A 57671-nucleotide genomic window follows, 5' to 3' on the forward strand; every position below is an offset into this window, starting at 1 on the left:
ATCTACAGAATTTTTTTCTATAAACTTTTTAGTCACCACATTAGAATTGAAGATCTTTACTCTATCAATTTTTTTTCCAATTTTATTTTTATTATCATCTATAAATCCAATAACATCATAATTATTTTTTTTATCTCTATTTAAGGCATTTAAAGCAATAATACCAGAGTCTCCTGCTCCATAAATTAAAACATTATGAATGGTTTCTATCTCCGTAGACAAAACTTCATAAAAAGCTTTAAAGATAAACCTACTTAAAATAAGTACTAAAGTAGTTACTAAATAGTGGATAACTATTATAGATTTAGGAATGTAAAAAGAATCGATTGCTTTAAAAAAGACATTAAAAGTAATGGCTAAAAGCAGTAATAGACAAACTAAAGAACTGGCTATAAAAACATTAAAAGCATCTCTAACACCTGTATGTCTAATAATACCTTTGTAAGAACCTACTGTTAAAAAACTTATCAGCGCAAAACCTAAAACATAAGGTATTTGATTTAATAAATTAGAAACATTAAAATTAAAACTTACATTAAAACGTATAAAATAAGCGATAAAAAAAGAGATAAAAACTAAGGATAAGTCTACGAATAAAACGAGCCACTTAGATGCATATTTATTTAAGGTTCTTAGAAAAAAGGTTCTTATCATTTTTTAGTTTTCTAGTTGATTTTTTTTACAAATCTACAAAAATTTCTTAATGCATTCTGAGATTCTTATTAAATCATTTTTATTAAGGGTAGATCCAGATGGAAGGCAGAGTCCGTGTAGAAATAAATTTTCAGCTACCTCAGCACCATAAAATGGAAAATCTTTAAAAACAGGTTGCAAATGCATCGGTTTCCATAAAAAACGGGCTTCAATATGGTTGTTTTTAAGAAACGTTAGAAGTTTTAGCTTCTTAGTCTCAACATCTTTTACTTTTATAAGAATACAACTTAACCAATGGTTTGATACAAAATCTGATGAAGGCTCTTTTAAAAAATATATTTCTTTAAAATTAATAAAATACGCTTTGTAAAAATCATTAATCGTACGTCTCTTTCTTATATAATTTTTCAACTCTTTAAGTTGGGTTATTCCAATAAGTGCTCCTAAAGAATTCATCCTATAATTATACCCTATTTTTGTATGCTCGTAATGACTTTCTTTCTCCTTGGCCTGGGTAGCATAAAAAAAGGCTTTTTCTTTTTCTTTTGCTGTATTGCATATTAAAGCACCACCACCTAAAGTAGATACAATCTTATTATTATTAAAAGAAAGTATTGCAAAATCTCCAAAAGAGCCACATTTTCTACCTTTGTAGGTTGCTCCCAATGCTTCTGCAGCATCTTCAATTAATGGAATATTGTATTTACGAGAAATACGAACTATTTCTTCAATTTTTGCTGGCATGCCATACAAATGCACAAAAATAATTGCTTTTGGTTTTTTACCTTTTAAGATTCTATCTTTTATAGCACGTTCTAATTGAATAGGACACATATTCCAAGTATCGTTCTCACTATCAATAAAAACAGGAGTTGCATTTTGGTAGATAATTGGGTTTATAGTGGCAACATAGGTTAACGACTGACATAAAACCTCATCTCCTTCTGCTACACCACTTAAAATCAGTGCCAAATGAATAGCCGAAGTTCCAGAATTTAAGGCCAAAACACTTTTCTTCCCCTCATAATACGCTTCTAAAGATTTTTCAAATTCTGCTACAACACCAATATCTATTGATGAAAAAGTAGTTTTTAAATCAATAGATATAATAGACTCCGATAAAGGAATTTTATTATGCATTACTCATTTTTGCTTTTTTAGCTAACACTCTAAAAAGATAAACATAAAGTATGATAAAAAGAACAATCATACCAAAAAACACTATTAATTGGATTGACATCTCTAATTTATAGGATTTAAGAATGATAAAATTAACTACTAATTGAAGTACACCATATCCTAAAGAAACTTTTAAATGAGATATTTTAGACACATCCACTAATTTTTGATACACGTGATGCCTATGAGGATCTAAAACACTTTCCTTGGTATATATAAGCCTATAAAGCATTGTAAGTGCTGTATCTGCTCCATATACTAGAATTAACAATAAAAATATTATTGAATTTAATTTTATAACAAATAAAAATCCGATAAAAAAAAGCAACATTCCTATGGCAATGCTACCAATATCTCCTGCAAAAAAAAGTGCTTTTTTTCTAAAATTATAAAAACCAAAGACCATTAAAGACAAGCCCGAATACACAATTAAATCTGTATCAACAATCGCTTCATTTAAATTGATAAAATACATACCAGACAATACCACCAAACTATACATACCTGTAATGCCATTAATCCCGTCCATAAAATTGAACATATTAATTACTGCAACTCCAAATAATAAACAAAATATTGAATAATACAATGGAAAAACAGGAAACGCTGCTTGATATAAAATTAAGAATATAGCAATGATTTGAAAAGGAAACCGAACCTTTGAACTTAACGTATAGATGTCATCTAAAAAACTAACAAAAGAAATTAAAAATAGCCCTAAAACAAAAAAGGGATATTGAAAATCATTCATAAAAAAGAATAATAGAATTGCAATCGGAAAAATAATTCCTCCTCCTCGTATTGTTACTTTCGTATGCGAACTTCTTTCATTAGGCTTGTCTACAATATTAAATTTACTAGCCAACTTTAAATACACAAAAGAGGCGACTATTAATATACATAAAACGATTAAATTCTTCTCCATAAACTTAAAATGAGGCTATTGTTTTTTTGATACCTTCTTCTACTGATAAAGGTAATTCTTTTTGAAGTGCCTTTTTGATCTTTACATTAGATACTTCGTAATTTTCTGTCAATTTTTGTAACCTTTCAGAATTAACAGGCAATGGTAATACATCACCTACTTTTGCTAAAAGTTCCACAAAAAACTTTGGAATATTTAAAACCTTAGCTGGTTTATCTATTACGTCTCCAATTATTTTAACCAATGCTGTTGTAGATAAAGAGGCATCATCTGCCACATTATATATACCAGAAGGTACACTTGTATTCTCTATCAGTTCATTAATTACAAAACATAAATTTTCTACAGAAACAAAAGATCTTGCGTTTTCATATTTACCAAAAGGATACGGAATTCCTTTAGACACAAAACTGAATAATAAATTTAAGTTCCCTTTATTATTGGGACCATGAATCATGCAAGGTCTTAAAATATAAACTCTTTTGTTGTCAGGTATTTCTTGTGATAAAATATACGTTTCAGCAGCTAATTTAGATTTGCCGTAAACAGTAACAGGATTAGGCGTTACTTCTTCGGTTAAAACACCTTCTACATCGTCTGCAGCAGCTTTTACAGAACTCATGTAAATAAATACTTCACAGTCACTTTCTAAAAACTGATTGAAAAGTGTTTTAGTCAATTCTGTATTTACTTCAAAATACGCTGCGTCTTCAGATGTTTTTTTTAAATCGTGTGCTTTCCCTGCTAAATGAATGAAGCTCTTAGCTTGATTTAGTTTTTCTAAACTTAACGTTTCATAACTAAGTTCCTCTTTCTTTGGAGTTCTAGAAACACCAACAGTTTCTTTATTTTGTCTCTTAAAATAGTCTATCAAATTTAGACCAACAAAACCTTTATTTCCTGTAATGATATGCAAATTACTGTTCATCAATTACTTTTTATTTAAAAACCCAATTATTTTCCAAAAGCCTCTTAACTGCACTTTTAAATAACTAAATTTTATATTATTTCTGGTCAAAGCTTTTTTTATTTCTTTTGAAATTAATTGATAACTACTAAAACCAGAACTACTTACACCACCTATTAACATAGACGTAGTGGTAATATCAGAAAATTTCCAAGAAATTTTATGTTGTAAGAAAAATCGAGTAATTAACTCATAATCTGCACCAATCGTAAAATCTAAATGATAAAGTCCATATTTTTTAAACAAATCTCTTTTAAAAAATATCGCTGGATGTGCAGGCATAAAACCTATCTTCAACTTTTCTGGATTCCAATTTTTAGCAGAATATTTTCTTACCGTTTTTCCTTCTTCATTAAATTGTAAAATATTACCTACAGAAGCATCAATATTTTTATTTTTTAAATGAAAATTAGCTACATTTTCTAGCACTTTTTCATCTGTAAAAATATCATCAGAATTTAAAATCCCTACAATATCTCCTGTAGCCATTTCAATCCCTTTGTTCATGGCATCATACAAACCTTTATCTGGCTCAGACACCCATTGAGATACAATGTTTTTATATTTCTTAATAAGATCTAAAGTAGTGTCTTTAGACCCCCCATCTACCACAATGTATTCTACGTTTTTATACGTTTGATTTTGTACCGATTTAAAGGTTTTTTCAATCGTTTTTTCACTATTGTAACAGACTGTTATAACGGAGATTTTCATATTTATTTAAAAATTGAGATAAAGTTATATCCTAGATCAACAACTCTTTTCTCATAACTCTCAAAAATAGTTTCTCCAAATTGGTTAGAGAAATTACTTAAAACACTTGCTAAATCTAACTCATCTGTAGCTTTAAAATAAACACCTCTATCTTCCATCTGTTCTTTATGAACATCTATATTTGATGCGATTACAGGAACTTGTAAAGATTTAGCATCTTCAATTACCGTACTCCAACCTTCAAATAGACTAGGTTGAATTATAGCTTTAGCTCCTTTCATTATAGAAAGTTGATCTTCTCTAGGTATTACACCCAACAAACTAACCATATTTGCAATATTATTAGTCTCAATCTCTTTTTTTAAACTTTCTATAAATGCAGGGTTTTTATAATGTTCCATTTTACCGGTTAAAACTACATGTATATTTTTGTTTTTCTTTTTTAAGATACTTAGCGCTTTTAAAACTGTAATGTGGTTTTTGTGTACATAAAATTGATTTGAAACCATAAAATATTCCTCAGGAAGTTTATATTTTGCTTTCAAATCGTTAATATTATCAAAATTCCAATTATCAATGATAGAGACAAAAGGCATTACATGTATTTTTAATTTTTCAGGAATTTTGTAAAACTTATTAAAATGACTGGCTACATCTTGGCTAGATAAAACTAAAACGTCAGCATTTTTTAATAATAGCTTCAATCTGTATTCTCTTAAAACTAAATTAAGTTTATTAAAATAGTTTGGGTAAAATTTATGTTGTAAGTCTGGAAACCAAGCTGCAATAGTGGTGTTTTTAAAATTTTTATTAGAAACAGGATGATCATAAACTGGATAAATACCATCTAAATTATGCTCATTTAACAAAGAATCTAAAAAAACATTTTTTCTTAACACCCAAGAAAGTAAGAACCCCTTGTATGGGTTTACAAATTGCCACTCTATTGTTTTTAAATATGGATATTCTATATTTTCTGTAAAATTAACCAGCTCCTTTTTATAAAAAATAATAATTTCTGGTTTATCCTCATCTTTTATATAGTTAAGTGCCTTTATAATGTTCTGCACATAATAAACGCCTCCAAGCCAACTACCACTAAAATTAAATACAATCCCTATTTTTTTTCTTCTGCTATTACCCATCTATAATAATTTAGTAAACCCTCTTTTAAACTATACTTTCTTTTGTACCCTATTTCTTTTAAGGTTGTAATATCTGCAATCCAATTATTAGGATCACCTGGTCTGTTTTTTCCTGAAAACTTATAAGCTATCTTTTTCTCGAAAAAATTATAAAACTCGCTAACACAATCTTCTATAAACACTTCTTCTCCGTTACCTATATTAATATTTTCTCCTTCAAAGCGGCTATTATTAGCTACTAATTCTATAGCATTTAATAAATCTAAAATATAAATAAAGTCTCGAGATTCTCTTCCGGTACCAAAAAGTACAATTTCTTCCTCTTTTTTAGTTTTCTTATATAAGTCCCAAAAAAGTTGTTTATTTAAACCTTCACCATACGCAGAAAATATTCTTAATGAACAAGTTGGTATATTAAAAAATTGATAAAACTCTTTACAGATTTGCTCACTTTGTAGTTTATGAGCTCCGTAAGGTGATAAAGGATTAACAATACTGTTTTCTGTTATAGGTAAAACCTTTGGATTACCATAAACAGCTGCACTTGATAAATTTATAAACTTACATGTATTTTGATGCTTCTTTATAGCATTTAAAATCTTGTATACATTTACTGTATTTAAATAATAATCTCTAAGAGGATTATTAATAGAATCGGGTACACTAGCTGCACCAGAACAATTAATACAAACATCAAATTGGTGTTTTTCAAATACTGTATTAAAATCTGAATTTGTACTGTCTATTAAAAAATAGGTTTCAGTATCAATATAATCTACAACTACATCTGCACCGTAAACAATATTATCTTTATTTTCTAATTGTTCTTTCAGTTTTTTTCCTATAAAACCTTTTGAACCTATAATTAAGTATTTCATCATTTTAATTTTTTAACTACTATTGCTGGGTTTCCTGCAACTAATGTAAAGGGAGCTACATTCTTAGTTACAACACTATTTGCTGCTATAATAGCTCCTTTGCCTATTGTTACGTTTTTTAAGATTGTTACACCAAAACTAATCCATACATCATCTTCAATGATAATAGGTCCTGTTACAATACTTGTTTTATCTTTAGGGTGCCCATTAATCAATAAACTTTTATACCTTTCACTTCTCTCAATATGATCTATTTCATGAGAATTTGTATCTATAATATTTACATTATGCGATATCAATACATTGTTACCTATTGTTACAGATTCTCCTGACCAAATATTAGAATTTAAACCTACATAAACATATTCTCCTAACTTAATTTCACCTCCATAGTTAAAAACCAACAATCTACCTTCAATTAAAGTTGCCTTGCCTAAAACTATCTTAGATTTGTCTTTTTGTGTATTCTCAACTTTAGCGGTACTTGTAAACTTTACTCCTTCAGAAAAAGTTATAAAATTTTTACAAGCTAATTCGTTTATCTTGTGCTCTATTTTTCTGATACCTCCTTTTAATAAATAAAAAAAATAATAAACTAATCTCATAACTCTTAAATATTAAATATGGATTTTATTTTAATAAAAATTTTAAAATAAATTGATGTTCTACTTTTCATATATTTAGTTATAATATTAACTTTTTCATCATCAAATTTAACTATATCCGGAAAATTTTTCACCTTAAAATCTTTGTCCCAATCTGGCATAGGAAAAATTTCATAACTATCATTATGCTTTCCTGTTCCATCCCAACCATTATTATACACTAAACTTTTATCAGGATATAATATTTTTCCATTTCTTTTAAAAGCATTCCAATAAAAACGAATTCCCCAAGAACTTATTTTATTCGACTCCATTTGTTGAAAAAACATTTTTGTATAATTATAACTACCATTAAAATTAAAATTATACCTCATTTCTTTATCTTGCTTGAGCTCTATGTAGTCTCTACAATTAAAATCTAAAGATTCCCATTCTCTACCCCATGTAGCCCAGCCCCAAGTACTTGTTATAGGTAGAAAAAAACTACCTTGATTATTTTGTAATTTTGGAGAAGGAAAACTAAAACCAGAAATTTGCACTACAGATTTATTCTTTTCATATTTATTCAAAGATGAATTCATATATTCTAGAAAATAACGAGATGTTATTAAATCATCTTCAAGTACGATTACTTTACCATATTTTTCTACGATACTTCCCACCCCTTCTATAACAGATTTAGCCAAGCCTTTGTTAAAGCTAGATTCTACTATTTCTACGGTACCACACCATTTTTTTTCTCTTAAAACGGCTTTCACTAAATTATTATTTTTAATATTTTCTTCTGATGTACCTTTAGGGGTACCATCACAAAAAATATATAATTTAGAATCTGGTGCAAGTGTATTTTCTGAAAGTGCTAATAAACTTTTTCTGGTATGATCTGGTCTATTATATGCAAAAAAAACGATGGGTGCTAAATCTGGCAACATTTTATTATTTTTAAATTTTAATGAATTATTATCTACTTACTAAAAAAACACTTTAAAAGAAGAGTTCTTTAATCTACAAATAAATTTTTAATTTTATTTATAACCAATTCATTATTATGAGTATGTATGTTTTGAACTTTAAGAGCTATAGTATTAAATTCTTTATCTATAACCGTTATTTCTTCAAAAGAATTTACTATTAAATTATCTATATTATTGTCTGATAAAATTCTATTTATTTTAGATGTTTTATGGTCATCATTTAAGATTAATACAGGAACCGCTTGATGCACCATACCCAATATCATAACATGTAAACGATTTGTTAACACATACTTTGCGCTGTTATAATACGGAATTTCGTTGTATTTTAAACAATCTTTTCTAAAGAAAACATTTTCTGATTTAAATTTTTCGTATAAAAACTTATTAAACTCATAATCAGACCCTACCTGAAAACTAAATTCTACAATTAATCCTTGCTCCTTATAATAAGGTATTGCTTTAGTTAATATATCTATAATTTTAAGTTGGTATTTCTCACTTTTTAAATCTCTAAAAGAAATACATACTTTTTCTTTTTTTACTTTTACATCTAATGAGTTGTCATATAAAAAAGCTACATCTGGTATAAAACTAGCGTTTTTATAGCCCAAAGCTAATAATTGATCTCTATTTTCTTTAGATCTTACCAAGTAATTTCTAAAACATTTATTGGTATTCTTTTGAAACCAACTGTCTAGTTTCGTAAGTAAAACGATATCATTACCAACTAAGTTTAATTTCATATTACCTTTAGATAAATAATTGAACTGATATGCCATTACTGCCGTTCTAATTAAGCTTTTATAGTCATACCCAAAACCACCTGAAGGTCCAGGGCTCTTAAAATAATAACCAAATTCTGCTTTTACTTTAGATAGTAACTTATAACCAGACATTCTTTTTAAAGACCCTCCGTATTCTTTTTCGAAGTCTTTAACACCTTTTTTAGATATAAGCGCTTCTTTAAAGTTAGCTGGTACACCTGCAGCATCTACATAAACAGTTCCGTATTTACTAACTTCGTCTATTAACATTTTGTTTATTAACAAATCGCCTAAGTTATCGTGTTGTGTTGCTACTAAAAAATAAATTTTCATATCTTATAAGTTAATTAATTCTTGTGTGAATTCTGTATAATTTATTTCAGCATTAGAAATTTCATTCCAAGCCTGTTTAATCTGTTTTCTATCAAAATCTTTTTTAACAACAATTTCAATAGCACTACAAACTTCTTGCTTGGTAGGTGAATCACTTAATAAAACACCTACATTGTTATTTACAATTTCTCCTGTACCACCAACATTTGTTGCTATAACAGGTATACCAAAAGATTGCGCTTCCATAATAGAAACGGGTACTCCTTCTGATTCTGATAGGTTTACAAAAGTATCTATAGCATTTGTTTTATAAAAAGTGTAAATTTCTGTGTTTAAAACATACCCTCTTAAATCTATTTTTAGATTTGCAATGTCTAATTCTTTTACTTGTGCTATTAAATGATCCATTTCTATACCTGTACCAAAGTGAACCCATTCTACAGTAATACCTGTGTTTTTAGAAGCATAGGCAATTAAAGATTCTAAAAGCAAAAAGATTCTTTTTCTATGTGTTACTTGTGAAACACTTATTACACTTAATTTATCTTTACTACTTTTTTTAGAAATTTCAAATTTATCATATACCCCTAACCTTGCTACTTTTATTTTATTTTTATTCCCATACCTATCTTCTAAATATGTTTTACCATCCGTAGAAATAGAATATAATACCTTTAACAAATCGATACTTTTTTGTCTATACGGAAACACCCCATGCTCTTCCTCATAAATATCCCATCTATGGGCTCTAGTAATAATATCGCAATTTATATTGAGTTTAGATTTTACTCTTTGTAAAGAATTTACAAAGTGACCAAACCAATAAGAATATACAATACCGTTTGAAAAATCTAAATTTGCTTTTTTATACGCTTTAACGTAATAAACTTCATAGGTAGCATAACGTACTATATTTTTTATATCTCTTATCGATTTAATTTTAGAAACATGATCCCAGATAGTTCTAAAAAAAACGCCGTTTATAAAAGCAATTAACATGCAAATTATTCTTTGTTTTTTATTGATAATAAAACTATTATCAACCGATACATTATCTGGAAATGTTCTTAAATATTCATTCTCAAAAGCAGGAAATACTACTATTTTTTTAAAAACCTTACTTAATTGAATAATCTCCGATTCTAAAAAAGCTTCTGCTTTTCCATAGGGATATAACTTGGTGAAAATAAAAAGGGATTTCATTATTGTTTTGTTTTTAAAGAACTTATATTATAAATTCTTATAAATTAAATTTAATTTTTCAACATTGTATAAAGCTTTATTAGAATCATTAACCAAATGAACTGGTTTCACTTTTTCATCTAACAACTCTTCTAAAGCCTTTTCTAACGCCCCTATTTCTGCTCTATTATACACCTTACCGTTATACTTATTAATAGGCTCAAATAAGCCTCCAACTTTAGAAGTAACCACTTGTTTTTCAAAAGCAAAAGAAGTCATAACTACACCACTCTGTGTAGCATCTTTGTAAGGACATACTACAAAACTACAGTTTTTAATTAACGAAGCCATCTCTTCGTTTTCTATAAACCTATTATAGATAACAATACCCTCTAAATTTAGATATTTTTCTGGTATCGAATAATTATAAACGTTACTACCTGCTATAACTAAACTTACTTTATACTTTTTTCTAATTTTTGTAAAAGCTAGTATTAAATCTTCAATCCCTTTATACTCAGAAACTCTACCAAAAAAAAGAATATACTTCTCTAAATCTGGTTTTTGTGTGGTGTAATTTTTGTAAAATTTATAAGGTGTTAAAGACAATATTTCACTATTTAAACCATAACTATTAAAAAAAGCTTTATTAGAATACTTAGAATAAGTAATAAACTTATTAACTATAGGATAATAAACTTTTCTTATAATATCTCTTCTTCTATTTACTTCTCCAGAATGTGCTATGGGATCATGGACATTAACTACCATTTTTTTATTTCTAATAAACCAAGACATCCATAATAAATCTATACTTAAATCATCGAAGTGTATAACATCAATCTTTAATTTATTAATATATTTATATATCTGATAATTATAAGAAATAGAATCTTTACTTAACCATTTTTCTGGTCCAAAAGAAAAACAAAAAGAAGCACAATCTTTAGTATACTCTTTGTAAACATCTATATTATTAAGATTACCTTGAAGATCTTCTAAATTATAGAATTTATTTTTTCTGTATGGTACTTTTTCTTCTAATTTAAAAATAGTTGATGAAGTTCTATTTTCTGGACAAAGTACTACAACATGTAATGCTGTCTTTTTACTTAATTCTTTTATATATTCTATAGAAAAATCTAAAAACCAAGGGTATGTAAAATAGAGAACTCTCATAAACTTATCGTTATTTAGAAAAATGCGGTAAAATTTCGTTCATCATAGCTAAATACTGTTTTAAATATTTATCGCTAAATTGTTTACATTTTTCTTTATCAAAACTTTCTATTTTATCTAAGACATGGTTAGGTGTTATAGATACTTCTTTACCTACAGATGATATTCTATAATCTGAAAAACCTGCTGTTTTAAGTATATGAGATATTTTACTAGATGAATCTGTTTTATCAATATCACTACTTAAACCATAATAATCAAAACTAAAAAAAGGATTTGCATTGTGTAAAGAAACTACAATAGGATGCATATTTTGACCAATATAACCTACACTATTTGCAATTAAAGTATACCACTCTATAGGGCTTATTGGTAAATCTATAGATTTTGTAACTCCATAAGAAATTAATTTTTCTGGTAATGGTAGTGCAAAAAGTTCATAACCTCTTGCTTTAGCTTCTTTTTCTAAATTAGCCATCCATTGTTCATCTATACCTTTAATTTTCTTTTTAAATGAAACTAATAAGTATTTTTCCGGTAAATTAAATCTTGCCAGAATTTTACTAGAATTCTTTAATACTTCTGGTACATTATGGTTAAAACCAAATACCGGATCTGGTGTTACTACAGGCTTTATTTTATTTTTTGTAATATGTGCAATCATATTACTCGTCCAACTATCTCTAACAGAAATGTATGAGTAATTTTTTAAATTTTCTGTCATTTTTGTCATAGTCTTCTGGTTAAAAATACTATAATTAGCATTCTGAGAAGAACCTGACATAATTACAATTGGTATTTCTTTTTTTAGTTTTTTATAAAAACTACCCCAAAAAGGGTTAGGAAACATACGGTCTCTTGTATATCTTTTATAAATAGCTGCAGGTTTAATAAGCCCTTTAAGTTTTGTCTTTAAAGGTATTTCAAAATGTTGTAAAACAGCATCACTACCTACAATAATACCCTCTATATTATTACTTTCTATTACATTAATTACATCATCATCTGTTCTACAAATATCACTTTCATTCATGTAATCTAACTTCATTACACGGTGTGCATTTTTTTGTTCTTCTGATACAGAATGTGCGTATAAATCATCTAATTCTGTTGGAGACCAATTGATAAAAATAGGATTAAAACCTTGTTTTTTTAAATGACTAGCTGTTGATATAGCTTGCAGATTAGCTCCAAAATTAAACACTCCGTTATAAGTTAATATTCCTATATTCATTTATTTTATTTTTAATGTCTTTTAAACTATATGTAATTTATAATATGGTGTATATATGTAATCTTTCTTTTCTCTTTTTCCAATTACTTTAGCAGGAATTCCTCCAACTATATCAAAATCAGCTACATCTTTAGTTACTACCGAACCTGATGCAACAACTGCATATTTTCCTATTTTAACTCCTGGTAAAATAATAGCTCTAGAACAAATCCAAGAATACTCTCCTATAACAACTTCATCTCCTATGGTTTTAAAATTTATATCATTATAATCATGGTGTAATGTCCAAATCATAACTTCTCTAGCTATTGTAACGTTTCTCTCTATCTTTAAACCTTTTCTTGCATCTAGAACTACTTTAGGTCCTATAGAACAACCGTCTTTAATAGATAAATCTTTTGGATTTCTAATTTCAAACCCTGAAAACATAGAGATTTTACCTATATCAGCACCCATTAATCTTAAAAAAATTAATCTTAATCTTCTAGAGAGAATTTTTGGTATAATTACTCCTACCCAAAACCATCTTAACGAAGATTTCCAAGTAATATAAGTTAAATGTAATTTCTTTTTCATAAATATTATTTTTTTAATAATTTACTTTTAAATACGTTTTCAATTTTATTTCTTTCATTTTTATTCAAGATTATGAAATAAAACAATACAAATAAAGAACTCGTTGAAATTAAACTTGTAGAAATTAACCTAAAAAAAGATTCTGATAATTTTAAACTTGGCAAATATGCTAATAATAATACCAAACTAAAAATTATAAGTTGTTTACAAATAATATTTAAAACATATACTTTTAAATTGAAATCTGAAATAAATTTACTAGCTATAATTGAACGAGCTAGTAAGGCTATAAACTCAATAACTATCATACTAATAATAACAAAATAAGGTTCAAATTTTAAACTTAATAATAATATAGCTATTGGAATATTAAGCATATAAATAACATTTATTGTAATTGTATAAATTTTTAATTTACCAATAGATTGCATACTTAACATTACCCCATTAGAAAGTTGCTTAATTAATGAAGCTACAAGCATTAATTGACAAAAAACAACTGCATTTTCAGGAACAACCTTTAGCCATAAGCCAAGAATAAAATCCATTTCTAAAAACAACGGAACTAATAGTAGTGAAAAAATAAAAAATGAAAATTTAGTAGAATAATCTGCCATTTGTAGCATTCGTATTCTATTACCTTCTCCTTCACTTTTTGTAATTTGTGGGTTTATAGCTTTAAGGAGTGTCATAGCAAAACTAGAAATTTGTGCATTTACTTGATTTGCGACTCCAAAAGCTGCATTTATTACTGTACCATAAAAAACATTTAATACAATAGCTATTAACTGATTTCTCCCTACAAAAACTAGCGCTCCAAAAGTATTCCAACCTGCAAAGCCCGCCATTTCTTTCATTACTATTTTATTACCACTTTTTAAACTATGTATAGCATGTTTGCATTCTTCATACTTTCTTTTACAATATACACTTTTAACAATACGAGAAAGTATTAATACCACTGTGGTTAATAAAGAATAAACTATTAATTTATCGAAACTCGTATTTAGTAAATAAAAGGCAATAAACAATTTTAGAGTAGTTTCTATAAAACCAATAATACTATCTACCCACATATCTTCATTTGCATTAATTGCAGCATCATAAGGCACCGCATTAATAGTGAAAAAAGTACTAAATATCATAAATTGGTAAATAATTTTAGCGGAATAAATTCTATCTTCAGCAATATTTAAGAGACCATCAAACAAGAAAAGTCCAAATATTTCTAAAGACACAACAACTATAACACCAATCCATAAATGCAGTGTAACACTTGTTTGAAAAACGTCTTTTAATTTATCTAGATTTTTTTGTCCCATAGCAATAGACATAAATCTTTGTGTAGCTATAGCCATAGAAACATTTAAAAAAGTTAACAAAGATATTACTCCAGCAACTAAAGTATAAATCCCATAATCATCTACTCCTAATGCAGAAAGTACAATTCTAGTGGTAAAAAGAGCAACTAAAATTGAATATACCATTTTAAGATACAGGGCAATTGTATTGGTTGCTATTCTTTTATTTCCGGTTAATTTCATTTTTGGAGGAATAATTAAAAATTTATTTTGTGAAGCTATTTAATCTTCTGTTTCTATTTTCATTAATTTGAACTCTATCTGTAGTGCCTATTACCATAGCCCAGAATATAACAAGAAAAATAAAATATTGATATATAATAACATGACTAATCATTGAAAAAATAAAAAATATAACAACTGAAACAGACATAGGTCCAGCAAACTTATTTTTACTTTTAAATAAAAATAAAGCTTTTTTTATAAGTAAATAATGAAGCATTAAATAAATAAAAAAGACCAATATTCCATAACAGTATAATACCTCTAAAAAATCGTTATGAGAAGAATACCCTTCTCTTGTTAGGTATGCTACTTGGTTATCCCCATGCCCTAATAAAAGCTCAACAAAATTAGAATCTACTATTCCGTTTAATACTTGCATGTATATATCAACTCTTCCCGAACCTCCATCTTCCTGAAGTTTTTCTAACCTGTATAAAAAAAAGTTATCACTAGAGCTCTCTATAAAATCATATATCTTCCATATACCAAATAATAGAATAAAAACTATTGCCATTTTTTTTATCATAGATACCCTTTTGGTAGAAATGGCACCGGTTATAATAAAATAAAGAATCATAGCTAAACTAAACCCCACAAAACCACCTCTTTTATTTGAAGAAAGAATTACTATGGCAACTAACACAATTGCTCCAGTTCTTAACCATTTTTTTTCTAAACATAAAATTATAGGAAGTACAAATAAAGGTACGTATGAAGAATTATAGGCTTTGTTTTCTATATCTAAAGAAGCTATAAGAACACTATATTGGGTATAATACACGTATACTAACGCTAAAAAAATTGGTATAAAAAGGCGTGGTAAAAGTTTATTAAAATTAGATTTTCTAAAAACACCATAAAAACCTAAAAAAGTTAAGGGAGGTAATAAAAGTGCCAAAGACTTAAAAATGTTTGTACCTATAGTTTGTTTAGGGTCTGCTAAAAATAAAAATACTATTAACAAAAAGAAAAACAATCCTTTAAAAACAGTTGCTATTGGAGAGTAAAGATTTATAACATATCTAAAATTAACAACTATAACAATTAAGTTAAGAACCCATAAAAAAACTAAAATTAGCCTAAAGATAGGTTGATTGTATTCATCAGATTCATTAATTGCAGATATTATTTGATGACCGTAAAACAATAGCAAGATTAAACTAATTATAATATAAACTAAATTTAAATTTTTATATTTTAACATAAGTTCATTTTAAAAGCTATTTTTTTCTGAAAATTGAGTTATTTTTTTCAAAACAATAAAAAAGATAATTACTTATTACTAAATATTTATCTTTTTTATTGTTTTTATCTTTTTGTTATAAAATACTACTCAGCTTGTTTCAAAATTTCATGACCAGCCTTCAATAAGACAACATCTTTTTTCATGATTGCAACATCACCTTGCATCATGTCTTTTACTAAAGAAGCTAAGTCATGTTCTGGCACCCAACCTAATTCATTCTTTGCCTTAGAAGGATCTCCAATTAACAAATCTACTTCTGTAGGACGGAAATAAGAAGGATCTACCGACAACACTTCTTTCCCTATTTCTATTTGAAAATCTTTATGGTTGCATGCTACAACATACGCTTTTTCTTCCACTCCTTCACCTTTAAACTCTACCTCGATACCAACTTCACTAAAAGCCAAACGAACAAAATCTCTAACTGTTGTAGTAACTCCTGTAGCAATTACCCAATCTTCTGGTGTATCCGCTTGTAAGATCATCCACATCATGCGAACATAATCTTTTGCATGTCCCCAATCACGTTTTGCTTCTAAATTACCTAGAAACACTTTTTCTTGTAAACCCAATGCTATTTTTGCTACCGCACGTGTAATTTTTCTAGTTACAAAAGTTTCCCCTCTTCTTGGAGACTCATGGTTAAATAAAATACCATTACACGCAAACATGTCATACGCTTCACGATAGTTTTTAGTAATCCAGAAACCATAAATTTTAGCAACTCCATAAGGAGAACGAGGGTAAAATGGAGAGTTTTCATCATAAAAACCTTTTTCGTTTTTATTCTCTGGCATCCCACCATATAATTCTGAAGTGGAAGCTTGATAAATTCTAGTTTTCTTTTCTAACCCTAAAATTCTTACTGCTTCTAAAATACGTAAAGTCCCTAATCCATCAACATTACCAACGTACTCTGGAGTATCAAAAGAAACGGCAACGTGAGACATTGCTCCTAAATTATAAATTTCATCTGGTTGACATTCTTGAATAATACGCGTTAAATTCATCGCATCTGTTAAATCTCCATAATGCAATTTTAATCTTTGATTTGGATCGTGTGGGTCTTGATATAAATGATCTATTCTGTTCGTATTAAACAAAGATGATCTTCTTTTAATACCATGTACTTCATATCCTTTTTCTAGCAATAATTCTGCTAAATATGAGCCATCTTGTCCTGTAATTCCTGTAATTAATGCTACTTTCATGTTCGTTTTTCGTTATTCGTGGTTCGTGTTTCGTTGTTCGTTGTTCGTGTTTCGTTGTTCGTGTTTCGTTGTTCGTTACTCGATGGACGATTTTCGTTGTTCGTGTTTCGTGTTTCGTTGTTCGTTACTCGATGGACGGTAAACGGTAAACGACAGACGATTTTCGTTACTCGTTGGACGATAAACGGCAAACGATTTTTAAAGCTTGACTTCTTTAAAATTTTCTATATTTTCTAAAAACCATTTATAGGTTTTTTCAATTCCTTGTTTTAAATCAATTTGATGTTTCCAACCTAAGTTGTGCATTTTAGAAATGTCCATTAGTTTTCTTGGCGTTCCATCTGGTTTATCTGCATCCCAAACTATAGTTCCCTCATGCCCAACAACTTGTTGAATTGTTTCTGCCAATTCTTTAATCGTTAAGTCTTCACCTGTCCCTATATTGTATAAGTATTCTGGCAATTCGTTTTCTAAAGCATACACTACCGCTTCTGCCATATCGTCTACGAATAAAAATTCTCGCATTGGTGTACCACTACCCCATAGCATAACATCTGAATTGTTATTGTTTTTAGCTTCATGAAACTTACGAATCATCGCTGGTAATACGTGTGATGATTTTAAATCAAAATTATCATGTGTACCATATAGGTTTGTTGGCATTAAACTTACATAGTCTTTTTGAAATTGTTTTCTTATTGCTTGACAAGCTTTTACACCTGTTATTTTTGCAATTGCATACCATTCATTTGTTGGCTCTAAAGAATCTGTTAACAAATATTCTTCCTTTAGAGGTTGTGGAGCTAACTTTGGATAAATACAAGAACTACCTAAAAAAATAAATTTCTCGATCCCTGCTTTTAATGCAGTATCAATTAAATTATTTTGAATCTGCATGTTTTCCATCAAAAATTGATAAGGAAAATCGTTATTTGCTAAAATACCACCAACTTTTGCAGCAGCATCGATAACTACTTCTGGTTTCTCCTTTTCATAAAAATTAAGAACTGCTTCTTGATTTTTTAAGTCTAACTCTTTACTGGTTTTCCCAATTAAGTTTGTATATCCTTTTTTCTCTAAAGTTCTCCATACTGCAGAACCAACCATACCTCTATGACCTGCAATATAAATTTTAGTATCTTTTTTCATCTTTTTTTTCTTATCTGATGTCTCGTTGTTCGTTGTTCGTTGTTCGTTTAAGCGGTAAACGAATATCGAACATCGGTAAACAAACATCGGTAATCGAACATCGGTATTTATTTCCCTATTTGAAAATACTCAAATCCTTTTTCTTCTAAATTGAAAGCATTGTATTGATTTCTACCATCAAAAATAATAGGATTCTTTAATTGTTGCTTAATTTCTACAAAATCTGGAGATCTAAATTCTTTCCATTCTGTTAACAAAATTAAGGCATCCGAACCTAATAAAACTTCGTATTTAGAAGTACAATACGTTATATTTTTAGCGTCTTTTAAATAAAACTCTTTTGACTCCTCAATTGCTTTTGGGTCATAAGCTTTTACTTTTGCGCCTCTTTTTTCTAATTCTTTTACAATATAAATTGCTGGAGCTTCTCTCATATCATCTGTACCTGGTTTAAAAGCTAAACCCCATAAACCGAAAGTCATTCCTGATAAATCTTCTCCAAAACGTTTTACAATCTTATTTGCAATGACTAATTTCTGAGCATCATTTACATTCTCTACAGACTCAATTAAATTTGCTTTATAGCCATTTTCTTCGGCTATTTTTTTTAAAGCTTTTACATCTTTAGGAAAACATGAACCTCCATAACCTGCACCAGGATAAATAAAACTATAGCCAATACGTTTGTCTGAACCAATACCGATACGTACCATATTTGCATCTGCGCCTACTCTTTCACAAATATTTGCAATCTCATTCATAAATGAAATTTTTGTGGCTAACATGGTATTTGCAGCGTATTTTGTCATTTCTGCAGAACGAATATCCATGGTTATAAAACGGTCATGCGTTCTAAAGAAAGGAGAGTACAATTGCTTCATTAAATCAAAAGCATACTCAGAATCTGCACCGATAACTACTCTATCAGGCTTCATAAAATCGTCTATAGCAGCTCCTTCTTTTAAAAACTCTGGATTAGAAACTACACTAAACTCAACATCTACTGCTCTTTTATCTAATTCGGCCTGAATAGTTGCTTTTACTTTGTCTGCTGTACCAATTGGCACAGTAGATTTGTCTACTACAATCAATCTTTTATTCATAGTTTCTCCAATAGACTTTGCAACGGCTAAAACATATTGCAAATCTGCAGAACCATCATCGCCCATTGGCGTACCAACAGCAATAAAAACAATTTCGGCATCACTAATAGCTTCTCCTAGATTCGTTGTAAAAAGTAAATTGTTATTTTTTACATTTTTTAAAACCATTTGTTCTAAACCAGGTTCAAAAATAGGAATAATACCTTCTTCTAACTTTTGAATTTTCTTTTGATCGATATCTACACAAGTTACTTTGTTACCCATTTCTGCGAAACAAGTACCAGAAACTAAGCCTACATAACCAGAACCTATAACAGCAATATTCATAATTCTTTTTATTTTTTAATATTCTATTTTATCTAAGAAATTGTCATAAAAAAACACTTAAAATAAGTGTTTTTTTTTCTAATTATTTTTCAACAACCAAGATGATGACTGTATTTTATCTCCTAGACCATCAATCAAATCAACATTTAATTCATTACAAACTGGTGCCTCTGGGATAGAATTATTATCTTGATCTCCTCCATTAGCAAAACCTATTTGATACTCTTTTCCATACTTTTCATGAATAGCACGTATAGAGGCACAAACAGTTCTGTCTTTATCTACCGAAATCATTGCTTTATCTACAGATTTAATGTTCTGCACAATAAACAAGCGTTCTTCTTCTTTTTGAAATTCTTTAGAACCTTTTAAACCTCGTTGTAAATCACTATTTACAATTACAATTAATTCATCTGCTAAAGCCTTTGCATTGTTAAAATACTCAAGGTGTCCTTTGTGAATTGGATTAAAATATCCTGATACTATAATAAGTTTTTTCATTTATTTTGCAAATATAAATTAAATTATCTATCAGAAAAATAGGTGTTTTCACTCAATTTTTGGTCAATTATTAAATCGCCATATAAATGACAACTTATCCCCAAAACCTGTAAAACATTTATTTCTCTTTCTTTTTTAAATTCTCTTTCTCCTGAACTTCTTTACGCAGCCCACTGCTAGAAAAACGGTGTTCTCTTTTATTAAAGTACAAGTCGATTCCTTTTTCTTCACAGTACTTTCTACCTGTAAATTGTTTACTAGCGTATTCGTCTCCTATAATTCTAACATCAATTTTAAAAGATCTTAAGATATCTTCTAAATCTTGTTCTGTTGCATAAGGTACAATCTCATCTACGTGCTTACATCCTTTTAGTTGTATGTATCTTTCTACGACCGACTGTACTGGCATATTCTTTTCCGGACGATCTAAAGTAGGATCTGTCTGTATCCCACAAATTAAATAATCACATTGTTCTTTTGCATCTTCTAACATTTTTACATGCCCTGCATGAAATAAATCAAAAGCACTAAAGGTTATCCCTACTTTCATAAGTTTCTTTTTTGGCAAATATATGTTAATTATTTAATAATTTATTATACAGTAGTTTTTTCTTTAATTTCTTTAGTTACTTAGAGACTAAAAAAAAACACAACCAACTAACTAACAATAACATAATAGTATTTTTATTAATACTAAAAAAGATTTTTCCTTCTTCTAAAACTTCAAATACTACTACTTAAAAACGATAAAAATCATGAATATTTCAAGACTTAAAAAACAATGAAATTTAAGAAAATTCTGTTAGAATAATTAGCATACTTTAATCAGCTTGCTATTTAATTATACCACAAAAATCTAGAACCACCTTATCAGACACAGTAGGTAAAGTTTTAAATTCTGAATGCGCCACAAGATAGGCTACAATATCTGCTTTTGTAAAAGCTTCTTTGTAATTTGTTATCTTGTAAACGTTATGTTCTGTAATATTTGGTTCTACAATAAAATACTCTTCGTTATTGGTGTTTTGTAAAACTTTTTGAGCAATATATTTTGCTGGCGACTCTCGCAAATCATCAATATTTGGTTTAAATGCTAACCCCATTAAAGCAATACTGGGTTTTCTACCGTGCTTTAATTCAAATTTTAATTTCTCATTCTGAATTTTCTCTGCACACCAAAAAGACTTGTAGTTATTTACTTCTCTTGCCGTACCAATAATCTTAGATTCCATTGGATAATCTGACACAATAAAATAAGGATCTACTGCAATACAATGTCCGCCAACTCCACAACCGGGTTGCAAAATATTAACTCTTGGGTGCTTATTTGCTAAATTAATTAACTCCCAAACATTTATATCTGCTTTATCACAAATTAACGAAAGTTCATTGGCAAATGCAATCTGTACATCTCTAGAAGAATTCTCTGTCAACTTACACATTTCCGCCGTTCTTGCATTGGTAGAATGCAAGGTTCCTTTTACAAATTGTTTGTAAAAATTAATTGCTTTTTGGGTAGATTTTTCATCAACCCCACCAATAACCCTATCATTATACACCAACTCATGCATTACATTCCCTGGCAATACTCTTTCTGGACAATAAGCAATATGTAATTTATCTTTTAATTCTGGTCTTACACTATATATAAGACTTCTCATTTTTTCTGTTGTGCCTATTGGCGAAGTAGATTCTATAATATATAAATCATCTTCTTTTAAAAATGGAATAATATTTTTAGTTGCTAATTCTACATAAGAAATATCTGGCTCATGGTTTCCTTTAAAAGGAGTAGGCACCACAATTAAATAAGTAGCTGCTTCAACTGGCTTTATGTCTGCTTTTAGAAAACCTTTTTTTACGGCTTCTTCTACAGCAACATCTAAACTTGGTTCTACAATGTGTATTTTTCCTTGGTTAATGGTATCTACAACATGTTGATTAACATCAACACCATGAACTTGAATTCCGTTTTGCGCAATTAATGCGGATGTTGGCAAACCAATATACCCTAAACCTATCGTTACAACTTCTACTTTTTTCATTACTCTAAATTTGAAATAAATTCAATGATTCTCATGCACGCTTTACCATCTCCATAAGGATTATGTAAAGAACTCATAGATTCATATTTTTGGATATCATCTAACAACCCTTGCGCTTCTTTTACAATTTTAGCTTTATCTGTACCAACTAAAATAACGGTTCCAGCCTCTACCGCTTCTGGTCTTTCTGTGGTATCTCGCATTACTAAAACAGGCTTCCCTAAACTTGGTGCTTCTTCTTGCACACCTCCACTATCTGTTATTATTAAGTACGATTGATTCATTAACCAAACAAATGATGGATAAGACAATGGTTTTACAAGGTGAATATTATCTACATCACCCAACAACTCATTTACCGGCTTTAAAACATTCGGATTTAAATGAACCGGATACACAATCTCTACATCAGGATTATTGACAGCAATTTCTTTAAGTGCTCCACAAATATTTATAAATCCCTCACCGTGGTTTTCTCTTCTATGTCCTGTTACTAATATAATTCTTTTATCAAAATTAACTTTACTTTTAATTTCTTTAACATCATCATTATCTAAATTATCTACCCTACTAGAACTTTCTAATAAAGCATCAATAACCGTATTACCAGTAATTAAAATATTTTCTTCGGATATATTTTCTTGTAAAAGATTTTCTTTAGATTTTATTGTAGGTGCAAAGTGATAGGTTGCAACTCTACCAGCAACCTGACGATTCATTTCTTCCGGAAAAGGAGACAACATATTATTGGTTCGCAAACCTGCTTCTACATGACATACTTTTGCTCCGGCATAAAAACCGGCAATACTTGCTGCCATAGTAGTAGTGGTATCTCCATGCACAAAAACATAGTCTGGTTTATACGATTCTAAAATAGGTTTTAATCCAGAAATTACTTCTCCTGTTAAGTTGTATAAATTTTGATTTGGTTTCATTAAACACAAATCGAAATCTGGAGTAATATCAAAAAAACTTAAAACCTGGTCTAACATTTCTCTGTGCTGACCCGTTACACAAACTTTAGTTTCAAACCTTTTGTCTGCTAAAAACTGATTTACTAAAGGTGCCATTTTAATAGCTTCTGGCCTTGTTCCGAAAATTAAAAGGTTCTTTTTTTTCATTATTTTTATTCAAAATAATTTGACATTATGATGTTTCTTTTCAGGAAAACCATCCTTATCATCAATAATAACAAATTATAGGTAAGTTAATTTTTATTTAGAAAAATTCCTTTTATTAAACAAACAGGTGTTTTTCACCTAATGTACTAATAGCAGCATTTCTAATATTATGAACTATTTTAATAGATTCTTCCGAGTCTTTTAAGCCAAACCCATTTCCTTTTAATATTTCTTGGTAACTTATAGTATGTAAATCTGTAAAACCCGCACTAAACTCTAATTCTTCATTATCAATAGTAATAGATCTAAAAGTTCTTTGTCCTTTTTCTTTTATTTCTTGAGGTAAATCTTCTTCATTAATGGATAAAAACCAACGTACTCTAGCGTTTTTAAATTCTAAATATCCGGCAGATTTATCTTTTTCTCTAAGATGTACAATATTTTCTTGTACTTCTCCAAAAATCCAAGTCAGCATGTCGTAAAAATGGACGCCAATGTTTGTCGCAATTCCTCCCGACTTACTCTCATCTCCTTTCCAAGAAATATCATACCATTTTCCCCTAGAGGTAATATATGTTAAATCTACATCGTACTTACCAGCTTTATTTTCTAAAGCTACTTTGTTTTTTAAAGCAATAATACTTGGGTGTAATCTTAATTGCAGAATTGTATGTATTTTCTGACCAGATTCTTTTTCTATATCTTTTAACGCATCAACATTCCAAGGGTTTAAAACTAAAGGTTTTTCACAAATAGCATCTGCACCTCTTCTTAAAGCCATTCTAATATGAGAATCATGCAAATAATTTGGTGTACAAATACTTACGTAATCTAAATGCGTACCTCCTCTTTTTAGTTTTTCTATATGACGATCAAATCGTTCAAATTCTACAAAAAAATCTGCTTTCGGAAAAAAACTATCCATTACACCAACGCTATCAAACTTATCTAAAGCTGCAATCAGCTGATTATCTGTTTCCTTAATAGCTCTTAAATGTCTTGGCGCAATATACCCTGCAGCTCCTATTAATGCAAAATTCTTCATTCTTTATAGTGATTTATCTACGAGTTTAGAATCTAAGAAATTCTTCACATCGTATACTATTGATTTTTCTTTTTTTATGTCAGCAAAATCTAAGCTAAGAAACTCTTTGTGTGCTACAACTAAAATAACAGCATCAAATTTCTTTTTAGGTAAAACAGTACTAGACTCTAACTGATACTCTCTTTGAACTTCCGCAGCATTTGCATGAGGATCAAAAATAGTTACATTAGCTCCGTATTCTTTTAATTCATAAATAAGATCTACTGCCTTTGTATTTCTAACATCCGGACAATTCTCTTTAAAAGTAATTCCTAAAACTAAAATTTCAGCTCCTTTTACTTCAACATCTCTCTGAATCATCAACTTAGCAACCTCAGAAGCAACATATCTCCCCATTCCATCATTTACACGTCTACCTGCCAAAATTATTTCTGGATGATACCCATATTCTTGTGCTTTTTGAGCTAAATAATAAGGATCTACACCAATACAGTGTCCACCAACTAAACCTGGTTTAAAAGGTAAAAAGTTCCATTTTGTTCCCGCAGCTTCTAAAACATCTTGTGTATTGATATCCATCAACCCAAAAATCTTAGCCAACTCATTTACAAATGCAATATTAATATCTCTCTGAGAATTCTCTATCACTTTTGCAGCTTCAGCAACTTTAATTGAAGGTGCTAAATGTGTACCTGCAGTAATTACAGAAGCATATAAATCATTCACTTTTTCGCCTACTTCTTTTGTAGAACCAGAGGTAACTTTTAATATTTTTTCTACGGTGTGCTTTTTATCTCCCGGGTTTATTCTTTCTGGAGAATACCCCACAAAAAAGTCTTTATTAAACACCAAACCAGAAACTCTTTCTAAAATAGGCACACAGTCTTCTTCTGTTGCACCAGGATATACCGTAGATTCATAAATGACGATATCTCCTTTTTTCATAACGCTTCCAACCGTTTCACTTGCTTTTATTAAAGGCGTTAAAACAGGTCTATTATTTTTATCTACTGGCGTAGGAACCGTAACAACATAATAATTACATTCTTTTAATTCTGCTAAACTAGAAGTTACAAACAACCCTAAATCATTGTTGTTTTCAGTAAGAATCACTTTATCTAAAAGATCTTTAGAAATCTCTCTAGTAACATCTTTACCTTGCTTCAATTCTTCTATCCTAGTTTGATTGATATCAAAACCAACAACAGAAAATTTTGTTGCAAAAAGCCTTGCTAATGGTAAGCCAACATAGCCCAAACCAATAATACCTATTTTAATTTTACTCATCCTTTAAGTTTTTCCAATACCAATCTATTGATTCTTTTAATCCTTCTTTTAAAGAAAATTTTGGGTTATAATTTAATAATTTCTTAGCTTTTGATATATCTGCATGAGAATGCGGAATGTCCCCAATTCTATTAGGACCAAAAACAACTTCTACATCCTTAATTTTAGAATTATACTTAGATAAGTATTCCTTTAAAGAATCACATAAATGTATTAAAGTATTTCTATCTCCAAATGCTACGTTGTATACTTCATTAGCAGCCTCTTTATCTGCAACTAAACTTAGTAAGTTTGCCTCAATAACGTTGTCTATGTACGTAAAATCTCTAGAAAAAGAACCATCTCCATTTACAACAGGAGATTCTAAATTCATAAACTGACTTACAAACTTAGGTATTACTGCTGCATACGCTCCATTAGCATCTTGCTTTCTACCAAAAACATTAAAATATCTTAAGCCAATTGTTTCTAAACCATACGTTTTACCAAAAACATCTGCATATAATTCATTTACATATTTGGTAACCGCATAAGGAGACAAAGGTTTCCCTATTACGTCTTCTACTTTTGGTAACGATTCAGAATCTCCATACGTAGACGAACTTGCTGCAAACACAAATCTTTTTACATCATTATCCCTTGCCGCAACTAACATATTTAAAAAACCAGTAACATTAACATCATTGGTAGTAATAGGATCTTTAATAGATCTTGGCACAGAACCCAGTGCTGCTTGGTGCAAAATATAATCTACTCCAGAAGCAGCCAACTTACAGTCTTCTAAACTTCTAATATCCCCATTAATTAACGTAAAATTCGGGTTTTCTTTTAAATGTTCAATATTCTCTCTTTTCCCTGTAGAGAAATTATCTAAACAGACTACTGTATTCTTTTTCTCAAGTAAAACCTCGCAAAGATTAGAACCGATAAAACCAGCCCCACCTGTAACAAGTATTTTTTTTCCTGATAATTTTATATCCATTAATATTTTTTTAGCTTTTTTTTATAAAGAAACAAATATAATAAAAGAATCATTGGCGACTTTACCAAAACCTATTAAAAACAAAAAATCCTTCACATAAATGTGAAGGATTTTACTTTGGTGGGCAATGAGGGATTCGAACCCCCGACCCTCTCGGTGTAAACGAGATGCTCTGAACCAACTGAGCTAATTGCCCTAAGCGGCTGCAAATATAACACATTATTTAGATCTACCAAATAAAACTAAAAATAATTTCATTTTTTTTTTAAAATTATCTAAAAACAAAAAATCCTTCACATAAATGTGAAGGATTTTGCTTTGGTGGGCAATGAGGGATTCGAACCCCCGACCCTCTCGGTGTAAACGAGATGCTCTGAACCAACTGAGCTAATTGCCCTAAGCGGTTGCAAATATAAAACTTATTTTAGTTCTACCAAGTAAAAAATGATATTTTATTTAAATAATTTCAGCTACCACAAAAGTACTTCCTCCTACATAAATGATATCTGCCTGATTTGCATTCAATAACGCGTCTTCAAACGCTTCTCTTACCGAAGGATATTTTTTTCCAATTAAATGAAATTCTTTTGCTTGTTCTTGCAAAACAGCCTCACACATACCTCTTGGAATATCTGGTTTACAATAATAATAATGTGCGTCTTTAGGAAAAAGTGGTAAAACCTCTTCTAATTTCTTATCCGAAACAACCCCTAAAACAAAATGTATCTTTTTAAATGATTCTTTTTCTAATTGTTTTAAAACAATACTTAAACCATCTTTATTATGCGCAGTATCGCAAATTACTTTTGGTTGCTCTTGTAAAATCTGCCACCTACCTTTTAAATTGGTATTCTCAACAACCTTCAACAATCCTTGTTCGATGTTTTCTGTAGATATCTTGAACCCTTTTAATTTTTGAATGGCTGCAACAGCTGTTTTTGTATTTTTCTTTTGATAATCGCCTAACAAATCTGTTATGTAACTTTTATCATCATCCGAAGCAAAACAAATAGGCGCTTTGCATTCTTCCGCTTTCCCGATAAAAACCTTTTTAACAGCTTGTTGCTCCTCTCCTATTACCACAGGAACATTCATTTTAATAATACCTGCTTTTTCAAAAGCGATTTCAGGCAAGGTCTCTCCCAAAAACTGCGTATGATCTAAACCAATATTGGTAATTACAGAAACCTCTGGAGTAATAATGTTCGTAGAATCTAATCTTCCTCCCAAACCGACTTCTATAATAGCAATGTCTACTTTTTCTTCTGCGAAATAATCAAAAGCCAAACCCACCGTCATTTCAAAAAAAGACAGTCTTTGTTTTTCTAAAAAACCTTTATGTTCTTTTATAAAAGATGAAACTTTTGTTTCAGGAATTTCAAAACCATTGATTCTAATTCTTTCTGTAAAATTCTTTAAGTGAGGCGAAGTATACAAACCCACCTTGTAACCTGCTTCTTGTAAAATAGAGGCCAACATGTGGCTTGTAGATCCTTTTCCGTTGGTACCACCAACATGAATTGATTTGAACTTTTTTTCTGGGAACTGCAATTCTTTAGAAAGCGCTAAAGTATTGGTTAAATCTTTTTTGAATGCTGTTTTACCTTCTCTTTGGTACATCGGTAATTGTGCAAACATCCAATCTAATGTTTGTTTATAAGTCATTAAATATTGATAAAAATAATGTTTATTCGAGCTAATTTTAACGCACTATCTAATAATTATAAAAACCTACTAAATAGAAAGACAGAAAACATAGGCGCTGATCTCTATGTGTCTATATGACAAAATAACTACTCATATCACGTTCTTGTTTCCGCTTATTCTTTTTCAAAATGAAGCACAACAAGTAACAAATGTAAGTAATTATTGAGACAAAGTAAACTTATAAATAATAGTCCCCACTTGATTTGCTGGTGCATTATCATCAGGATTCCACTTAGTACTTAAGGCCGCTTCTTTTGCTGCTTTAAGTAAACAAGGTGCAGTATTCGTACTTCCTTTATACCCTGGTTTTGTAAAAATTACTTTTCCGTTTTTGTCTACTTGAATTTGCACCACAACAGTACCTTCTTCCTGACAATCGGGTTGCACTTTTGGTTTAGATAGCGCTCTTCTGCCGGCTAAATTATAATCACCTCCATCACCACTTCCGGTATTTCCATAGTATTTAGAAGAAGCCGGATCACCAGTTTCTTTTCCTTTTACACCTGGCTTTGCATCATCTCCTTCTCCTTGTGGTTTTCCATCAGAAGAATTTCCGTTTAATAAATTATTCAACGCATCTTGAGTTGCTTTAGATGGTTTCGGCTTTTCTTTCGGAATTTCCTTAACAACCTCCTTCTCTACAGGTTTTACAACCTCTTTCACCTTTTCTACAACCTTTTTAACAGGTTCTTTCGCTACTTCTTTCACCTTTTCTACAACAGGAACCTCTTTTGAAGTCTCTTCCGTAATAATATCTTCTTTCACTACTTCTTGCGGAGTTTCTTTTACAACTTCTTCTACCACCTCTTTTTCTACAACTTCTTCCTCTACCACTTCTGGTGCAGAAATTTTCTTTGTATCTTCTACAGGTTCTCCACTCCCAACTTCTGAGGTTCCAAAATTAATAGCCAATCCGTATTCTTCCGGAGGATCTAAATAATGCATTCCGTAATTTAGAATTCCGAAAATAACAAGCACCAGAATAACCGCTGTAATTACAGCAGATTTACGTTTATGTGTTGTATTTAGTATTTGCATTTTACTTGCCTTTTACAGCTAAAATCATTTTTAACTTATTCTTATTTGCAATATCAATTACCTGCATTACATTTTTATAAGGTACATCTTTATCCCCTCTAATAATAATTGTCTTCTTTTTATCGGCTCCAACACTTTTTAGAATTTCACTTTCTAAACTTGCTGAACTCACTTTTGTTTTATCAATATAAAACAACGACTCATTAGTAATAGACACTGCAACAGATTTACTATTCTCTGTTTTCCCTCCTGCTTTTGGCAATAAAACATCAATAGCACTTACAGTAACCAATGTAGAGGTAAGCATAAAAAATATCAATAATAGAAAAACAATATCTGTCATTGATGACATATTGAATGTAGGATCTACTTTATTTCTTCCGCGTAAATTCATAAAATATTATTTTTCAACCTTTGAATCTAAAACTACTTATACTGGTTCGTTTAATAAATCTAAGAACTCAACAGATTTTGCTTCCATTTGATAAATTACTTTATCTGTTCTTACCACTAAATGATTATAGGTTATGTACGCTATAATACCCACAATTAACCCTCCAACTGTTGTTGTCATTGCTGTATACAAACCATCTGAAAGCAATTTAATATCAATTTGACCACCTGCATTTGCAATTTCATGAATGGCAACAATCATACCGATTACGGTTCCTAAAAAACCAATCATTGGTGCCGCTCCAGCAATTGTTGCTAAAACACTTACATTCTTTTCTAATTGATAAACTTCTAACTTCCCTGCTGTTTCAATTGCGGTATTAATATCATCTAAAGGTTTTCCTATTCTAGAAATTCCTTTTCCAATTAATCTTGCTGTTGGTGTGTTTTTACTTTTACAAAGCGCATCTGCAGATTCTAATTTTCCATTAGAAACAAAATCTTTAATTTGATTCATAAAATTCTCATCCATTTTTGACGCTGCTTTTATAGCAAAGAATCTTTCAAAATAAATATATATCGCTACAGCCAACAACACAAAAAGTAGTGCTAAAATTATTTGACCTCCTAAACCACCATCCATAATTAATTTATAGATAGAAAGTGTTTTTTCTTCCGAAACAACCTCTTCTAAAACCTCTTTATTCTCTTGAAAAAACAACAACATTTAATTCTATTTTTAAGTTCTATTTAAGTAACGACCTTTCTATTTTTAAATTGTTTCAACTTAAAATAATCGTCTTTATTTTACATCAAAAAAAATGCCATATTACAAAATGACATTTTTATATTTATTTTTTTCACCCCTTTGTACCTCCTAAAATTAATAGCGATACTATTCGTTACAATGCATTTTGATAGAAACATAGAATTAACAACGTCTTATTAAAACACACAACCCAATTTTAGAATACAAATTTAACTAATAACTTTAAATTAATTGCTTTAAAGCAATTTCAAATGCCGTTGAACAAATTTTTGTTTTTGACGCACTTCTTTTAAAAGTTCTTTGCAATGCTTTCTTTATAATATTTGAGGTATCATTAAAAATCGCTTTATCCTGCATAGGCAAAGCTACTTTTGATTCCATTAAATAGGCAAAAACTCTTGCAATACCACAGTTTGAAATAAAATCTGGTAATAAACTTAAATGTTCATCTGTATATTCCATAATTGGACCAAAGAAAATTTCCTTGTCTGCAAACGGAACATTCGCTCCCGGAGAAATCACCTCTAAACCAGTATCTATCATTCGTTGAACCTGATCTTGAGAAACCAATCTAGAAGCAGCAGCCGGCACAAATATTTCTGCAGGCAGACTCCATATTTTTTCATTAATTTCTTCAAAAGGAATCATATCATCAGACACTAATTGATTTCCATCTTTCGCCAAAAACAATGCGGTCATTTCTTGCATCGTAAACCCATCTTCATCTATAACTCCGCCATCTATATCTATAATCCCCACAACCTTAGCACCCAACTGGGTTAAATAATAAGCTGCCGCAGCCCCCACATTTCCAAACCCTTGAATAATTGCTCTTTTTCCTTTTATTTCTCCTCCGTAAATTGCATAATAATGCTTCACTGCTTCTGCCACTCCATAACCAGTTAACATATCTGCCACCGTATATTTTCTAGACAAATCTGGCGAAAAAGATTTATCTTCAATCACCTTAATTACGCCCATACGTAATTGACCAATTCTATTTATTTTATCTGCTTCTGTCGGTTTAAAATGTCCGTTAAAAATTCCTTCTTGCGGATGCCAAACACCACAACTTTCTGTGATAGGAATTACATCTTTATCTGCATCTACATTTAAATCTCCTCCTGTTCCGTAATAATGTTTTAACAACGGCGTAACAGCTTTATACCAACGCTCTAAAACACCTCTTTTTCTTGGGTCACTCGGATCAAAATTAATACCAGATTTTGCACCTCCAATTGCAGGACCAGAAACTGTAAATTTCACCTCCATTGTTTTTGCTAGAGACAAAACCTCATTCATATTCAACCCTTTTCTCATTCTTGTACCACCACCAGCGGCACCACCTCTTAAAGAGTTGATCACTACCCAACCTTCTGCTTCCGTTTCTGGATCTTTCCAATTAAAAACGATTTCTGGCTGCTTATTCTCGTATATTTTTAATAATTCTTTCATAATAAAATTTTAAATAAATTCACTTTTCTTTTTGTTTTTTAAAACAATTTTATTTTTGGCTAAAATCCCCTTCAGGGGAAAAGTTAAAGTTGATTCATTTTTAAAATTTTATATTTTTCTTATTAAGCTGATTCCTTACAAACTTACAGTAAAAAAACGATTGTTCAAATTTTTTATTTTAAAAGAATTTATTCGTAAAAAGCTATGAAACAAACTTTTTATAAACACCAATTCTTACAACTTTGGGTAAAAAACCTCTCCAGAAGAATGATTTTTACTTGCACCTGTTACAGAACTCAAACAATTTACCTTGCCCTGACTTTTTAACAAACCTAAAAAAGCAAAAATAAGTGCTTCTTTAAAATTTATTAATTGATGACCAGGAACAATAAGTTCTACTTCTTTTTCTGCTCTTACTTTATTTATTAAATACTCATTAAAAGCACCTCCACCCGTAACCAAAACTCTTGCATTTTTAGGCAAAACTGCCGCAATTGCCCAAGCAACATGATCTGTAAATGTTCTTAATAAATCTTCTGGTTTTCTTTTTATGGATTCTAATCTTGGAAAAATTTCTTTTTGCACCCACTCCAAACCTAAAGATTTTGGTGGTTTTTGCTGATAATAATCCAACAATCTTAAATCTGACTCTAACTGCATTAAATAAGTTCCGTTTGCTGCAATTTGTCCTTTATCATCATATTCAAAACCTAATTCTTGAGCGTATTTATTCAATACTATGTTTACCGGACAAATATCATACGCTATTCTTTTACCATTCTCGTGAAAGGAAATATTAGAAAAACCACCTAGATTTAAACAATAATCGTAATCAGAAAAAAGCAACTCATCTCCAATTGGCACCAAAGGCGCTCCTTGTCCTCCTAAATTAACGTCTTGTGTTCTAAAATCGCAAATAACTTTTTGATGAGTAACATCTGCAATTGTTTGCCCATCCCCCACCTGAAGTGTAACTCCATTTTCTGGCTGATGCAAAACTGTATGCCCATGAGACGCAATAAAATCGATTTTTTCAATCTGAAACTCATCAACAAAAACAGCAATCTCCTCACCTAAAAGTTTTCCATAATTTACATCCAGAATACTTAAATCATCCGAAGAAAAATGAATTGCATCCTGTAAAGTAGCTTTCCATTTCTCTGAATACGAAACCGTTTTTGAGTATAAAATACTAAAATCTTGATACTTATTTTTATCAAACTGAACATACACCAAATCGATACCATCTAGAGAAGTTCCAGACATTACCCCTATTATAAAAACCTCATTAATATTCATATCTGTAAAAATAACAAATCCTTATTGATAATATGTTACGAAATCGATATCTTTGGAATCAAATATTACGAATATAACAAATACACATACAGATGGATTTTAGTTTAACAGAAGAACACATCATGATTCGAGATGCCGCAAGAGACTTTGCGCAAACAGAATTATTACCAGGCGTAATAGAAAGAGACAACAAACAAGAATTTCCAAATGAACTAGTCAAAAAAATGGGAAATCTTGGTTTTCTTGGTATTATGGTAGATCCAAAATATGGAGGAAGCGGAATGGATGCTATTTCTTACGTATTAATTATGGAAGAACTTTCTAAAATCGATGCATCCGCTTCTGTTATCGTTTCCGTAAACAACTCTTTAGTTTGTTACGGACTAGAAGCATATGCCAATGAAGAACAAAAGCAAAAATATTTAACAAAATTAGCAACAGGAGAATTTGTTGGCGCATTCTGTTTAAGCGAACCAGAAGCAGGATCAGACGCAACCTCACAAGCAACAACTGCAATAGACAAAGGAGACCACTATATCATTAACGGAACCAAAAACTGGATTACAAGTGGCGGACGTGCAGATGTTTATTTAGTAATTGCACAAACAGACAGAGAAAAAGGGCACCGAGGCATCAATGCATTTATTGTAGAAAAAGGAACAGAAGGGTTTCACGTAGGTCCAAAAGAAGACAAATTAGGAATTCGTGGTTCAGACACACACACTTTACAATTTAACGATGTAAAAGTACCAAAAGAAAACAGAATTGGCGAAGACGGTTTTGGATTTAAGTTTGCCATGAAAACACTTTCTGGCGGAAGAATTGGTATTGCAGCTCAAGCTTTAGGTATTGCAGCTGGCGCATACGAATTAGCTTTAAAATACTCTAAACAACGTAAAGCCTTCGGTACAGAAATTTGCAATCACCAAGCAATTGCCTTTAAATTAGCAGACATGCACACAGAAATAGAAGCAGCAAGAATGCTGGTTATGAAAGCTGCCTGGGATAAAGACCAAGGTAATAATTACGACATGTCTAGCGCAATGGCAAAACTCTACGCAAGTAAAGTAGCTATGGAACACACCGTAGAAGCGGTTCAAATACACGGAGGAAACGGTTTTGTAAAAGACTACCACGTAGAACGCTTAATGCGAGATGCAAAAATTACACAAATCTATGAAGGCACTTCAGAGATTCAGAAAATCGTAATCTCTCGTGGAATTATCAAAGGTTAAATCAATCCCTATACATAAGGTACAAAAATCCATCTTTTTAAAAGGTGGATTTTTCTTTTACATCCAACCTTTCAAATCAAACTCGTTTATCTAAACTATTCTATATTAATTCCAGACCTCACAGGTTTTTAAAACCTGTGAGGTCTTTTTTTAGTTAACCAATTTTGTCATTCTAATTTCACCTTGAACACCTTACGCAAATTACAATACAAATTATCACCACTACACCTCCAACTCAATATCATACAATTGCAAACCAGAGGAGGGCGCATTATTTCTCATATACTTTTTATCATTATCTTCTTTCAAAGAAGCTTCAATAAACTGCAAATCCAAATTTCCTTTTCCAACTTCAAACAACGTCGCCATCATCAATCGAATCTGATAACGCAAAAATCCCTTTCCTCTTACCTTAAATATATAAGACTTCTCTGGAAAAAAATTAGCCGTTAAAACATCGTTCTCTATAATTTCACAAGAGTCAATTATTCTTTTAAATATCGTTTTTTCTGAAGGCCTTGTACAGTATTTATGAAAATAATGCTCACCAGCAAACAACTTCGCCGCTTCTTGCATCGTTTCTAAATCTAGATTTTCATCAACATTTACAATAAAAGGCGCAGAAAAAGGATGGTTTTTCTCACCAAAAGAGAAGTAATAATGATACTCTTTAATCTTCGGAGCGTTAATTACATTAAAACCTCTATCTACCTTTTGTATAGAAATCGCCTTAAAATCTGGTGAAAAATTAGCATTTAAAGATTCTATAAAAGTATCCTCCTCCACTATTTTATCTGTAAACATCTGAATATAGTATGTATTTGCAGAAACTTTAGCATCCGTCCGCCCCACTCCAATCGTCTTATAATGAATGTCTTCAAAAACAAAAGACAAGGTTTTATCTACCATATCGTGCAAAGTTTTAGCATTTGTTTGTTTTTGCCATCCAGAAAACCGGAAACCAAGAAATTGTAACCTAACTATATAAGAAAATGAATATTTCATAGGTGCGAATATACAATAATTGCATTTTTTTTTACAAAAGGCACATTTTTATGGATATCCTAAAATTATGATACACATTTTTACATACCCAATATTTCAAACCCCTCAAAAACCACAAAATGAAGTTATCTCAGTTTAACCCCTATTTTTTTGAGGGTACAACACCTAAAACACCCTATTTTGAAAAACCACCCCCTTGTCAGTTTAAATTTAATATTTACTTTTGACGCAGTTCAATTAATATAGAAATCATTTAACACTAAAAGAACAACATTATGAAAAAAGTAATTTTCACATTATTATTAGCAACTAGCCTAATAGCTACAGCTCAAGAAAACGAAGACAAAGGAACTTTTACATTAAGCGGTACAGTAGATGTATACGGCACAACTAATTTTACAAGAGACCCTGGAACTCCAGGAATATTAATTGCAGCTCCAGAAAATGCAAATGCATTTGGTTTAGGATTTGCAAACACCGTATTTGCTTACGAAAAAGGTAAAGCTGGTGTTGTTGCAGATATTGCTTTTGGACCAAGAGCAGATGATGCAAACATGGCAGGAGCAATTAATCAATTATACGCTTACTACAACGTATCTGATAAATTAACAATTACAGCAGGTCAATTCAATACTTTTTTAGGATATGAAGTTATCAATCCTTCAGCAAACTTCAACTACACAGTATCTTACTTATTTAACGCAGGTCCTTTTTCTCATACAGGAGTAAAAGCAGACTACGCAGTTTCTGAAGACTTATCTTTTATGTTAGCTGTAACAAACGCACATGGAATTTCTAGCGCAGACGGAAATCTTACTGATGACACTCAGTTAGGTGCTCAAGTAGGATATAAAGGTCAATATTTAAACTTTATTACAGGTGCTGTAAGTGCTGGCGGAGCAACAGACTGGATATTTTTAGACTACACAGGTGGTTTCGATTTAACAGACACTTTTTATGTAGGTATAAACGCTGCTTACGCAGACTCTAGTGACGCTAACGAAGGATACCAAGGTGTAGCACTATACTTACAAAATGCTTTTTCTGACAAATTCTCTTTAGGATTAAGACCAGAACTTTTTACAACTAGCGCAGGAAGCGTAGATAGCAATGTAACTGCTTTCACTTTAACCTCTAACATCAACTTAACAAGCAACTTAAAATTTATAACTGATTTAAGGTTTGATAATTCTGACGATTATATTATCGAAGCTTTTCCAACAAAGAAAAACACTTCTACCTTAACAATGGCAGCAGTTTATTCTTTCTAAGAAAAGACAAAGATCAATATAACAATTCATTCACTAAAACTTTAAACATATATGAGTTTATTTTTAACATTATTTCAAGACACTCCAGTAACAGAAGTTTCAAAAGCTGTTGAACAAATAAATGGAGATATGGGAATGCTTTGGATGCTTATTGCAGGTATCTTGGTTTTCTTAATGCAAGCAGGATTTACATTAGTAGAATCTGGTATGACAAGATCTAAGAATGCAGTTAACATTGCAATGAAAAACTTATTAGATATTTGCGTAGGCTCATTAACGTTTTGGTTAGTTGGATACTCTTTAATGTATGGTGACACCTCTAACGGATGGTTCTTCTGGAGCGGTTTATTTCAAGGTGAAGGAGCAGATTTGTTTTTCCAAACTATGTTTGCTGCAACAACTGCAACCATCGTTTCTGGTGCAATTGCAGGTAGAACAAAATACTCTACATATATTATTTTCTCTATTGTAATGACCGCTGTTATTTATCCAATCTCTGGAGGATGGCAATGGCAAGGTAGTGGATGGTTAACAGAAATGGGCTTCATCGACTTTGCAGGTTCTTCAATTGTACACTCTGTTGGTGGATGGGCTGCTTTAGTTGCCGCTTTTATGGTAGGTCCAAGAATTGGAAAATACGTAGACGGAAAAGTATTACCCATTCCTGGTCATAATCAAATACTAGCAACTTTAGGTGTATTTATCCTTTGGTTTGGATGGTTTGGTTTTAACGGTGGATCTCAACTAGCTTGGGGTGGCGCAGATTCTATAGCTGCATCAAACGTTGTATTAATCACAAACTTATCAGCTGCTGCTGGTGGATTAGGAGCATTAATTACTACTTGGATCTGGTACGGAAAACCTAATTTAGCACAAACTCTTAACGGCGTATTAGCTGGTTTGGTAAGTATTACTGCTGGTTGTGGAAACATGACTGCAGGAGGCGCTGTACTTGCCGGTTTAATTGGAGGTATCATTGTAGTTTTTGCAATTGAAATTATAGAAAAGAAATTAAAAATTGATGACGCTATTGGAGCTGCTTCTGTTCACGGTGTTGCCGGAGCATGGGGTACTTTAGTTATCGGTCTTTGGGGCATAGATGGAGACACAGCTATTGGATTATTCAATGGTGGTGGCGCTGCTCAATTAGGAGTTCAAGCAACTGGAGTATTAGCGTATGCTGCTTGGGCAATTGGCTTATCATTTATTGTTCTTGGAATCTTAAAAGCAACAATGGGATTACGTGTAAGTAAAGAAGTAGAAATCGAAGGATTAGATGTTCACGAACACGGATCTATCGCATACCCAGGAGTTAGACAAAGAGAGTTTGACGATAAATAAATCATCAAAAAAAAAGTTTAGTTATTATTATTTTTTAAAAATCACATAACTTACCAAAATAAGTTGTGTGATTTTCACACAAAAAAAACGATAAACTAAATAATAACAAATAACAATTAACTATATCATGAAAAAAATAGAAGCGATTATAAGAAAATCAAAATTCAGCGATGTAAAAGAAGCACTTCACGCAGTTGACGTAAATTTCTTCTCTTATTGGGACGTTACAGGTTTAGGCAACGAAAAAGAAGGACACGTATACAGAGGCATCAGCTACAGCACAAGCGATATACAACGTAGACATGTATCTATAGTAGTAAATGATGATTTTGAACAAATAACCATAGACGCATTACTTAAATCTGCTGCCACAGGAGATGTTGGTGATGGTAAAATTTTTGTATCAGACATCACAGAAGTATACAGAATAAGAACCGGAGAAAAAGGTGGTGAAACTTTAAAGAAAAAATCAAAATAAAAAAAACATGGAATTATTAACAATTAACAATGTATGGATGATGATCTGTACAGCACTAGTTTTCTTTATGCATTTAGGTTTTGCATTTTTAGAAATTGGTTTAACGAGACAGAAAAACACACTTAACATACTTTTTAAAAATATATTCATCATAACAACCGGACTTCTACTATACGCACTAGTAGGTTTTAATTTAATGTACCCTGGTTTCGCAGAAGGTTCTTCTGGAATTTTTGGTTTTGCAGGATTTGGATTATCATCTCCATTAACAGCTGAAGGCGCTTTAGACTTAGCTTACAATGAAGGCTACACCTACTGGACAGATTTCTTATTTCAAGGAATGTTTGCTGCTACTGCCGCTACCATAGTTTCTGGTGCAGTTGCAGAAAGAATGAAAATTCTTCCATTTATGATTTTCGCAGTAATCTATGTAGGAATCGTTTACCCAATTGCAGGTTCTTGGAAATGGGGTGGTGGATTTTTAGACCAACTGGCAACACCTTTTTACGATTTTGCAGGATCTACACTAGTACACTCCGTTGGAGGATGGGCGGCCGTTGTAGCTGTATGTTTACTAGGAGCTAGAATAGGAAAATTTAAAAAAGGAAAAATACAAGCAATCCCTGGTCACAACATACCATTAGCAACTGCTGGTGTTTTAATACTTTGGTTAGGATGGTTTGGTTTTAACGGTGGTTCTGTTTTATCTGCAGACCCAGGATTAACATCTTTAACACTTGTAACTACTTGTTTATCTGCAGCTGCAGGTGGAGTTGTTGCGGCTATCGTTTCTACTATAATGTATAAAAATTTAGATTTAACAATGTTCTTAAATGGTATTTTAGGAGGGTTAGTTGGTATTACTGCAGGAGCAGATCAAATGTCTCCTACAGACGCAATTTTAATCGGAGCTATTGCTGGTGTAATTATTGTTTTTGCAGTTAGCTTAATAGATAAATTAAAATTAGATGACCCTGTTGGAGCTATTGCAGTTCACTTAATCTGTGGTATTTGGGGAACTTTAGCTGTTGGTTTATTTGGTAACCTTGCAGGTGTAGATCAATTTATAAGTCAACTAATTGGTGTTGCATCTTATGCCGTATTTTGCTTATCAACTTCATTCATCATCATATACACCCTAAAGAAAACAATGGGTATAAGAGTTAGTGAAAAAGAGGAATTAGAAGGATTAGATGTTCATGAACATGGTATGGATGCATACCCTGATTTTCGCTTAAATGAGCACTAATCAAATCATTAAATGATTATAAAAGTCTGCAAACTTAAAAATTTGCAGACTTTTTTTCTTATTTTATGAATATGATAATAAAAATCCATTAGATTGTCATAAGTAATCTTTTTACACAGTTTTATTGTTTTCATCACAAAAATCACATTAAAACAGCGAGAATACTGAATCCTTTTCAATAAAATACATAGATTTGTATATATAATTGAACACAATATGGAGAAACAAGGATTATACTTACCAGAGTTTGAACACGAAAATTGCGGTGCTGGTTTTATCTGTAATTTGAATGGAGATAAAACAAATCAAATTATACACGATGCCCTAGAAATTCTAGTAAAACTAGAACACAGAGGAGGTGTTAGTGCAGATGGAAAAACAGGAGATGGAGCCGGAATATTAATAGACATACCTCACGATTATTTTAGAAGAGTTTGTAATTTCCCCTTACCCGAACAACGACAATATGCTGTTGGAATGGTATTTCTTCCTAAAGTTAGCAACCAATATAATTTTTGTAAAACCACATTTGAAGAAGAAATAAAACAACAAGGACTTGCCATTTTAGGATGGAGAGAAGTACCTGTAGATTCTTCTCAATTGGGAGAGATTGCTTTAGCTTCAGAACCAAATATTGAGCAATTATTTGTTGGAAAAACAGATGAAATTGACGAAGCTACTTTTAAAGCTAAGTTATATGCTGCTAGAAAAATAGCAGAACATACCATCAGAAAATCTAAAATTTCTGAAAGTAAATATTTCTATATTCCAAGTTTATCACTTACCACTATCATCTATAAAGGTATTATTATGCCAGAAGATATTGGACCTTATTATAAAGATTTACAAGAAATAGATTTAGTAACACGTTTGGCACTTGTACACCAACGTTTCTCTACCAATACAATGCCAACTTGGGAGCTTGCGCAACCATTTAGACACATGTGTCAGAATGGAGAAATTAACACTTTACGTGGTAATGTTAGTAGAATGAGAGTTCGAGAAGAAATCATGAAAAGTGATGTTTTTGGACCACAAATAGATAAATTATTCCCAATTATATTACCAGGAAAATCAGATTCTGCTTCTATGGATATGGTGGTTGAGTTATTAACTCACACCGGTCGTTCATTACCAGAAATTATGATGATGATGATTCCGGAAGCTTGGGAAAAACACGCAACAATGTCTAAAGAGCGTAAATCTTTTTACGAATACAATGGTTGTATTATGGAGCCTTGGGATGGACCTGCTTCTGTACCTTTTACAGATGGAGATTACATTGGAGCCTTATTAGACAGAAATGGTTTAAGACCCTCTAGATACACAGTTACCAAAAGTGGTAGTTTAATTATGTCATCAGAAATTGGTGTTGTAGATGTTGCGCCAGAAGACATAAAAGAACACGGAAGGTTAGAGCCAGGAAAAATGTTCTTGGTAGACATGAACGAAGGAAGAATCATTGAGGATGAAGAAATAAAAAGTAAAATTGTTTCTGAAAGACCTTATCAAGAATGGTTAGATAAATCTCGTTTACACTTAAAAGATGTTCCTTATAAAGGTGAAACTTGCCCAATTGAAACAATTGACATAAAAACGCGTCAACGTTTATTTAATTACACTTTTGAAGATATTCAAGAAGTAATTACACCAATGGCAATAGTAGGTAAAGAAGCTTTAGGATCTATGGGAATTGATACTCCTTTAGCAGTTTTATCAGACAGACCTCAATTAATATCAAACTACTTTAAACAATTATTCGCACAAGTTACAAACCCTCCTTTAGATGGTATTCGTGAAGAAATTGTAACTGACATTAGTTTAAATTTAGGAAAAGACAGAAATATTTTCAGCATTACAGACAGACAATGTAGAAAATTAAGAATTCAAAATCCGGTAATTTCAAATGCCGATTTAGAAAAAATAAGAAATATAGATATTGAAAGTTTCAAAGCAAAAACTATTGAAATTTTATATCCAAAAGCACAAGGACTAAACGGACTTGAAAATGCATTAGACGCAATTGTTATTCAGGTTGAAAAAGCAATTGAAAACAAGAACAACATCATTATATTATCAGACCGTGGTGTAAATCAAGAGTTTGCTCCTATTCCTGCTTTATTAGCATGTTCTTTTGTTAATCATCAATTAAACCGTTTACGTAAGCGTTCTTTTTTCGATATAATTATAGAATCTGCAGAACCACGTGAACCACATCATTTTGCTACTTTATTTGGTTATGGCGCAAGTGCCGTAAACCCATATATGGTAAATGAAATTATTAGAACGCAAGTTAAAGAAGGTTTTATTACCGGTATGGACGAGCAAAAAGCGGTTGATAATTTCAACAAAGCAATTGGTAAAGGAATCTTAAAAGTGATGAACAAAATAGGAATCTCTACATTACATTCTTATAGAGGTTCTCAAATTTTCGAAATTGTAGGATTCAATTCTCAATTTGTAGAAAAATATTTCCCATACACCGCTTCAAGAATAGAAGGTATTGGGTTGTATGAAATTGAAAAAGAAATAGATCAACGTTACAAACAAGCATACCCAGACAATCAAATTGACAAAAACTTAGGTTTAAATGTTGGTGGAGATTACAGATGGAGAAGAAACGGAGAGCGTCATTTATTTAACCCAACTACGGTAGCAAAACTACAACAAGCGGTAAGATTAAGTGACCAAGCTAGTTATGATGTTTACGCGAAAGCTATTAACGATCAGGCAGAAAGCCTAATGACAATTCGTGGTTTGTTTCAGTTTGATAACTTAGATCCAATTCCTTTAGAAGAAGTAGAGCCTTGGACAGAAATTGTAAAACGTTTTAAAACGGGTGCAATGTCTTATGGATCTATCTCTAGAGAAGCACACGAAAATTTAGCTATTGCCATGAACAGAATTGGAGGTAAATCTAATTCAGGTGAAGGTGGAGAAGACAGAAAACGTTTTCAAAAAGATATCAATGGAGATAGCAGAAACTCTGCTATTAAACAAGTAGCATCTGGTCGTTTTGGGGTAACTTCTCATTATTTAACAAATGCGAAAGAGATTCAAATAAAAATGGCTCAAGGAGCAAAACCTGGTGAAGGTGGTCAATTACCTGGAACAAAAGTATATCCTTGGATTGCTGCTGTCCGTAACTCCACCCCTTTTGTAGGTTTAATTTCACCTCCTCCACATCACGATATTTATTCAATCGAAGATTTAGCACAATTAATCTACGATTTAAAAAATGCCAATCGTGAAGCAAGAATTAATGTAAAATTAGTTTCTGAAGTTGGTGTTGGTACAATTGCTGCTGGTGTTGCAAAAGCAAAAGCAGATGTTGTTTTAATTTCTGGTTATGATGGTGGAACAGGAGCTTCTCCTTTAACATCATTAAAACACGCAGGTTTACCATGGGAACTTGGTTTAGCAGAAGCACAGCAAACTTTAGTAATGAATAGCTTACGAAGTAGAATTGTTGTAGAATGTGATGGTCAATTAAAAACAGGTAGAGATGTTGCAATTGCTGCATTATTAGGTGCTGAAGAATTTGGTTTCGCAACCGCTCCTTTAGTAGCTTCTGGCTGTATCATGATGCGTAAATGTCATTTAAATACATGTCCGGTTGGTATTGCAACTCAAGATAAAGAGTTACGTAAAAACTTTAAAGGAACACCAGAACACGTAATTAATTTCTTCTTTTACATTGCAGAAGAATTAAGAGCAATTATGGCACAACTTGGTTTTAGAACACTAGACGAAATGGTTGGTCAAACACATAAAATCAATGCAAATCATGCTATTAAGCATTACAAAGCAAAAGGTTTAGATTTATCTAGCATCTTACATAGACCAACTGGTTATAAAGGGATGATTGTTAAAAATACAGAAAGCCAAGACCATAACTTAGAAGAAGTTTTAGACTTTACTATATTAAAAGATTCTCACAGAGCTTTATATAGAAAAGAAAAAATGAACTTAGCGTATCCAATAAAAAATACAAATAGAACTGTTGGTGCAATTGTAAGTAATGAAATTTCAAAAATTTACGGACATTTAGGATTACCTGAAGACACATTAAATATCAACTTTACAGGTTCTGCAGGTCAAAGTTTTGGAGCATTTGGAGCACATGGATTAACATTTATATTAGATGGTAACACCAATGATTATTTAGGTAAAGGATTATCTGGAGCAAAATTAATTGTTAAGAAACCAGCAAAAGCAGACTTTTTAGCAGAAAACAATATCATTGTTGGTAATGTTTGTATGTTTGGAGCAGTAGCAGGTGAAGCTTATATAAACGGAATTGCAGGAGAACGCTTTGCAGTTCGTAATTCTGGTGCAACTGCGGTTGTAGAAGGTGTTGGAGATCATTGTTGTGAATACATGACAGGTGGTAAAGTAGTGGTTCTTGGTAAAACAGGTAGAAACTTTGCTGCAGGTATGAGTGGTGGTATTGCCTACGTATACGACCCAGAAAACAAGTTTGTAAACGGACTTTGTAATACTGAAGGTATAGAATTCGAAGAAATCTCTAATGAAGTTGCAGATGACTTAAAAGCAACTATAGAGAAACACGTTTTATACACGGATAGTAATAGAGGTGCTACATTATTAGCAGATTGGAATACAAGTTTAAAAAACTTTGTAAAAGTGATGCCAACTGAATATAAGAAAGCATTAATACGTTTAGAAACAGAAGAACCAATGTTCGAAGAATTAACAAAAGCATAATGTCATGGGAAAAATAACAGGATTTAAAGAATTTGAAAGACAGGATGAAACATACACCTCTGTAAAAGATCGTGTAAAAAATTATAAAGAATTTACCGTTCCTCTTTCTGAAGACGAAATAACAAAACAAGGATCACGTTGTATGGATTGTGGTATTCCTTTTTGCCATAGTGGTTGTCCATTAGGAAATCTAATTCCAGATTTTAATCACATGGTACACCAAGGCGAATGGAAAAAAGCTTCTTGGATACTACATTCTACAAACAATTTTCCAGAATTTACAGGTCGCTTATGCCCTGCACCATGTGAACAATCATGTGTATTAGGTATTATAGAAGATCCAGTTTCTATCGAAAATATTGAAAAAAACATTGTAGAACGTGCATTTAAAGAAGGATGGATTAAACCTCAACCTCCAAAAAATAGAACAGGTAAAACAATTGCAATTGTTGGTTCTGGACCAGCAGGTTTAGCAACAGCTCAACAATTAAACAGAGCCGGTCATACCGTTACTGTTTTTGAAAGAGATGACGAAGTTGGTGGTTTATTACGTTACGGTATTCCAAACTTTAAATTAGAAAAAGGAATTATTGATAGAAGAGTTGCTATTTTAGAAGCAGAAGGAATTATATTTAAAACAAACATTAATGTTGGTGTTAATTATGATGTAAAAGACCTAAAAGCTTTTGATAGTATTGTACTATGTGGAGGATCTACAGAAAGACGTAGCCTACCAACACCAGGTATTGATGCCGATGGTGTTGTACAAGCAATGGACTTCTTAACACAACAAACTAAAGTTGTATTAGGTAAAGAAGTAAAAGATCAAATAAAAGCTACTGGCAAAGACGTAATTGTTATTGGTGGTGGAGATACAGGTTCAGATTGTATTGGTACATCAAATAGACACGGAGCAAAATCTGTAGTTAACTTTGAAATTATGCCAAAACCTCCAGGACACCGTTCACCAACTACTCCTTGGCCTTTTTGGCCTTTACAATTAAAAACTTCATCATCTCACAAAGAAGGTGCAGATCGTAATTGGTTAATCAACACTAAGGAATTTGTTAAAGATGCAGACGGAAAATTAACTGCATTAAAAACAGTTAATGTAGAATGGAAAATGGTTCCAGGTCAAAGACCTCAATTAATAGAAATTGCAGGTACAGAAAAAACTTGGCCTTGTGACTTAGCTTTATTAGCCTTAGGATTTACAGGTCCAGAAAGCACATTAGCTGACAAATTAGGTCTAGAAAAAGATGGACGTTCTAATTACAAAGCGGAATACGGAAAATATCAAACAAACGTAAAAAACATTTTTACTGCTGGAGATATGCGTCGTGGACAATCTTTAATTGTTTGGGCAATTTCTGAAGGAAGAGAAGCAGCAAGACAAGTAGATTTATTTTTAATGGGTAAAACAGAATTACCTTCTAAAGATACTACTGGAGATTTAGTTGCTATGTAAACTACAATACGAGTAATTCTATTTTTTTTCAGAATAGTATCGAAAACATATCAAAACTCATCAATTTAATTATTGATGAGTTTTTTATTTTAAAACAGCAACAATATTTTGGGCGTGTCCATTTTTCAAGAAACTATTTAGAACAACAAACATTTTGCGTTAAAAATGGTCAGGCTATCCACTACAAGTCCTCGTTCGTACCTCACTATGGGCTTTTCTTTTCTATCCTTCACGCAGTGATCATTCTAAAAATTGAAGTCAATAAAAGCTATTATTAATATAAATTACACCAATTAACAGTTCACTTATGCTTTTTCAACACCTTTTTCAAATTTCCCAAAACTATCTGTAGGATTCAACCATTTGTTTTTAGTTGTTATATAATTTTTTAGTCCTCACTCTCTACTTCCACTTCTATTTTAAGGGTATTTTTTAACGCTATATTCTTTTTTCCCCACAGTATCTTGTATGTTACAATTAACAGCTCATTAACTTGATCTTCATCAATATCATATTTTTTTGATCTTACAAGAACCTTTTTTTAAACTACAATACACAAAAGAGCAAAAACTATAAAACAAAAAAACTTACCACCTTAAAATATATTAATTAAACAAAAAACACAATAAACTATTTTACAGCGACTTACAAATTAAAAATTAAATTATAAACATAAAAAAAGTCTTATCAATAAAGATAAGACTTTTTCGCTCCCTCTCAAGGACTCGAACCTTGGACCCTCTGATTAACAGTCAGATGCTCTAACCAACTGAGCTAAGAAGGAGTTTGCGACACATAAATGTGTTTTGCGAGTGCAAATATAAATCTTTTTATTACATCCACAAGTGTTTCTTCATTTTTTTTTCACTCTAAAAAGAAAGTTTTTAAAGTACTATTTAAACTAGTTGAAAAACATCTATTTCTTATACTTCCCTAATATTTAAGCATAGTTCTAAAATTCTTCAACTTTTAAGATTGCTTTTAACTTTAGTCTTACCCCATGCTAATCCTCAATCACTAAAAAAATCAAAAAAAATTTAGAACAAAAAAAAAGCCTTATCAATAAAGATAAGACTTTTTTGCTCCCTCTCAAGGACTCGAACCTTGGACCCTCTGATTAACAGTCAGATGCTCTAACCAACTGAGCTAAGAAGGAGTTTGCGACACATAAATGTGTTTTGCGAGTGCAAATATACATCCTTTTTTAACTTCACCAAACAATTTTAAAAAAAAGATTAAAAAAAAACAAAAAAAAGTATTTTGTATTATTATCAATAAATAATACGGGTTTACTACAAAATTTGTATTTTTGATTCTGCATTACATACTTTAAAAAAGTAGAAACTATAATATGGATAAATTTTCGTTTTTAAACGCAGCACACACAGGCTTTATAGCTGATTTATATGATAAGTATTTGATAAACCCAGATGCCGTAGAACCAAGCTGGAGAAGCTTTTTTCAGGGATATGATTTAGCAAATGAGAATTATTCTTTAAAAGATGAAGAAGAAGTTTCATCAGAAATACCTCAAGAAGTTCGTAAAGAGTTCTTTGTTGTAGATTTAATTAATGGGTATAGAACACGTGGTCATTTATTTACAAAAACAAACCCAGTTAGAGATAGAAGACAATATTACCCAACTTTAGATCTTGAAAACTTTGGTCTTTCCGAAATCGATTTAGACAAAGAATTTTCGGCAGGTGAGCTTTTAGGCTTAGGAAAAGCAACACTTTCTGAAATTATAAAAAACTTACAACGTATTTACTGCGATTCTATTGGTGTAGAATACATGTACATGCGTAACCCAGAAAAATTAAAATGGTGGCATGAACGTTTTAATAAAAACGACAACCACCCTAACTACTCTACAGAAGCTAAAAAATATATTTTAGGAAAATTAAATCAAGCAGTAACCTTTGAAAGTTTTTTACAAACTAAATACGTTGGTCAAAAACGATTTTCTTTAGAGGGTGGAGAAACTTTAATACCTGGTATTAGTGTTCTTTTAAGAGATGCTGCAGAAATATACGGAGTTAAAGAATGTGTTTTAGGAATGGCTCATAGAGGGCGTTTAAACACTTTGGTTAATATCTTTAAAAAACCTGTAAGAGATTTATTTAGTGAATTTGAAGGTAAAGATTTTGAAGATGAAGATATTGATGGAGATGTAAAATACCATTTAGGGTTAACGTTAAGTAAAACCTACAGAGATGGTAATGAAATTAAAATGAATTTAGTTCCAAATCCATCTCATTTAGAAACTGTAGCTGCAGTAACAGAAGGAATTACTAGAGCTAAAATAGACAGAAAATACGATGGTGATTCTAGTAAGATATTACCAATTATAATTCATGGAGATGCTGCAATTGCAGGCCAAGGTATTGCGTATGAGGTTACTCAAATGGCAAAACTAAATGGTTATAAAACAGGTGGAACCATACATATTGTTGTAAATAATCAAATTGGTTTTACAACTAATTATTTAGACGCACGTTCTAGTACGTACTGTACAGATGTTGCAAAAGTAACTTTATCGCCAGTATTACATGTAAATGCAGATGATACAGAAGCTGTTTGTCATGCAATGGAAATGGCGTTAGAGTTTAGAATGAAGTTTAAACAAGATATTTTTATCGATTTATTAGGCTATAGAAAATATGGCCATAATGAAGGTGATGAACCTCGTTTTACACAACCAACCTTATACAAAGCAATCTCAAAACATAAAAATCCAAAAGATATTTATGCTGCACAATTAATTGCAGAAGGAGCTATAGATAATTCATATTTAAAAGAAATTACTTCAGAGTTCAAACAAATGCTTGAAAGAGAATTTGATGAAGCTAAAAAAGTAGAAAAATCTATTGTTAGAGAGTTTATGCAATCTACTTGGGAAGGTTTTGAACGCCAAGATTTAGATGCAATGTTACTTACAGATGATACAAAGTATTCTGAAGTAAAATTAAAAGAAATTGCAAAAGTAGTTTCTACAGTACCAGAAGGAGCAAATTTTGTTAGAAAAGCAGAACGTATATTAGCAGGAAGAGCAAAAATGGCTTTTGAAACCAATAATTTAGATTGGGGAATGGCAGAAACGTTAGCTTACGGTTCTTTAATGGAAGAAGGATATAACATTCGTATTTCTGGACAAGATGTAGAAAGAGGAACGTTTTCTCACAGACATGCAATCTTGCGTGATGAAGTTACAGAAGAACGCATCAACTTACTAAACACAAACCCAAATAATAAAGGACAAATGACGATTTACAATTCGTTATTGTCTGAATACGGTGTACTTGGTTTTGATTATGGTTACGCCATGGCAAACCCAAATACATTAACAATTTGGGAAGCGCAATTTGGAGATTTCTCTAACGGTGCACAAATTATGTTTGACCAATATATTTCTGCGGCAGAAGATAAATGGAAATTACAAAACGGAATTGTAGTCTTATTACCTCACGGTTATGAAGGACAAGGTTCTGAGCATTCATCTGCTAGAATAGAACGTTATTTACAATTATGTGCCATAGATAATATGACGGTTGCAAATTGTACAACACCTTCTAACTTTTATCATTTATTGCGTAGACAAATGAAACGTACGTATAGAAAACCTTTAATTGTATTTACACCTAAAAGTTTATTACGTCATCCAAAAGCAGTTAATACGATTCAAGATTTAGCTACTAGTGAATTTCAAGAAGTTATAGATGATACACTAGCACCTAAAAAAGTTAAGAAAATAGTTTTCTGTATGGGTAAATTCTATTATGATTTATTGGAAGAAAGAGAAAACTTAGAAAGAGACGATATTGCACTAGTAAGAATTGAGCAATTATTCCCTTTACATTTAGAGAAAATACAGAAAGTAATAGACAGATATCCTAATGTGGAAGAATATATATGGGCACAAGAAGAACCAAGAAACATGGGAGCTTGGAGTTATATGTTAGAACGTTTTGAGTTGGTAAAATTAACAGTTCGTTCTCGTAAATACTATGCAGTACCTGCAGCTGGTTCTAGTACAAGATTTAAAAAACGTCATAAAGCTGTTATAGACAGTGTTTTTGATACTGAGTAAGTTGCGTTAAGGATTGAAATGACATCCTTTTTTGCTGTCAGTTCGAGTAAATTTGCTCTTTTGCAAATTTGTATCGAGAACAGAAGTAAAAAAGATATAATGGAAAGCCTGTTAAAACGCCCAAATAGTTAAAAGAAAATATAAAATAATTAAATAGAGTACCTTATTAATTTTGGTATTAATAAATTAAGAAAGCATGAGTGTTTTAGAAATGAAAGTTCCTTCTCCAGGAGAATCAATTACAGAAGTAGAAATTGCAACTTGGTTAGTAGAAGATGGTGATTATGTAGAAAAAGATCAACCAATTGCAGAAGTAGATTCTGACAAAGCAACCTTAGAATTGCCTGCTGAAGAAAGTGGAATTATCACTTTAAAAGCAGAAGAGGGTGACGCTGTTGCCGTTGGTGCAGTTGTTTGTTTAATTGACACTAGCGCTGCTAAACCAGATGGTGATGCACCTGCAAAAACAGAAGCGCCAAAAGAAGAAAAGAAAGTTGAAGTAAAAGAAGCGCCAAAAGCTGCTACATACGCAACTGGAACAGCTTCTCCTGCTGCTAAAAAAGTTTTAGCTGAAAAAGGAATTGCTCCTTCTGCTGTAAAAGGTAGTGGAAAAGATGGTAGAATTACCAAAGATGATGCTGTAAAAGCAGTACCTTCTATGGGGACACAACCTGCTAGTGGTTCTAGAGGAACAGAGCGTAAGAAAATGTCTATGTTACGTAGAAAAGTTGCAGAACGTTTGGTAGCTGTAAAAAGCGAAACGGCTATGTTAACTACTTTTAACGAAGTAAACATGCAACCAATTTTTGATTTACGTACAGAATATAAAGAAGCTTTTAAAGCAAGACACGGTGTTGGATTAGGCTTTATGTCTTTCTTTACTTTAGCTGTTGTTAGAGCTTTAAAATTATTTCCAGATGTAAACTCTATGATAGATGGAGATTACCAAATTAAAAATGATTTTCAAGATATTTCTATTGCAGTTTCTGGACCAAAAGGTTTAATGGTTCCTGTAATTAGAAATGCAGAAAACTTATCTTTTAGAGGTGTAGAATCTGAAGTAAAACGTTTAGCAATTAGAGCAAGAGACGGTCAAATAACTATAGATGAAATGACTGGTGGAACATTTACAATCACTAACGGTGGTGTATTTGGTTCTATGTTGTCTACTCCTATTTTAAACCCTCCTCAGAGTGGAATTTTAGGAATGCACAACATTGTAAACAGACCAATGGCAGTAAATGGCGGAATTGTAATTCAGCCAATTATGTATGTTGCTTTATCTTACGATCACAGAATTGTAGATGGTAGAGAATCTGTTGGTTTCTTAGTTGCTGTTAAAGAGGCTTTAGAAAACCCAATGGAATTATTGATGGATAACAATCCAGCAAAAGCATTAGAAATGTAAGTTCAATTTCTAGATAATTAGAAATTTAGACTTTTAGATATTTAAAACCTTTTTGAGCAATCAGAAAGGTTTTTTTATTTGAAGCTATTTCCTGCTTTCCACTATATCTTTTTGCCAAAAAGGCAAAAAGGATGCCGTTTCAATCAGGGCTAGACTTGTTTGTTCATTTATTCCTTTTCCTAAATTTAATTTTATGTTTAGACTTTTATCTTTTCATTAGTTTCTAAGCTGTCAAAAAGATAACTTAGCTAAATTCTGATAATTTTAAATACATGAAACAAATAAAAGGTAAAACAGCACTAATAACCGGCGGAGCATCTGGTATTGGTAAAATAATGGTTCGTTTACTATTAGAACGCGGAGCCAAAGTGATTATTTGGGATATAAACAATTCTAAAATTCATGAAACTATTTTAGAATTCGCTAACAAAGGTGATCTTGTTGGTCATGTAGTTGATGTTTCTGATATCAATCAAATTAAAGAAACTGCTAAAAAAGTAATACAAGAAACTGGCACCGTAGATATTCTTATAAATAATGCAGGCATTGTTGCTGGTAAGTTTTTTCATGAACACACGACAAAGGATATAGTAAAAACAATGGAAATTAATGCCAATGCGCCAATGTTTATAACTAGGGAGTTTTTAGAAGGGATGTTAGATCAAAATTCTGGACACATCTGTAATATTGCTTCTTCCGGAGGCTTAATTTCTAACCCTAAAATGTCTGTATACGCAGCAAGTAAATGGTCTTTAATTGGATGGTCTGATAGTTTACGTTTAGAGATGAAACAATTAAAAAAGAGTATTCATGTAACTACCATAATGCCTTACTATATAAATACAGGAATGTTTGACGGCGTACAATCTAAAATACCAATTCTAGATCCTGAGGCAGCTTCCCTTACCATTATTAAAGCAATAGAGAATAATAAACGAATGGTAACCATTCCAGGCTACATATATAGACTTACAAGAATAGGACAAGGTTTTATGTCTCTTAACATGTTCGATTGGTTTGCCGGCACCGTATTAGGTATTTATAAAACTATGGAACATTTTACAGGTCACAAAAAGTAATTAAACACACATTCTAATGACAGAAACATCAAAAGATATTATTCTTAAAAATATAGCAGCACATAAAACATTTTTTTCTACACATAAAACAAAAGATATTGGCTTTCGATTAACGCAATTAAAAACGTTAAAAAAAGCCATTCTTCAATATCAACAAAAAATTGAAGCTGCTTTATGGCAAGATTTACATAAATCGCCAGAAGAAGCATATTTAACAGAAATAAGTCTTGTTATTGGTGAAATTGACAACCATGTTAAACATTTAAAAAAATGGGCAGCTCCTAAAAGAGTTGCCTCACCACTTCATTTAAAACCAGCCTCTAGTAAAATTATGTATGAGCCTTTGGGTACAGCATTAATTGTTGCTCCTTGGAACTATCCTTTTCAACTGCTTATAAACACTTTAGTTGGAGCAATTTCGGCTGGTTGTTGTAGTGTATTAAAACCATCTCCAGACACACCAACAGTTGCTAAGGTTATGGACGATATGATTGCAGAAAACTTTGACTCTAATTATATAAGTGTCGTGCATGGCGGTAGAGAAACCAATACCCTATTATTTGCACAACGTTTCGATATTATTTTCTTTACAGGAAGTCCTAAAGTTGGTAAAGTAGTTATGAAAGCTGCCGCAGAAAATCTAACACCAGTTGTTTTAGAATTAGGCGGTAAAAGTCCGTGTATAGTAGATGCCGATGCCAATATAGACATTGCCGCTAAACGAATTATTTGGGGAAAATTAATTAATGCAGGACAAACATGTATTGCGCCAGATTACCTTTTTGCACACGAATCTATTAAAGACGAATTACTAAATAAAATTGCCAAAAACATCAAATTGATGTATGGTGATGATATTAAACAAAGTCGTTTTTATCCGCGCATTGTAAATGACGATGCAGTAGTACGTTTGAGTGGCTTATTAAACGAAGGAACGATACATACAGGTGGAGAAATCGATATGAAAGAAAAATTTATTGCTCCTACTATTATAGATAATGTTCAGCCAGATTTTAAAATTATGCAAGCAGAAATATTCGGACCAATATTGCCTGTAATGAGTTTTAGTCATATTAATGAAACTATAGATTACATCAATAAAAATGAAAAACCTTTGGCTTTCTATTATTTTGGAAAAAACAAAAATGCAAAAGATATTTTAGCCAAAACCTCATCTGGTGGCGCTTGTATTAATGATACGTTAATGCACGTAAGCAACCACAATTTACCATTTGGCGGTGTAGGAAATAGCGGATTAGGAAACTATCACGGACAAAACAGTTTTTTTGCTTTTAGCCATAAAAGAGCCGTTGTTACCAACCCAACTTGGATAGATTTACCTTTAAAATATATCCCTTTTAAATATTTTAATATTATTAAAAAACTTCTTTAAAATTGCTTAAAGCATAATAAAATTTAAAAAGGAATGAACAAATTAATAGCATCAATTCGTAAACCTATTTATTTTAAAAGACTAGCTGTAGTTTTATGTATCTTTTTATTATCTAGCTGTGCGTCTAAAAAAATAAGCGATATAACTTATGTAAAAGATTCAAAAGCATTAGTAACTTCTTTTCCAGAGTTAAATGTATACCAAACCCGTACATCAAAAGACAACCCCGTTGTAATTTTTATTCATGGCGGCTATTGGAATGAAGGTAAAAAAGGAATTTACGGATTTTTAGGTAGAAATTTCGCCAAAAAAGGTGTGGTAACTGTTATTCCTAACTATACGTTAAGCCCTAATGGTAATTACGATACGATGGCAAAAGAAGTTACTGCAGCCATAAAATGGACTTATGAAAACATCGAAAAATACAACGGAAATCCTGATCAAATATTTTTAATGGGCCATTCTGCAGGCGGACATTTAATTGCGTTGGTAGGAACGAATCCTAAATATTTAAACAATAAAGAGATGGTTAAAGGAATCATTTTAAATGATGCTGCAGGGCTAGATATGTATTCTTTTTTAAAGAAATACCCACCAACTAAAGAACATAATTATGATGTAACTTGGACAAGCAAAGAAGAAAATTGGAAAGATGCTTCACCCATTTATTTTGTATCAGAAAAAACACCACCTATATTTATGATAACCGGAACAAAAACATTTCCATCAATTATTTCTAAAAATAAAGAATTTGTAGAAAAGTTACATACATTTCAACCAAGCGTTCACATCAATTTTCAAGAAAAGAAACACATACCAATGATGAGCCAATTCTTTTGGCCATGGAATAAGAATTACAAAGAGATACTTAAATTTATAGATATTAATAAATAGCGTTTCTCCTACTACTTATTTATAATAAAACCCTGAGCTTTTGCTTGGTTTTTTTTATTTGAAGCCATTTCCTGCTTTCGCTACTCGCTTTCTTTTCCTTCCTCAAAAAAGAGCTCAAACAAATAGCTTTTCTTGAGCTTGACGAAAGGCTTAATCAGCGCTAAACTTGTTTGCTGGCTATTCTCACAACTATATCATAACAACCTAAAATAAACAACATTAAAGTGTATCACTATAATGGCGAAAAAGGTAAACAATAGTATTCTTTAAAAATTGGTTAAATTACATGTTAAATCAAGAATAATTATTTTATTATTTATAATAATGTTTATTTACCTTGCACCAAAAAGTAAAAATGTCAAAAAATCCTGAATTAGAACTTGCTCTACAATTTATTGATAAAACAGATAGAAATATTTTTGTTACAGGAAAAGCAGGTACAGGAAAAACTACTTTTTTACATCAAATTAAAAAGGAATCTTTAAAAAGAATGGTTATTGTAGCACCAACGGGTGTTGCAGCAATTAACGCAAAAGGAGTAACCATTCATTCTTTTTTTCAAATGCCGTTTGGTCCTATTTTACCCGATCAGATTGCAAATACAAACCAGCAACGTAAATTTTCTAAAACGAAGATTGATATTATAAAATCTTTAGATTTAATAATTATAGATGAAATTTCTATGGTTCGTGCCGATTTGTTAGACGGAATAGACCAAGTGATGCGTCGATATAAAAACCGAAATAAAGTTTTTGGTGGTGCACAGGTTTTAATGATTGGAGATTTACAACAATTAGCGCCAGTAGTTAGGCCAAATGAATGGAGTTTGTTGCAGCAGCATTACAATACTGTTTACTTTTTTAGTTCTAAAGCATATCAAGAAGCAGATGTTGTTTCCATAGAATTAAAACATATTTATCGTCAGAAAAACGAAGATTTTATTACCATTTTAAATGAAATTAGAACAGATACTTTATCAGAGAAATCTGCCGAAATTTTAAATAGAAATTACAATCCTACCTTCTCTCCTACTAAAGATGATGGCTATATTACTTTAACGACTCATAATAACAGAGCCAATTTAATTAACAGTTCAGAATTAAATAAACTAAATACCAAAAGTTACTTTTTTAAAGCAGATGTTTCTGGTAAATTCAATGATAATGCTTTCCCTAATGATGAAAAGTTAGAATTGAAAATGGGAGCTCAAGTAATGTTTATCAAAAATGATTCCTCTCCAGATAAAAGATATTACAACGGAAAAATAGGAATTATAACAGATATTTCTCTACAAAATGTAACAGTACAATGTCCCAATGAAATTGATGAGATTGTTACAGAAAGAGAAACTTGGGACAATGTAAATTATTCTATTAACGAAGAAACTAAAGAGATTAAAGAAGATGTAATTGGTTCTTTTTCTCAAATTCCCTTGCGATTGGCTTGGGCAATTACCATTCATAAAAGTCAGGGTTTAACCTTTGAAAAAGCCATTATAGATGCAGAAGCTTCTTTTGCACACGGACAAACCTATGTTGCCTTAAGTAGATGTACTTCTTTAGAAGGTTTGGTTTTAAAAACACCAATTACCAGCAGTGCAATCATTAATGACAGAACCGTTAGTGTTTTTAATGAAAGTGTAGAAGAAAATCACCCAGATGAACATGTTTTAAACGAATCTGAAAAACATTTTCAGTTGAATTTAATTTCAGAATTATTCGATTACCAACCGTTTTTATACCCAATTTCTAGATTGATTGATATTTTCTATAAAAATCAAACAAGTATAAAAGGAGATGTTATAGATCATTTGCAAACCATAAAGGATGACGGAGTTGTCGCTTTAATGAAAGTTTCTAACGGATTTAAAAATCAATTAGCACAAATTTGCGAAGACAATGTGTTGCCAGAAAATAGTACTCAAATTCAAGAACGCTTTACCAAAGCCGTAGACTATTTTGTAACACAAACAAAGGGTAATATTCTAAAACCTTTAAATGCAATTCAGTTTTCTACAGATAATAAAACTGTAAAAAGTGATTTTACAAAACAATTTGACAGCTTACAAGAAAAGCTCTTAGAAAAATTGTTTGCCCTTCAAAAAATAAACAATGGTTTTAAAGTACAAGACTATTTAAAAGTAAGAGCAAATGCCGTTTTACAAAAATCATCGCCCGTTAAAAAGAAAACAGTAGCCTCTAAACGAGACCCAATTTTAGCATTAAAATTACGTGAACTAAGAGATGAAATTTCAAAAGATTTAGGAATTCCACATTTTCAAATTTTCACTCAAGAAACTTTATACGCCATGTGCGATGACTTACCTAGAACGGAAAAAGCATTGTTAAGTACTGTAGGAATGGGCAAAACACGTGTAACAAAATACGGTGAACAAATTTTAGAAGCCATAGAAGATTACTGCAAAAAAAATGGAATCAATAAATTAAACGAGCAAAAAA

General features: G+C 31.2%; 45 protein-coding genes, 4 tRNA genes and 1 pseudogene (2 of these 50 cut by a window edge). 13 read left to right on the forward strand and 37 right to left on the reverse strand.

What is annotated here, in order from left to right:
* The 34 genes and pseudogenes from GQS58_RS10070 to GQS58_RS10235 form a co-directional block, all read right to left on the reverse strand.
* Positions 1-654 carry the start of a polysaccharide biosynthesis protein gene (locus GQS58_RS10070; RefSeq protein WP_166385442.1) on the reverse strand. The gene continues 1260 nt to the left of window position 1, outside the view, so only the first 654 of its 1914 coding nucleotides appear in the window; the start codon lies at positions 652-654; its stop codon lies beyond the left edge, outside the window.
* Between the two features lie 33 nt (positions 655-687).
* A complete protein-coding gene (locus GQS58_RS10075; RefSeq protein WP_166385444.1) occupies positions 688-1794 on the reverse strand; it encodes a DegT/DnrJ/EryC1/StrS family aminotransferase in 1107 nt (368 codons plus the stop codon).
* The gene (locus GQS58_RS10080) at positions 1787-2758 is read right to left on the reverse strand and encodes an MraY family glycosyltransferase (RefSeq protein WP_166385446.1); all 972 of its coding nucleotides are present in this window, start codon (positions 2756-2758) and stop codon (positions 1787-1789) included. Before GQS58_RS10080 ends, GQS58_RS10075 begins: the two co-directional genes overlap by 8 nt.
* Positions 2759-2762: 4 nt before the next feature.
* A complete protein-coding gene (locus GQS58_RS10085; protein WP_166385448.1) occupies positions 2763-3686 on the reverse strand; it encodes an NAD-dependent epimerase/dehydratase family protein in 924 nt (307 codons plus the stop codon).
* Between the two features lie 3 nt (positions 3687-3689).
* Positions 3690-4439, reverse strand: a complete 750-nt coding sequence (locus GQS58_RS10090) for a glycosyltransferase family 2 protein (protein WP_166385450.1) — start codon at positions 4437-4439, stop codon at positions 3690-3692.
* Between the two features lie 2 nt (positions 4440-4441).
* Entirely contained in the window at positions 4442-5584 is a 1143-nt protein-coding gene (locus GQS58_RS10095) for a glycosyltransferase family 4 protein (RefSeq protein WP_166385452.1), read from the reverse strand.
* Entirely contained in the window at positions 5557-6465 is a 909-nt protein-coding gene (locus GQS58_RS10100) for an NAD-dependent epimerase/dehydratase family protein (RefSeq protein ID WP_205860415.1), read from the reverse strand. Before GQS58_RS10100 ends, GQS58_RS10095 begins: the two co-directional genes overlap by 28 nt.
* 23 nt (positions 6466-6488) lie before the next feature.
* Positions 6489-6617: pseudogene (locus GQS58_RS17410) on the reverse strand (hypothetical protein); the annotation flags it as partial.
* A 455-nt stretch (positions 6618-7072) separates the two neighbouring features.
* Positions 7073-7999, reverse strand: coding sequence for a glycosyltransferase family 2 protein (locus GQS58_RS10110; RefSeq protein ID WP_166385456.1), 927 nt, complete (start codon positions 7997-7999; stop codon positions 7073-7075).
* A gap of 68 nt (positions 8000-8067) precedes the next feature.
* The gene (locus tag GQS58_RS10115; RefSeq protein WP_166385458.1) at positions 8068-9141 is read right to left on the reverse strand and encodes a polysaccharide pyruvyl transferase family protein; all 1074 of its coding nucleotides are present in this window, start codon (positions 9139-9141) and stop codon (positions 8068-8070) included.
* Positions 9142-9144: 3 nt separating this feature from the next.
* Positions 9145-10344 (reverse strand): glycosyltransferase, encoded by a 1200-nt coding sequence (locus GQS58_RS10120; protein WP_166385460.1) that lies wholly within the window; start codon positions 10342-10344, stop codon positions 9145-9147.
* A gap of 27 nt (positions 10345-10371) precedes the next feature.
* Positions 10372-11502: a glycosyltransferase gene (locus tag GQS58_RS10125; protein WP_166385462.1), complete on the reverse strand. Its 1131-nt coding sequence runs from the start codon at positions 11500-11502 to the stop codon at positions 10372-10374.
* A 10-nt stretch (positions 11503-11512) separates the two neighbouring features.
* Entirely contained in the window at positions 11513-12736 is a 1224-nt protein-coding gene (locus tag GQS58_RS10130; RefSeq protein ID WP_166385464.1) for a polysaccharide pyruvyl transferase family protein, read from the reverse strand.
* Positions 12737-12757: 21 nt separating this feature from the next.
* Positions 12758-13312, reverse strand: a complete 555-nt coding sequence (locus tag GQS58_RS17345; RefSeq protein WP_166385466.1) for an acyltransferase — start codon at positions 13310-13312, stop codon at positions 12758-12760.
* 5 nt (positions 13313-13317) lie between these two features.
* On the reverse strand, positions 13318-14856 hold the full coding sequence (locus GQS58_RS10140) for an MATE family efflux transporter (RefSeq protein ID WP_166385468.1): 1539 nt from the start codon (positions 14854-14856) through the stop codon (positions 13318-13320).
* Positions 14857-14878: 22 nt separating this feature from the next.
* Positions 14879-16102, reverse strand: coding sequence for an O-antigen ligase family protein (locus GQS58_RS10145; protein ID WP_166385470.1), 1224 nt, complete (start codon positions 16100-16102; stop codon positions 14879-14881).
* A gap of 125 nt (positions 16103-16227) precedes the next feature.
* Positions 16228-17355, reverse strand: coding sequence for a GDP-mannose 4,6-dehydratase (gmd, locus tag GQS58_RS10150; RefSeq protein WP_166385472.1), 1128 nt, complete (start codon positions 17353-17355; stop codon positions 16228-16230).
* A 198-nt stretch (positions 17356-17553) separates the two neighbouring features.
* Positions 17554-18504 (reverse strand): GDP-L-fucose synthase family protein, encoded by a 951-nt coding sequence (locus tag GQS58_RS10155; protein ID WP_166385473.1) that lies wholly within the window; start codon positions 18502-18504, stop codon positions 17554-17556.
* Positions 18505-18611: 107 nt separating this feature from the next.
* Complete coding sequence (locus GQS58_RS10160; RefSeq protein WP_166385475.1) at positions 18612-19934, reverse strand: UDP-glucose dehydrogenase family protein; 1323 nt, start codon at positions 19932-19934, stop codon at positions 18612-18614.
* Positions 19935-20012: 78 nt separating this feature from the next.
* Positions 20013-20435 (reverse strand): adenylyltransferase/cytidyltransferase family protein, encoded by a 423-nt coding sequence (locus tag GQS58_RS10165; RefSeq protein ID WP_166385477.1) that lies wholly within the window; start codon positions 20433-20435, stop codon positions 20013-20015.
* 118 nt (positions 20436-20553) lie between these two features.
* Positions 20554-20985, reverse strand: a complete 432-nt coding sequence (locus tag GQS58_RS10170; protein ID WP_166385479.1) for an adenylyltransferase/cytidyltransferase family protein — start codon at positions 20983-20985, stop codon at positions 20554-20556.
* Positions 20986-21268: 283 nt separating this feature from the next.
* The gene (gene wecC, locus GQS58_RS10175) at positions 21269-22480 is read right to left on the reverse strand and encodes a UDP-N-acetyl-D-mannosamine dehydrogenase (protein WP_166385481.1); all 1212 of its coding nucleotides are present in this window, start codon (positions 22478-22480) and stop codon (positions 21269-21271) included.
* Complete coding sequence (gene wecB, locus GQS58_RS10180; RefSeq protein ID WP_166385483.1) at positions 22480-23601, reverse strand: non-hydrolyzing UDP-N-acetylglucosamine 2-epimerase; 1122 nt, start codon at positions 23599-23601, stop codon at positions 22480-22482. The genes wecC and wecB overlap by 1 nt, the downstream gene beginning before the upstream one ends.
* A gap of 115 nt (positions 23602-23716) precedes the next feature.
* Positions 23717-24646, reverse strand: coding sequence for a Gfo/Idh/MocA family oxidoreductase (locus GQS58_RS10185; RefSeq protein WP_166385485.1), 930 nt, complete (start codon positions 24644-24646; stop codon positions 23717-23719).
* Between the two features lie 3 nt (positions 24647-24649).
* A complete protein-coding gene (locus tag GQS58_RS10190) occupies positions 24650-25933 on the reverse strand; it encodes a nucleotide sugar dehydrogenase (protein ID WP_166385487.1) in 1284 nt (427 codons plus the stop codon).
* Positions 25926-26915, reverse strand: a complete 990-nt coding sequence (locus GQS58_RS10195; RefSeq protein ID WP_166385489.1) for an SDR family oxidoreductase — start codon at positions 26913-26915, stop codon at positions 25926-25928. Before GQS58_RS10195 ends, GQS58_RS10190 begins: the two co-directional genes overlap by 8 nt.
* A 118-nt stretch (positions 26916-27033) precedes the next feature.
* Positions 27034-27111: transfer RNA gene (locus GQS58_RS10200), tRNA-Val, on the reverse strand.
* A 123-nt stretch (positions 27112-27234) separates the two neighbouring features.
* Positions 27235-27312: transfer RNA gene (locus GQS58_RS10205), tRNA-Val, on the reverse strand.
* Positions 27313-27371: 59 nt separating this feature from the next.
* A complete protein-coding gene (locus GQS58_RS10210) occupies positions 27372-28580 on the reverse strand; it encodes a bifunctional folylpolyglutamate synthase/dihydrofolate synthase (protein WP_166385491.1) in 1209 nt (402 codons plus the stop codon).
* Between the two features lie 201 nt (positions 28581-28781).
* A complete protein-coding gene (locus tag GQS58_RS10215) occupies positions 28782-29660 on the reverse strand; it encodes an energy transducer TonB (RefSeq protein WP_166385493.1) in 879 nt (292 codons plus the stop codon).
* A gap of 1 nt (position 29661) precedes the next feature.
* Entirely contained in the window at positions 29662-30054 is a 393-nt protein-coding gene (locus GQS58_RS10220) for an ExbD/TolR family protein (RefSeq protein ID WP_166385495.1), read from the reverse strand.
* Positions 30055-30090: 36 nt separating this feature from the next.
* Positions 30091-30780 carry a MotA/TolQ/ExbB proton channel family protein gene (locus GQS58_RS10225; protein ID WP_166385497.1) on the reverse strand — a complete coding sequence of 230 codons (690 nt, stop codon included), beginning with the start codon at positions 30778-30780 and terminating at the stop codon, positions 30091-30093.
* 264 nt (positions 30781-31044) lie between these two features.
* Positions 31045-32277, reverse strand: a complete 1233-nt coding sequence (locus GQS58_RS10230) for a Glu/Leu/Phe/Val dehydrogenase dimerization domain-containing protein (RefSeq protein WP_166385499.1) — start codon at positions 32275-32277, stop codon at positions 31045-31047.
* A 234-nt stretch (positions 32278-32511) separates the two neighbouring features.
* Complete coding sequence (locus tag GQS58_RS10235) at positions 32512-33576, reverse strand: anhydro-N-acetylmuramic acid kinase (RefSeq protein WP_166385501.1); 1065 nt, start codon at positions 33574-33576, stop codon at positions 32512-32514.
* A gap of 92 nt (positions 33577-33668) precedes the next feature.
* Between GQS58_RS10235 and GQS58_RS10240 the strand changes: the two genes are divergently transcribed.
* A complete protein-coding gene (locus GQS58_RS10240; protein ID WP_166385503.1) occupies positions 33669-34811 on the forward strand; it encodes an acyl-CoA dehydrogenase in 1143 nt (380 codons plus the stop codon).
* A 222-nt stretch (positions 34812-35033) separates the two neighbouring features.
* Here the strand turns inward: GQS58_RS10240 and GQS58_RS10245 are convergent, their stop codons facing one another.
* On the reverse strand, positions 35034-35816 hold the full coding sequence (locus GQS58_RS10245) for a tRNA pseudouridine(38-40) synthase TruA (RefSeq protein ID WP_166385505.1): 783 nt from the start codon (positions 35814-35816) through the stop codon (positions 35034-35036).
* Positions 35817-36091: 275 nt separating this feature from the next.
* On the opposite strand from GQS58_RS10245, the gene GQS58_RS10250 reads away from it, so the two are divergent.
* The 6 genes from GQS58_RS10250 to GQS58_RS10275 all read left to right on the forward strand — a co-directional run bounded on the left by GQS58_RS10250 (position 36092) and on the right by GQS58_RS10275 (position 46351).
* Positions 36092-37087: an outer membrane beta-barrel protein gene (locus tag GQS58_RS10250; protein ID WP_166385507.1), complete on the forward strand. Its 996-nt coding sequence runs from the start codon at positions 36092-36094 to the stop codon at positions 37085-37087.
* Between the two features lie 51 nt (positions 37088-37138).
* On the forward strand, positions 37139-38428 hold the full coding sequence (locus tag GQS58_RS10255) for an ammonium transporter (protein ID WP_166385509.1): 1290 nt from the start codon (positions 37139-37141) through the stop codon (positions 38426-38428).
* A gap of 127 nt (positions 38429-38555) precedes the next feature.
* Complete coding sequence (locus GQS58_RS10260; protein ID WP_166385511.1) at positions 38556-38906, forward strand: P-II family nitrogen regulator; 351 nt, start codon at positions 38556-38558, stop codon at positions 38904-38906.
* A gap of 7 nt (positions 38907-38913) precedes the next feature.
* Complete coding sequence (locus GQS58_RS10265) at positions 38914-40155, forward strand: ammonium transporter (RefSeq protein WP_166385513.1); 1242 nt, start codon at positions 38914-38916, stop codon at positions 40153-40155.
* A 216-nt stretch (positions 40156-40371) separates the two neighbouring features.
* Positions 40372-44883, forward strand: coding sequence for a glutamate synthase large subunit (gene gltB, locus GQS58_RS10270; protein ID WP_166385515.1), 4512 nt, complete (start codon positions 40372-40374; stop codon positions 44881-44883).
* 4 nt (positions 44884-44887) lie between these two features.
* Positions 44888-46351, forward strand: coding sequence for a glutamate synthase subunit beta (locus tag GQS58_RS10275; RefSeq protein WP_166385517.1), 1464 nt, complete (start codon positions 44888-44890; stop codon positions 46349-46351).
* A 710-nt stretch (positions 46352-47061) separates the two neighbouring features.
* On the opposite strand, the gene GQS58_RS10280 is transcribed toward GQS58_RS10275, so the two are convergent.
* Positions 47062-47135 (reverse strand) — tRNA-Asn (locus tag GQS58_RS10280).
* Between the two features lie 298 nt (positions 47136-47433).
* Positions 47434-47507: transfer RNA gene (locus GQS58_RS10285), tRNA-Asn, on the reverse strand.
* Positions 47508-47702: 195 nt separating this feature from the next.
* On the opposite strand from GQS58_RS10285, the gene GQS58_RS10290 reads away from it, so the two are divergent.
* From GQS58_RS10290 to GQS58_RS10315, 6 genes are all read left to right on the forward strand, one after another.
* Positions 47703-50438 (forward strand): 2-oxoglutarate dehydrogenase E1 component, encoded by a 2736-nt coding sequence (locus GQS58_RS10290; protein WP_166385519.1) that lies wholly within the window; start codon positions 47703-47705, stop codon positions 50436-50438.
* A 196-nt stretch (positions 50439-50634) separates the two neighbouring features.
* On the forward strand, positions 50635-51846 hold the full coding sequence (gene odhB, locus GQS58_RS10295; RefSeq protein ID WP_166385521.1) for a 2-oxoglutarate dehydrogenase complex dihydrolipoyllysine-residue succinyltransferase: 1212 nt from the start codon (positions 50635-50637) through the stop codon (positions 51844-51846).
* A gap of 272 nt (positions 51847-52118) precedes the next feature.
* Positions 52119-52925 carry an SDR family oxidoreductase gene (locus GQS58_RS10300; RefSeq protein ID WP_166385523.1) on the forward strand — a complete coding sequence of 269 codons (807 nt, stop codon included), beginning with the start codon at positions 52119-52121 and terminating at the stop codon, positions 52923-52925.
* Positions 52926-52941: 16 nt separating this feature from the next.
* Complete coding sequence (locus GQS58_RS10305; RefSeq protein ID WP_166385525.1) at positions 52942-54318, forward strand: aldehyde dehydrogenase; 1377 nt, start codon at positions 52942-52944, stop codon at positions 54316-54318.
* A gap of 33 nt (positions 54319-54351) precedes the next feature.
* Complete coding sequence (locus GQS58_RS10310; protein ID WP_166385527.1) at positions 54352-55212, forward strand: alpha/beta hydrolase; 861 nt, start codon at positions 54352-54354, stop codon at positions 55210-55212.
* A 355-nt stretch (positions 55213-55567) separates the two neighbouring features.
* Positions 55568-57671 carry the 5' portion of a helix-turn-helix domain-containing protein gene (locus GQS58_RS10315; protein WP_166385529.1) on the forward strand. Its footprint extends 299 nt past the window's final position, so 2104 of the gene's 2403 nt are visible here — the first part of the coding sequence; the start codon lies at positions 55568-55570; the stop codon falls past the right edge of the window.

Source organism: Polaribacter sp. 11A2H, assembly GCF_011379025.1.
Lineage (GTDB): Bacteria > Bacteroidota > Bacteroidia > Flavobacteriales > Flavobacteriaceae > Polaribacter.

Coding starts and splice junctions, on each gene's coding strand:
- GQS58_RS10075 (WP_166385444.1), bottom strand. CDS start 1,794: ATGCATAATAAAATTCCTTTATCGGAGTCTATTATATCTATTGATTTA.
- GQS58_RS10080 (WP_166385446.1), bottom strand. CDS start 2,758: ATGGAGAAGAATTTAATCGTTTTATGTATATTAATAGTCGCCTCTTTT.
- GQS58_RS10085 (WP_166385448.1), bottom strand. CDS start 3,686: ATGAACAGTAATTTGCATATCATTACAGGAAATAAAGGTTTTGTTGGT.
- GQS58_RS10090 (WP_166385450.1), bottom strand. CDS start 4,439: ATGAAAATCTCCGTTATAACAGTCTGTTACAATAGTGAAAAAACGATT.
- GQS58_RS10095 (WP_166385452.1), bottom strand. CDS start 5,584: ATGGGTAATAGCAGAAGAAAAAAAATAGGGATTGTATTTAATTTTAGT.
- GQS58_RS10100 (WP_205860415.1), bottom strand. CDS start 6,465: ATGATGAAATACTTAATTATAGGTTCAAAAGGTTTTATAGGAAAAAAA.
- GQS58_RS10110 (WP_166385456.1), bottom strand. CDS start 7,999: ATGTTGCCAGATTTAGCACCCATCGTTTTTTTTGCATATAATAGACCA.
- GQS58_RS10115 (WP_166385458.1), bottom strand. CDS start 9,141: ATGAAAATTTATTTTTTAGTAGCAACACAACACGATAACTTAGGCGAT.
- GQS58_RS10120 (WP_166385460.1), bottom strand. CDS start 10,344: ATGAAATCCCTTTTTATTTTCACCAAGTTATATCCCTATGGAAAAGCA.
- GQS58_RS10125 (WP_166385462.1), bottom strand. CDS start 11,502: ATGAGAGTTCTCTATTTTACATACCCTTGGTTTTTAGATTTTTCTATA.
- GQS58_RS10130 (WP_166385464.1), bottom strand. CDS start 12,736: ATGAATATAGGAATATTAACTTATAACGGAGTGTTTAATTTTGGAGCT.
- GQS58_RS17345 (WP_166385466.1), bottom strand. CDS start 13,312: ATGAAAAAGAAATTACATTTAACTTATATTACTTGGAAATCTTCGTTA.
- GQS58_RS10140 (WP_166385468.1), bottom strand. CDS start 14,856: ATGAAATTAACCGGAAATAAAAGAATAGCAACCAATACAATTGCCCTG.
- GQS58_RS10145 (WP_166385470.1), bottom strand. CDS start 16,102: ATGTTAAAATATAAAAATTTAAATTTAGTTTATATTATAATTAGTTTA.
- gmd (WP_166385472.1), bottom strand. CDS start 17,355: ATGAAAGTAGCATTAATTACAGGAATTACAGGACAAGATGGCTCATAT.
- GQS58_RS10155 (WP_166385473.1), bottom strand. CDS start 18,504: ATGAAAAAAGATACTAAAATTTATATTGCAGGTCATAGAGGTATGGTT.
- GQS58_RS10160 (WP_166385475.1), bottom strand. CDS start 19,934: ATGAATATTGCTGTTATAGGTTCTGGTTATGTAGGCTTAGTTTCTGGT.
- GQS58_RS10165 (WP_166385477.1), bottom strand. CDS start 20,435: ATGAAAAAACTTATTATAGTATCAGGATATTTTAATCCAATTCACAAA.
- GQS58_RS10170 (WP_166385479.1), bottom strand. CDS start 20,985: ATGAAAGTAGGGATAACCTTTAGTGCTTTTGATTTATTTCATGCAGGG.
- wecC (WP_166385481.1), bottom strand. CDS start 22,480: ATGAAAAAAGTAGAAGTTGTAACGATAGGTTTAGGGTATATTGGTTTG.
- wecB (WP_166385483.1), bottom strand. CDS start 23,601: ATGAAAAAAAAGAACCTTTTAATTTTCGGAACAAGGCCAGAAGCTATT.
- GQS58_RS10185 (WP_166385485.1), bottom strand. CDS start 24,646: ATGAAGAATTTTGCATTAATAGGAGCTGCAGGGTATATTGCGCCAAGA.
- GQS58_RS10190 (WP_166385487.1), bottom strand. CDS start 25,933: ATGAGTAAAATTAAAATAGGTATTATTGGTTTGGGCTATGTTGGCTTA.
- GQS58_RS10195 (WP_166385489.1), bottom strand. CDS start 26,915: ATGGATATAAAATTATCAGGAAAAAAAATACTTGTTACAGGTGGGGCT.
- GQS58_RS10210 (WP_166385491.1), bottom strand. CDS start 28,580: ATGACTTATAAACAAACATTAGATTGGATGTTTGCACAATTACCGATG.
- GQS58_RS10215 (WP_166385493.1), bottom strand. CDS start 29,660: ATGCAAATACTAAATACAACACATAAACGTAAATCTGCTGTAATTACA.
- GQS58_RS10220 (WP_166385495.1), bottom strand. CDS start 30,054: ATGAATTTACGCGGAAGAAATAAAGTAGATCCTACATTCAATATGTCA.
- GQS58_RS10225 (WP_166385497.1), bottom strand. CDS start 30,780: ATGTTGTTGTTTTTTCAAGAGAATAAAGAGGTTTTAGAAGAGGTTGTT.
- GQS58_RS10230 (WP_166385499.1), bottom strand. CDS start 32,277: ATGAAAGAATTATTAAAAATATACGAGAATAAGCAGCCAGAAATCGTT.
- GQS58_RS10235 (WP_166385501.1), bottom strand. CDS start 33,576: ATGAATATTAATGAGGTTTTTATAATAGGGGTAATGTCTGGAACTTCT.
- GQS58_RS10240 (WP_166385503.1), top strand. CDS start 33,669: ATGGATTTTAGTTTAACAGAAGAACACATCATGATTCGAGATGCCGCA.
- GQS58_RS10245 (WP_166385505.1), bottom strand. CDS start 35,816: ATGAAATATTCATTTTCTTATATAGTTAGGTTACAATTTCTTGGTTTC.
- GQS58_RS10250 (WP_166385507.1), top strand. CDS start 36,092: ATGAAAAAAGTAATTTTCACATTATTATTAGCAACTAGCCTAATAGCT.
- GQS58_RS10255 (WP_166385509.1), top strand. CDS start 37,139: ATGAGTTTATTTTTAACATTATTTCAAGACACTCCAGTAACAGAAGTT.
- GQS58_RS10260 (WP_166385511.1), top strand. CDS start 38,556: ATGAAAAAAATAGAAGCGATTATAAGAAAATCAAAATTCAGCGATGTA.
- GQS58_RS10265 (WP_166385513.1), top strand. CDS start 38,914: ATGGAATTATTAACAATTAACAATGTATGGATGATGATCTGTACAGCA.
- gltB (WP_166385515.1), top strand. CDS start 40,372: ATGGAGAAACAAGGATTATACTTACCAGAGTTTGAACACGAAAATTGC.
- GQS58_RS10275 (WP_166385517.1), top strand. CDS start 44,888: ATGGGAAAAATAACAGGATTTAAAGAATTTGAAAGACAGGATGAAACA.
- GQS58_RS10290 (WP_166385519.1), top strand. CDS start 47,703: ATGGATAAATTTTCGTTTTTAAACGCAGCACACACAGGCTTTATAGCT.
- odhB (WP_166385521.1), top strand. CDS start 50,635: ATGAGTGTTTTAGAAATGAAAGTTCCTTCTCCAGGAGAATCAATTACA.
- GQS58_RS10300 (WP_166385523.1), top strand. CDS start 52,119: ATGAAACAAATAAAAGGTAAAACAGCACTAATAACCGGCGGAGCATCT.
- GQS58_RS10305 (WP_166385525.1), top strand. CDS start 52,942: ATGACAGAAACATCAAAAGATATTATTCTTAAAAATATAGCAGCACAT.
- GQS58_RS10310 (WP_166385527.1), top strand. CDS start 54,352: ATGAACAAATTAATAGCATCAATTCGTAAACCTATTTATTTTAAAAGA.